This is a genomic window from Paenibacillus daejeonensis DSM 15491, assembly GCF_000378385.1.
In the GTDB taxonomy this organism is placed as follows: domain Bacteria; phylum Bacillota; class Bacilli; order Paenibacillales; family Paenibacillaceae; genus Paenibacillus_D; species Paenibacillus_D daejeonensis.
Genome location: NZ_KB899680.1, coordinates 1 through 57,671, shown reverse-complemented (window position 1 = coordinate 57,671; position 57,671 = coordinate 1). Strand labels below are relative to the sequence as shown.

Here is a 57,671-nt window from a genome sequence, read left to right as displayed (position 1 = left end):
CCACCACATTGAAATCCGTAAACGCCATCCAGATGCCGGCAAATGGGATGTAACTAAACAGGAGCAGCATCAACATGGCAGGGACACTCATCAAGTACAATACGCGGTGCCGCTTAAGCTCATAGATAACGCCCCGTTTGGTTCGTGGCTGGGTCTGCACCTGTGTTTGCTCCACCATCGGATCCATTGCTTCACGCCCTCTCCATGATCGGAAGCGTTGCTGCCGCGAGCTCCCTGCGCAGCTCCTCCTTCAGTTGATCCATTTCCATCGTCTCCCCCGTCACCCGTGCCCGTTCTGCTGCATAGGCCATTATGTGGCTCTCGACCGAACGGTCGATGGAGGAGCGGCTCATCTCGCCTGCTTCCTTGCTGCTGAGAATCTCCAGAAAATCATTCATCAGACCGGCATCCCCGCCGTTATGTCCACCGGCAACCGCCGCTGGCCGCACGATAGTCTGCTCGACCCGATCCGCGGCATTGGAGGCGAAGCGGGTGATTTCGATCCGGTTCTGGCTATCATCGCCGTGAATTTCGCCATGCTCGCACATGATCTTGATCGTGCGGTACATTTTGTTGGTGAAGCCGCTGAGATTGAAGGTGACGGTGACGCCGTTCTTGAACTCAATTAACGAGACCTGATTATCACACACATCATTGTCGCACCGATATACACACCGGCCGTACGGGCTAGTCTCGAGCGCCCGGAGCAGACCTTCTTCCGACTGGTCCGGCGAGACGACGGTGGCTGGCCACTGGCCCCGAATCGGCAGATACGCCTTCACTGCATCAAACCGGCATTCCGTTGCCGCCGGACAGCCCAGACAGCGGTCCGTACTCCCCTCCGGTGCATTCTCTTCCTTGAAATAGGCAAGGCCGCCGTAGGAAGAAATCCGCTTGGCCTCACTATCAACCAGCCAAGCCAGAATATCCATGTCGTGACAGGATTTCTGCATGACCAGTGGACTTGCCAGATCCTGTCTACGCCAGTTCCCCCGCACGAAAGAATGAGCCATATGATAATTCCCGATATTCTCGTCATGCTGAATGGTAATCACGCGGCCCAATTCTCCGCTGTCGATAATCCGTTTGATCTCGGCGAAGAACGTCGTGTAGCGCAAGACATGACACACAATGACACGACAGCCCGTTTCGTTGGCCTTGCGCTGGATATCCAACGTCTCCTGGGGGCTGGGCGAGATCGGCTTCTCGAGGAGGATATCGTAGCCCAGCTCCAGGGCGTCCATGGCTTGCTTATAGTGATCTCGGTCCATTGAAGAAATAATGACGGCGTCGCAGATCTTGCCCAACTGGTAAAAGTCTTCTACCGCAGCAAATTGCCTCTCTGGAGGAATACCATAGGCGACAGCAGCCGCTTGCCGCCTCCCGGGATCCGGCTCAATTACAGCGACAATGGTCGCTTGCGGATGGGCATAGTCGGCGTAGATCACGCCTCGCTGCCCCGCTCCAATCAATGCTAAGTTCAATGTGTTTCCCCCTTGATGTCTTGTGGTCCAGCAGCGTCTCCAATGACTTCCTCCGCCGTTGGAACCTGCGGATCTTCAAGCGGATAATAGCCTTCGGGATAATACGTATCCCATATATTCACCAGCTGGTCCGCCTCATCGGCGATCGTCAATGTACCGGCATCGTAATATCCGTCTTCCGCCTGCCCTTCAATGCCGAGCGGGATCACGCGTCGATCACTGCCGAACAATCCGATATGCACGCGGTACCTTCCTGCAGTTAAATTCGGCAAGCGCAGCATCTCGTTATGCACGATATCACCGATGAGCCACTGCTGCGGATGGGCAGCCAGCGTCAGTTCACACGAATCATCGGACCCGCTCAGCCGCAGCTTCATGACGCCAGGACGGTAGAGGCCCGCCGTGCCCGTGTTCACCAGCCATAGCCGGAGGGGCAAGGTCCCGCCGCTCGCCACTTGCTCCGGATAAGTAAGCCTGCGCAATTCCAGCCGGCTGCCCAGACCCAGCGGCAGATTGGCCAGACTGACATGCCAGCGCCGGATATCGCGAAGCAGCGCCTGCGAGCACGTGGTATTCGTTATATCCAGGACCACTGGCTGTCGCTTCCAGACATGGTGCAGCCTAGCTCTGGCCATCGCTTCACAGCAGCCCAGACGGTTGTCCTCGCTGCAGCGGATGAACAGGCCGAAGTCCAGTCCGCGCTGCCGCCAATGCCGGATGACAGCGGGCTGATGAATATCAGCCAGCACCGGTATGATTGTGAACGCGTCAGCATAGGCATCCCACACCTCCCGACTGTCCTCTGGCGCCAGGATGACCACACCTGCCACCGCTTCTCTGCCATCGAGGATGCTTGCCACCTTGCGGATCAGTGCTGCATAGCAGGCCGCGGTATTTGCTGTCGCCCAGTCCGGCGGCTCGGGCCGGAGCAGCAGGACGGGATGGGCTGCTTGCCGAATCGCCAACAGCATCGCCGACAGCTGATAGCGCCCCCGTTCTGGCTCCAGCTCCCGCCACGTCCAGGCCAGCAGATCCGCACGCCCCCGTTCCAAATCCTCCGTGCCAAGCGCCATGACACGGGGCCTGATGGTCACCGTACGGTACTGCTCATAGTTATCCAGCGAGAAATTGCAGTTCATCGTGACGCACCTTCCCGAAAGGTGAGGCTAGCCACTTCCTTGAAGCGGGTGATGTCTTCCGCCTGGAGGTAGGGCATGTCACCGATCCGTTCAACCTCCTCCTTCAAAACAAACATGCTCGTCGTATGAAACGAACCGCTGTCCCGCATATAGGAAGCCGCTGCCCGCTGCAGGGAGGTCTTGGGTTCGAATGTGAGGGGATCGGCCTTGCGGTCTCCGAAAACCTCCAGATGGATCATCGCATCTCCGGCGCTAATCGGATAATTGTACAATTGACGCTGCACCTGCACGATATTGCTGGTCGCTTCGTCCAGAATGAGCGATAGTCTGGGGTCATACAGCCAGCTCTCACTCCAGAATCCGCGTATGGAAAGCTCAGGGTAATAGGCGCTGTAGAAGTCCAGGGCCATCGTCATGGAACTCTTCACCCGCTCGGGTGTATACCCCGGGCCGGAGGGAATATGCAAGGCCAGCAGGATATCGCCTTGCCCCAGCACCTTCTCCCAGAGCTGCTTGTCAAGAGTCGTAGGCTGTGCCTCTACACAACCTGCAGGATTGATCCGATGGGCTCGGACACGCACCTCGTCTTCCTCCCACCCTGCATCAAAAGCCCCCACTGTATCAAAAATCCCGTTCACACCGTCCAACTGGCCATCCCTGCGGAAGCGGTCGCCGCCGTGGCGCAAGGCGATCACACGACCGCTCTCCCGGCTGCGATAGGCTGTGAGGGCATCCCCGAACCGGTGGGGAATACAATAAAACCGGTCGAACAAAAAAATGGAGCCGGTGTAAAAGTTCATCATCCATGGAAAATCCGATACGGTAAAATCCTGCGCTTGCTCCAGCTTCTCCAACTGTGGCTTCAAAAATTGATAAGGAATATCCCGGTACCAAGTCTCGGGAATCCCCCGCTGCTGCAGCCGCGCAAGGGAAGGCGCAAGGCAGGCCAGCAGCAGCAAAAAGGAGTACCGGTCTGCCAGCTTGCCCAGACAGGCGGGGGACAGATTCGTATAGAATGTCTCGTCGCAGCGTTCGCGCACCGTGCTGATATCCGCAACAAGAAATTCTGTAAAGGCATGCAGTACCGAATCCTGCTCAATCGCTTCTAAACCCTCATTTATAAGCTGCTGCACATGAGAAGACACCGCATACCGCTTATAGAGGTTATTCAAGAAATCACGGGGCACAAGCTCCCCCTGCCCAGACGGAAGAAATGCACGATACTTGTACTCCAGCCCCTCCGGTAGCGCATCGAATCTGCAATGCGACAGACAAGTGTCAAAACTCAGGTTAGCCATCGGCTTGAACGCCTCCCATTCGTATCGTCCCCAGCGGGTAATAACCATCCTTCTCGCCTTCTATGGCCAGCTTCACGTTGCCGATCTCCTCGATGCCAGTCACTATTCCCAACTCCAGCTGATAGATGCCCTCTGCCAGATCGTCAGGTAGGGACAACCACTCCTCCCACCAGATATCCTCATCCGGCAACCAGGACCGCGGATCTTCCTGGCAGGTGAAGGTGTACGTCTGACTCACACCCACAAGCCTGATCGTCAGTGGATAACGGTTGTATAACGGCGCAACACCCACATTGGCCCACAAGCCGCTCACCTCCAAGCAACCGCCAGGTCTCACTTCCGGGCTATAACTGAATGTGCGGAGCTCGAAGCGGTAGCCCATCTGTCTCAGCCACCCCTCGACCTTCTCGCGCCATGGCTCCGGCACAACCGTCCCCTTATTATTGAAGGAGGAGATATGCCACCTCAGCGATTCGGCAATGATGTAGTCAATATCCCAACCTTGTACATACCAGTCATTCATGTGCCAGCAGGCCTCGAAGACGACCGGCCCCTGCTTCCAGGCCTCCGCCATCCGGAAGTTCTGGATATTCTGAGGATAGAAATCCGTCATATGCGACCAACGCTCGCCGTGGAAGCCCCCCATATCCCCGAGGCAGTCTACACGGAAGCCGACCCTGGCCCGGCGGTCTGTCAACAGGCCCACGGATACGGGGTCATGCAGCAGGGCCTGTAGCGGCGTCTGCTTGAAGCCATCCACGTAAGCGTCGATGATCCGGGAGATCGCCTCCACATCCATAAACTCGGTGCCACCACCCTCTCCCCAAGCGCCAACAATGGCTAAATCTACGGAGCTGAGAAGCGGATGACCGTCGTATCTTGCTGCAAAAGCGCTGATAAACTCAGACCAGTAGTCGGCATAAGGCGTCGTATTGGGATCTACCCGCCAGAACGGGAATGCCGGTCGCTCAGGGTACGCCTCGCGGAACCACGCTGGAATATCATCGTCCAGTTGCAAGGCATAAGGAGAACAGCGAATGATGACAGAGTAGCCGAGCGCCCGCGCCGATGCCAGTCTTTCGTCAATCAGTTCCCAGCGGTAGCTGTGTCTGACAGGCTCGATATCCTTCCATCGGACCCCGATGAAGCTGACCTTGGCGTCGGGATGGTTATAGGTTGCGCTGTCTGGCGAGAACTTGTACTTGGCGTGCTCTACGCCGAGATTATCGCAGATCCGCTCCGGCGCCCCCATAAGCTGAGGCGCGGCCGTAAAACCGATCCCGGGATTTTCGATGACTCTCTCATGAACGTCAGGATAAACGGTGATGGTTTTACTCATTCGCGCACGCTTCCTCCCCCGTAAATATGCACGTTTACTTAACGCAATAAAACAATATTGTTTAGTAAACTTTATGATGCCATTATAACACGGGCTCGAAATCTTTCAAGATTTATTTTTGCCTTTTCTCCAGGTATGCGCTATCATTTTTAATTTTGAGTCAAGTTTCCTGACACAATTGATCTGAATTAACGTATTAAGGGCCTAAATCGCTATTAAGCCTATAGATTTTCGAGAATTCCATGTTATATTCACAACGTTATTTGTTTCGTTATTTTAACGTAACAAAATATTATTTCGGTTATTTATTATTTTTACCACCAAAAACAAACCTGCTTGTTTCGTAAACCCCGGTCCCCGTGTTAAAATAGAAACCAATGCGTTCACCATGTCCAATTGCAAAAGGAGAATTCCCGTCTATGAGCACGATACGTGATGTCGCCCGCTTGGCCGGTGTGTCCACTGCAACGGTCTCAAGAGTCGTTAACAATGATGCGACTTATAAAATTACGGAAGAGACCCGCGCCAAGGTATGGCAGGCTGTCACTCAGTTAAACTATAAAATCAACGCCAACGCTAGACGCCAGACTGCGGTAAAGGTTTCCCCTGTCAGCAAACCGCCCGTGAGGATCGGCTGCGTCATCAGCGTGACCAAGGATAAATATAATGATCCTTATTTCATGTCCATTCTTTCCGGCGCAGAGGAGCGGCTTATTAGTGCGGGCTGTGATATCGCTTTTGTACGGACGGGGCACGAGCTGGAGGATAAAAAAATTCTCTTTAACACGTTCAGTGAGCCTATTACAGGCCTCATCCTGATGGAAACGTTAAATAAGGAAAGCTATGACTATATTCGCAAGCAAGTTCCGCATATCGTGGGCATTGATACCCATCACGGGGACATCGATAATGTCGGTTATGACCATTACCATGTCGCCACCACCGCGGTTCAGCATCTGATTGAACAGGGGCATGAGAAGATTGGTTTTATCGGCGGGAGTGGTACGGGAGGAAACCTGAAGGATAGTCGTCGGTACAGGGGTTACTATAGCACCATGCATGCCGCAGGCTTGCCGGTACGGGAGGATTGGGTCATTGATTGCATGTGGGATGAGGCATTATGCATGGAGGAGATTAACCGGCTGTGCCTGACAGGAGATTACCCTACTGCCTTCTTCGCCGCCAGCGACCTGATGGCGATGGCCACCTTGAGCGCTCTATACCATAATGGGATTTCTGTTCCCGAGAAAGCCGCCGTTATCGGCTTGTCCAATATTGAGATGTCACGCTTTGCCAGCCCGCCTCTGTCTACAGTGCATGTTCCGACCAAGGAAATCGGGATGGCCGCTGTCGATCTATTGTTCGACCGGCTCAGCGGCAATGCTATCCTTCCCCGTAAAGTCCTGCTGCCGACAGAACTGATCATACGGCATTCAACGTAATCCGTGTTAAGGCCTGTGCACCGGACCAGAAACCGGCCGGTGCATGGCATTGCCTACAAAATACGAGAGAGCTTGCGGTACTCGCGGGGCGAGATGCCCTCGAGCCGCCGGAACAGCCGGCTGAAATAGTGAATGTCCGGATACCCTACCTTCTCACCGATCCGCTCAATCGGCCAATCGGTCTCTCGCAGCAGCTTACGCGCTTCCCGATGCCGCACCGACTGGACATAGCTACTTGGAGGCATCCCCGCCGCTTGCCTGAATAGCTTGGCTGCATGGTCGCGGCTGAGGTCCAGCCTTCCCGCCAGGACATCGCCTGACCAGTCGGATGATGGCTGTGCCTCGATCTGCCCCATCAGCTCTGTCAGCCGTACACTGTGTTCGGATGTTCGCTCCAACTGATCCGTCATGGCGATCCGCAGCAGCTGGACCAGAATCTGCTGCATTAACCCCTGACAAGCTACCTCATAACCAGGAGAGCGCATCGTAAACTCTTGCACCAATTGCTCCATCAGTTGTACGCACGGCAATGGCGGCGTCACGACTGTCATTCCGGAGAACAACGGCAGCCCTTCTGTCCACGGCTCACGTGCAAACTTCCCTTCTTGCAGCTCATCCTCTCGCACGACCATATCCGCTTCTGTCTGAATCTCAAGCTCATCGAAGAAGTCAAAATGAATGCCCATGAACTTGGCATCCGGCACCGACACAACCTCGTTCTGATGAAAAACGCCTGAAGGCAGGAAAATCATCTGCCCCGCCTCCACCCGGTGACGCATCCCGCTCATTGTGGTCGCCGCTTCTCCCTGACTGACATACAACCACTCAAAATCATACAAGCGCCTGCGCTCCAGCACGCCTGTCGGCATACGCTGGAACTGGGCGTAATGAATGCTGGGCCGCCACTCCCGCTGCTCCGCCCTGCGGCGAATGGGATACACCTGCTCCACTCCGTTCATCGCCTCCCCTCCAATCACGGATTTGTACAACTATTCCCTTATCACGCTAAATCAATCCGAGCAGAAGACCATTATAATTACAGATATCTTAACCTATACGTCTGCAATCGACAAGCAACTGATATGGTCAAATTAATCCGCCGTTCGCAGCGGCAAAGGAGGCCCTACACATGAAAAAAGGAATTAATATCTGGTCATTCGGAGAAGGAACGACGATTAAAACAGCCATTGCCACAGCCAAAAAAGCCGGCTATGACGGGATCGAGCTGTCTCTTAATGAAACCGGCGAGTTAAGCCTGGAGTCCACGGACAGTGAGCTGGCGGAGATCAAAGCCCGGCTGGAGGACGCAGAGCTTGAGCTTGCAGGCTTGGCAACTGGCTTGTACTGGGACTACGCGATGACGAGCGAAGATGCCGCCAAGCGCACCAAAGCCGTTGATGTCTGCAAGAAGCAACTGGAGAGCGCAGCTGCCCTTGGCGTGGATGCCATCCTGGTCATTCCGGGAGCCGTTGGCGTGGACTTCATCCCTGGCAGTGAAGTTGTGGACTATGATGTGGCCTATGACCGTGCGCTGGAGGCCATCGGATCGCTAGTACCTTTTGCCGAGCAAGCCGGCGTCGCCATTGCCATTGAGAATGTATGGAACAAGTTCCTGTTGTCGCCGCTTGAGCTGCGCGGGTTCATTGACAGCCATCAATCGGCATATGTCGGCTCCTACTTCGACGTGGGCAACACGGTGCAGAACGGATATCCCGAGCAGTGGATTCGGATTCTCGGCGATCGCATCAAGAAAGTGCATTTCAAAGATTACCGTCGCCAGGCGGGCGGACTGCACGGCTTCGTCGACCTGCTCGCAGGCGACGTTGACTACCCAGCGGTGATGCAAGCACTGCGCGGGATCGGGTATGACAACTACGTGACGGCGGAGATGATTCCACCATATACGCATCATAGCGAGCAAATCATCTATAATACCTCCGCTTCTATGGACGCAATCCTGGGACGGACGCGCACTGGCGCATAACACACATCATAAAGGGAGGAACCCTCATGCTTAAGGTAGGCTTGATTGGATTCGGCTTCATGGGCCGCATGCATTTTGACAACTATACACGACTGATTCAAGAAGGCGAACCGATTGAACTGGTTGCCATCTGTGACAAGCTCATCGATGAATTGAAGGAAGGCAAAGCGTCCGGCAATATCGACACCGGACAAGAGGTGTACGACCTCAGCAGCTATCGCCTCTATGATGATATCGAGACCATGCTAGCCTCCGAGGAGCTGGATGTCATTGATATCACACTGCCCACCTATCTACACGCCGACCTGACCTGCTCCCTGCTGGAGCGCGGCTATCATGTCCTGTGCGAGAAGCCGGTTGCGGGCAGTGCCGCCGACGGCCAGCGGATGGTAGATGCAGCTAACAAGTCAGGAAAGACGCTCATGATCGGGCAGTGCCTGCGCTTCTGGCCCGCCTATGAGCTGCTCAAATCGTATGTGGAAGACAAAACATTCGGCGAAGCTACTGCCGGTTACTTCTTCCGTGGCTCCGGCGCACCCAAGGGCTGGTTCCTGGACGGCAGCTTGAGCGGTGGCTGTATGCTCGACATGCATATTCACGATGCAGATATGATCCATTGGTTGTTCGGCAAGCCGGACAAGGTCTCCTCGGTGGCCCGCAATGTCATTCCCGGCAGTGGCTACGATACGGTGTCCACCAACTATATCTATCCGGACGGCAAGGCAGTCAATGCGCAGGCCGACTGGACGCTGGAGGGCGACTTCGGCTTCGCCATGTCGTACCGGGTCAATTTTGAGCGGGGCAACCTGGTGTTCGAGCAAGGCCAGGTGAAGGTACATCCGGGCGATGCGCCGGGCTATACCGCCGAGTTATCACCAGATATGGGCTACTACCGACAGATCAAGTATTTCTTGTCGTCTGTGAGCGCCGGCACCCCCGTCTCCATCTGCACGCCGGAAAGCGCGGTCGGCTCGCTGGAGATCATCGAAGCCGAGATTCGCTCCGCTGATCAGGGCGGCGAAACGGTAGCGCTGTAGCGCAATAAAAAAAACCAGCCACAACTGCGTCGTCATGGACGCCGGGTTGTGGCTGGTTTTTTGTTTTGTGTGCAGATGTTCTTAGCTAAGAGCTCGCATGTCCCTGGCCCACGACCGTCGTTCCGTCCAGATCCAGGAAGACCACCAGATCGCCTGCTGTGTCTGTAGCGGTGCGGTGGAAGGTCACTGTCATGACTTCAGTGCTAGTATAGGCTGGGTCAATCAGGGCGCGGGTTGCAGCGTCCACATGGATGATCTCAGCGGTGGATTCTTTGGGCGTAATCTGCACCAAATCCTGCTGCGCATCCGAGAGGCTGCTGAACGCCACCATCTCGACCGCAGGGGTATGGCTTCCTGCCGGGTCGTAATGATAGGCGGCGACACCTAGAGACATAAGCAATACAGCAGCTGGTACAAGCACCTTCATCATCGAGTTCACCTCTTCATGTAAATCAACCTTTATTTAATCATAAAGGAACCTCAGACGATCGGCAAGTTAAGCAACTCATTCCTCTGCATCATACTCCACCGCACCCCTTTTGACATAACAACTATAAATATGATATATCTTTTGTAGCGAGGTGTATCTTTCTATGACCGAAATTCCACTCTACCAACAAATTGTTCAACGGTTAAAACAACAAATCGCCTCCGGCGAGCTGAAGAGCGGGGATCAAGTGCCCACAGAGGCGGTGCTCTCTGAGCAATTCGGAGTGAGCCGGATTACGTCGAAGCGCGCCCTGACCGAGCTGGAGAACGAAGGCCTGATCTACAGAGTCCGCGGTAAAGGCAGCTTTGTTCGCGAGCGCGAGACCCGCGCGGGATCTCGCAGCTCGTCAAACACGGATAGCGGAGCAAGCACCATCGGCAGCGACCTGCTGCTGCTCCTGCCCTTCAGCCATAATCCAGGCTTGGGTGACTATGAGCAAGGGATGCATCATTATCTGGATGCGGCAGGACATACACTGCATATTCAGGCCAACTCGCCCGGCAGTCAGCGACGTTTGTTGGAGCAAGCCTTACTGCGGCCGCATCAGGGTCTCATCTTCTATCCTTTAGAGGGCCATGCCGATCTTGACCTGCTCTATCAGTATGCTTTGCGGGAGATCCCCGTCGTGCTGATGGACAAGCACCTGGAGGGTCTCCCCTTTCCTGCAGTCGTGTCGGATAACCAAGGTGGCGGGTACGAGGCGGCTCTCCACCTGATCCGTCACGGGCATCGCAAGATTGCCTTTTTGTCATGGGCACAGTCTGCCACCGTCTATACGGTCCGCGAACGATATTGGGGCTACCTCAAGGCTATGCATGAGCATCAACTGACCGGCACCGCCTCAGTCGAGGTATCCCGCTTAAGCACTGAGCAACCAGAGCACAGCATCCAGGCTTGCTATATGCAGACTATTCAAATGCTGCGAGAGCAAGGCGTCACTGCGATTGTCGCCAGCAACGATCTCGAAGCCATCGAATGCATCCGCGCCGCCCAGTCACTCGGTCTCTCCGTGCCTGACGATCTGTCCATCATCGGCTTCGATAACATTCAGATGGCGGAGTATATCACACCCGGCTTGACGACGGTCGCTCAAGACTTTGCCCGCATCGGCTATTTGGCCGCCGAGCTGCTAGTCCGTCAGATTCGCCAGCCTCATCAACCCCAACCCTCTGCCGTCGTCCCCGTCCAGCTCATCGAGCGCGGCTCGGTCAAGACGCTGCAGAGCTAGTTCAGATCAAAAGCGCACTTTTTAAATCACCTTACAAAGGAGAATTCCTATATGCTGCATTACATCGATACTCGGCAAGGCTCCAACAACAAGCACTCATACTCCAATGGCAATACGCTGCCGTACACCGCGGTGCCGTTTGGTATGAACCATTTTGCGGTACAGACGGAGAACAACGGCAGTTGGTTCTTCAACCCGAACGATCGGGTATTTCAGGGCTACCGACTGACCCATCAACCCAGCCCATGGATGGGGGATTTCGCTAGCTTCCTCATGACTCCGATTGCCGATACCAAGCTGCGCGGCACCGTGTACACCTGCCAGAGCTCGTATCGTCCGGAGGAAGCGACATTCAAGCCGCATCATATGAGAATCAAGCAACAGCGTTTCAATATCGTTTCCGAGCTGACTCCAACGTGCTACGGCGCGGCGTTGCAGGTCCGCTACAACTCATCCCAACAGGCTGGGTTTGTGGTGAACAGCAAGCAGCGCAGTCAGCTGACCCTGGATGTGGAGAAGCGCACCCTGAGCGGCTTCTTCAATAATTTCTCTGGCTGCCGGGATGACGGGTTCGGCATCTATGCCGTGCTCACTTTTGACCAGGAAATCGACGCTGCTGCTTCCGGCATCTATGATGCCAAAGGCAACTTCACAGCGACCACAGCATTGGAGGGCGAGGACCAGCATTTTGTCATTCGGTTCAAGGACTGCGAGCGCGGGACGCTGCAGGTTAAACTGGCTACCTCCTACATTAGTTACGAGCAGGCCCAGCTGAATGGGAGACGCGAGCTGACGCCAACCTTTGAGGAATTGAAAGAGCAAGCGGCAGAGCGTTGGAATCACTACCTGAACAAAATCAATGTGACACATCGCGACGAGGAAATGCTTCGCACCTTTTACACGTGCCTGTACCGCATGTTCCTGTTCCCGCAGAAATTCTATGAACGAGACGCCAGCGGCGAGGCGATTCACTATGACACCACAGCCCGAGCCGTGAAGCCAGGTATCCTCTACACCAACAATGGCTTCTGGGACACGTACAAGACGGTCTATCCGCTCTACTCGCTGATTGCACCTGAAGAATATGAGGAGATGCTGGAGGGTTACCTCACCTCGTACCGCGAGACCGGCTTCCTGCCCAAATGGCTCTCCCCCGATGAGCGCGGACTCATGCCAGGCACGCTGATCGACGCCGTCGTTGCGGACGCCGCAGTCAAGGGGATTGGCAAGAAACTGCTCCCCGAGCTGCTGGAGGCGATGCTGAAAGGCGCGAGCACCCAGAGCCAAGAGAAAGGCTACGGCCGTCAGGGTACGACGGATTATCTGCAATACGGCTATGTGCCGCTGGACCATCATGAGAGCGTCAACCACACACTCGACTATGCCTACAGCGACTTCTGCATCAGCCAGGTGGCAGAGCTGCTGGGACAACCCGAAGTGGCTGCCGAGTACCGTGAACGCTCGCACAATTACCGGCATGTCTTCGACACGGAGACCGGCTTCATGCGGGCCAAGGACAAGGATGGTGCCTTCCGTCCAGACTTTAACGACACGGCCTGGGGGCTCGACTACGCCGAGGGCAGCGCCTGGCAGAATGGGTTTGCGGTGTACCATGATTTTCAGGGACTCATTGATGCCTATGGCTCCAGCGATCGTTTCTTCGAAAAAATTACCGAGCTGTGCAACAAGGCTCCGGACTTTGATGTGCGGGGGTACGGCTACGAGATTCATGAGATGAGTGAGATGGCGGCTGTCGATTTCGGCCAGGTCGCCATCTCCAACCAACCGAGCTTCCACATCCCGTATCTGTTCAACTATGTGGGACAGCCAGCGTCCTCGCAGGTCGTTATCAAGCAGATCATGACCCGTCTGTTCAACAGCGGCTTCGACGGCTTCCCGGGGGATGAGGACAACGGCAGCATGTCGGGCTGGTATGTGTTCAGCTCCCTGGGCTTCTACCCTGTCTGCCCGGGCACGGGCCAGTACGTGCTGGGCATCCCGTTGTTCGACAGTGTCACGGTCGAGCTAGCCAGCGGCAAACAGCTGCACATCACGACGGACAACAACAATCCGCAGTCCAATTTTGTCAGTCATGTCACCGTGGACGGTGAGACCTATACCAAGCTGTACCTCACCCATGAGGAACTCATGGCTGGGCGCTCGCTCGACTTCCGTCTGGGCCTGGCTCCGACGTACCGGACGTATAGCGCAGATGAGCTGCCGTTTTCGTTAACGAAGCGGTAGATGGGAGTGAGTAGTTAACGCAAAGAGCAAGCCTTACCGTTCATCATAACGGATGACGGGGGCTTGTTCTTTTTTTGGTGATTGGGAAAGTAGGTACTTTTTTCATACCTGGTGCCCATGGACTCGATTTTTCATATTTATTTGGTTCATTAATACGAGAATGATCCAAATAAGCTTGAAAAATCATGTTTATTTCGCCATTTTCTCGTTTTTCTCTGAAATAAGGTCGAAATTTCATATTCGTTTGATTGAACAGAAGTATGTTTGAGCCGACAACTAGCGGTTTGTGGGGCAAATAGAGGAATAATGGTGTGTTACAACGGACGGTCGGCGGACACATCTTAATTACAGAAAGGGGTGTCTCCTAGTCTTCGCAGATGACTAGGAAACACCCCTTTATGCGAAGTACTGCACCGTCAGCTAACCGACCTGCCGCAGAGAGCTCGCTATCCCTCCGCAACATCCATTTTGCGCCGCTGCTTAAACTGGTACATCGTCGTATCCGCATGCTTGATCAGCTCGTCCGGATCCGCTCCATCCCGCGGAAACCGGCTGATGCCCACGCTCATCTTGATCTCCAGGACCTTCCCTTCGTAGACCAAGACGTTGTCTGCCACGGCTTCCTCCAATCGGTGAACCGCTTCAGCCGCCGAGTCTCCATTCTGACCTGCAGGAACGAATAGCACAAACTCGTCCCCTCCTAACCGGGCCGCACTGCCAGATGTTCCTGCCACCACACGAAGAAGCGCGGATACATGCCTCAGTACCTGATCTCCCGCTTCATGACCGTAGCTGTCATTGACTTGCTTGAAATCGTCGAGGTCGATGACCATGACAGTTAACTCTTCGTTGGTATGCCGGGCGTCCACAATGGCTTGGCCCAGTCGTTCATAGAAATGTCTGCGGTTGGGAAGCTCAGTGAGCGGATCATGGTAGGCCATGAATGCGATTTTGCGCAAATATTCATTGCGAGCGCCGTCATCGCGGATCAGCAGGATGGCATGCGGCTCATGGTTCACCGTCACATAATCCCCGCTGATCAGCGCTTCGATGGACTGGTCTCCGTTGCGCAGCACGGACTCGAACTCGCCGAGCTCCGCGTGCTGCCGCAGCTTCTCCGTCAAGTGCTCTCCGCCGAGTGCTTCAAGTGACGCCCCCTTCAGTTCCATGAGACTGAACATCCCCTCGGCGCTTGGGTTGGCTTCCTTGATCTGTCCCGTCAGGGAGACCAGCAGAATCGGCCGTGGATTGAGCTGGAACAGCTTCTCATACCGGTGATGAGCGTGATTAAGAAACTCATACTTCTTCATGGCCAGCCGCAGCACAAAACACCAAATGAGCCCAGCGTACAAATAGGGATAAGGAGGGATAACCTCGCCGAACCGGAAATAACCGAATATAGCGACCCAGGCAAATGTCAGCAGACTTCCATACTCCAGCAAACGCAGGATCCCGTTCTGCTCCCGGTACACCGCATGGCTGTTCCGCTTGCGGACAACCCGCAGCATGAGGATCGGGATCAGACTCAGCGCCAGGCTTGCAGTAAGTGTCCCGTAATAGGCCGCGTTGGCAACCGGCCATTTCCAGACACCACGCACGACAAACTCCTGTGCAGAGATGAGCTCTTGCCGGGTAAGAAGGCTGGCCGGGATGGCCAACAGCAGCACGTGAAAGAGATAAGGAAACCACGGTTTCGGAAGACGCTTGTCCAGTCCAATCAACCGTGCAAGCAGGTGAAAGCCAAGTCCGGGGATGATGACGCCAATACTGGCAAACCAAAGGGATGCCAGCACCGGACTGTAGGACATGGGCAGCATGAAGCGGATATACTCTTCCAAGAACAACAGCAGATAGCACAGAATCGTCAAGCTGACCAGGATATGCTCCAGCTTTTTTGGATTGCGAAGATACACATCCATTCCCATGTAGAAGAAAAATACGATCGGTATCCAGTAACAAACGATGGGAATCCACACTTCAGACGGGCTCAAGGGCTTGTCTCCTCCGCGGTCAGCTCGCATTACGTCGAATATGGTCTTATTTTAGCATGTTCGCGCAATTCGGCCTATAAGCGGTTTAGTCCATTTTTTGCAATCCCTTGGAGATCGCTTCGAGCAGCACACCTGTCCGGTCGCAGCCATACTCCCAGAACATCAAGCCAGCTAGCCCTTCCCGCTTGATATAGTCGCACTTGTGGGCAATGGATTGCTCATCGTCGTAAGAAATAAACGTGCTTCCGTCGAACAAGAATGGCGCCTTGGCCTCCTGGTCCCAATGGCGCTTATAGCCGTTCTTACCAATATAATCGGCCGCCAGCTCGGCGTAGTTAGGGCCGTAGCCGCCGCTGGTGCCTGCCATCTGATGCAATCCCTCCTGCATATTGGGTACACTCTTCCACATCCGCGAATAGAAGGCTGCGCCGATGACGAGCTTGTCTCTGGGTACGCCGGCACGCTCGAAGAGCTTGACGGATGCATCCGTAGATATCCGAAACAGGTCGCCGGTGGGCGCATACAAATTCGTGTGGTGACCGGTCAACGTCTGAAAGCCGCCGCGCATATCGTAGGTCATCAGTTGGACGTAATCCAGGTAACGCTGCACCTCAGCCATCTCGGTACCGTCAATATAATACTGATCCGCACCGGCCGCTATGGTGAGGCTGTAGGAGCGCCCGTCTACGGCTCCCTTGCGGTCCAGCGCCTCCCGGAGCTCCCGCAGCAATAGACTGAAATTGCGGCGGTCTTCCGGACTTGCAGTAATGCCCGCTACTCCGTAACAAGGATATTCCCAGTCCAGATCGATGCCGTCCAGTCCATGCTCGTCGATGACGCGCAGAGCCGAACGTGTCATGGCTCTCCGCCCTTCCTCTGTCGCCGCTGCTTCGGAAAAACCGCCGGCGCTCCATCCGCCGACAGACAACAGAATGGTCACACCCGGATGCAGACGTTTGAGCTCTGCGATGCGGCCCATATTGGATAGATGGTGAGTGACGATCTGATCGTCCCGGATATGCCCGAACGCAAGATTAATATGGGTCAGTTTGAAGAGAGCCTCCTGCGTCACATTCGGCAGGTCGCCCGCGCCAATGTAGCCAATGACTTTATAGGCTGAACTCATCCCTTATTCACTCCTTTTTCATCTCTATTTCTCCTCGCCTTCCCGGTTCCCCTGCCCGCTCACGACGCGCAGCACTTGCAAAGCCTCCCTGACGCTGCCCGGCCGGTAGCCCGACTGTGCGTACCTTACTGCTAGCCTGTCGTCCACAACGTACAGCCAAGGATAGCCGTGCTCGCCCGGATGGCAGCGTTCCGCCATCTGCTGCAGACCCTCGCTTCCGTTGTCCTGCAATAACTCCGTCCCCAGTGGCAGACCCGGGTAGGCGGCAGGCTCGAAGCTATCACCCTCTGGCCCTTCCGGCACGATCAACAGCAACGGTACACCGGCTTCCTCGAAGCCTGCCTTCAGCTCTCCACTCTCGCGCAGCAGATGCCGCGAGGGCTCGCGGCGCGGGTCGATCCACGCCACGACCGCTCCTTGGCCGCCTGCCAGGCTTTCCAGCGTGACGCCACTCTCCGGGTTGTGCCACCGATACAGCGGACTGCTGCCGTCCGTATATCCCAGAACGGGATAGCTCACTTCCGGTTGGCGGAATACAGGGACTACTACCGTTTCCTCTCCCGCCTCCATGCGAAAATAATGAAAACGCCCAAGTACCGATCCATTCTGCAGCCGTATCCCGGTAATCAGGCGATAATCGCCTGGAAGCAGCTCAACCGGCCTGGTAAAAGCCTCCTTCTCGCCGAACGGATACAGAAGCGTCTGATAGAAGCCGTCAACCAGCCTGCCAAGCGAAGCATTCTCGCGGTAGGCGAGCTCTGGTAGACACCGTTTCGCAGACGACTGCTGTACAAGACGCAGGGTGCCGGGCTGTATGTGGTGGTGGTGGTGTGGCGCCACGTTCTTACCGGACCTGCTGTCGCCGCCCGCATCTGCCCATTTCCCCTGATGCCAGTACTGGGGACGTTGTCTGCTGGGATGCAATCTGGCAGGGATTCCGCAGGTGCGCAGCAGTGCAACGAGCAAGATGTCAACGGAGGCCTGGTCTCCCGTTCGCAGCCTGAACGTCCCGGCCGGTGTCGCCTTGCCTTGCATGTGCGTACGTTCCCTGCGAATGGTCCATCCCCCGGCGACCAGCTCCGCCAGTCGTGCCGGTGCCACGCGGAAAGCTTCCACTTCCTCCGCGGTGAAAGCCGACAGCAGCTCCCGCTTGTATGGAGCGAGCATTTCAAATTGGACACGCGGGCAGAGCACATAGCGCAAGGTGTGCAGCAAATGCTCCTCCGACGCTTCCCCCTGGTCTGTCTTGCAGTCTCCCTGGATGCCAGCGTCCATTCCGTCCAGTCCCTCCAGACCGCCCAACAGAAAATCGTCCAGCGCCAGGCGCGAGGTATCGGTAAGGTCCTTAGGATTCAAGCTCTCCAACAGGCGGAGCGGCCACAACCCATGCTCGGGCGTGTGGTTCTGCAGGAAAGCAGCGATCTCATACGCATGACCGCGCGCGGTTTCCAGCACACACCACACCCGATCCGCTGGAAGTCTCAGATCCGCCGCCAGCTTCCTGGCTTGCTGTTCATTCAGGAAAGTCGCTTCATAGGCCTTGCGCATCTGCTCGCCTACAGCCATGCGCTCCTGGTGCTCCGCCAGCCGTTCCTCTGAAAGCGGCGCTCGCGCTTCCCCTTCCCGCTCCGGCGGCGGCACCATGCCGAAATCTGCATCCTCAGCGGGCTGTCCTTGCTGACGAAGCACAAGCGTCACCTCGTCCTCATCGGCGATCACCCGACGCTCATCCCAGAAGCCGCCCCGGGCGGCACGGACAATTAGCTCGCCCAGCCCCGTCTTGAATACTGCCTTGCCCTCGCCATCCGTCATGATGGCCGCAAGCGGGAACAGCTCGGCATAATTGTAGAGTTGAAACTGCACCTCCGTCCCTGCCGCTGGCGCTCCCCCGGCATTCAGGACGATGACTTGCAGCGTCCGTACTGGAGCGTAATGCTCCAGCAGATTGATCTCCGTATGCCATTCGTCCGCGACTGTCACTGTCTCTGGCCCGTCATACCCGGAGGGCACCCGTGTATGCACGAGCATGGCCCGCCGGGCCGGGCCGCTGAACCAGCCTTCGTCCAGCACCGGTTCGGGTTCGCACGCGCCGATATAATGCCACGTCCCGTCTGCCCATGCTTCGACCCAGGCATGGTTGTCATCGACATGGGCCCAGCGCGGGGTATAACATTGCCTGGCGGGGATTCCGATACTGCGCAGGGCTGCGACAGCAAGGGTCGACTCCTCCCCACAACGGCCGCGGGCGTTGCGGATCATCGACAAAGGCGACAAGGTGCGCAGGTCGCTGCCAATATACGTCGCTCTCTCATGACACCAGTAATTCGTCTCCAGAATCGCTTCGCCCATTGAGAGCCGCTCTGTCCGTCCGGTCAGCTCGTTGTAGAGCACAGGCTGGTAGTCCTCCAGATTCTCGTTGTTGATCCGCAGAGGCAACACATAATTCAGGAACAGCTCATCCGGGACGCTACTGCCCCACGCCACCTTCTCTCGCGTCGCGAGGGCCTGGCGTATATGACTCAGGAACAGCTCCCCGCTATAATCTGCCAGATCGCTCAGCGGCATATTGGCATACAAAAACTTGAGTGCCCACGTCTCTTCCGCCGTCAGCTTCTGCGAGAACACGCCAAATAACGCCTCCGCACGGTTCCCCGCCAGCTCACGCCGATGATCGAATTTCCGCTCAATGGCAGACAATGCGGCCTCGCCAAGCGAGAACACGATAGGCTTCACTTGCATGCGTCTCCCTCCCTCCATTGCTTGCCATCCTCGCGAATCCAATATCGTGCCTTGCCATCTGATGATGGTGCAGACATGCGGAACAGCCCGGTCCCGATCTCCATGTGCAACCCGGGGATGGCCCATGCCTGCTCTCCCCGTGATAACAGCTGCAGCTCCTCCGTGAAGCACCCGTGCTCGGCATAATAATTGCGCTGTCTGTAGTACAACCGCCGTAATTGCCACTTCACCGCTTCGTCCGGGGGAGGCACAACCCCGTGTTCCCGCAGGCCGTATTCAGCTCCCCCTGCTCCGTCTGCACCGGCGGCCCCCATCTCTTCGCTACTGAAAACAACATAGCCCCAGAGCTCTGGATAATGCATATTGACAACCCCCTGCGGTGACCAGACCCAGTTGTCCTCCGGGTACGGCTTGCCTGTCTCAGGGTTCACCTGCTTGCGGTATTGACCGTCCTGTACTTCGACCCGCCACTGCACACGCGAGAAATTCACCCGCCACCACTCCCCGGCAGCCGGTGGCCTGCCATCAGCCGCACATTCCTTCAAGGCGTTCCACGGCATCGCTACCTCGACACTCCAGCTCCGGTTAGCAGCTGCCGGGTTGTTCAACTCGCCGTTCATATGCACCGCCGTGCGCAAGCCCCGGATGTCCCAGCCATTGATAGGCGGTCCGCCGTCGCGGTAAGGCGTTACGAGCAGCAGATCCCAAACGGTATTCAGTGCATTGATCTCTAATTCATAGTACTGGTGGGTGTCCCCGTCAGGATCAATGAAAATTTCAAAATCATTGTCATGAAAAATAACCGAATCCCGTTCCGTCAGGGTCGCCCAGATCTCATCCTCCTCCAGCTCTGCACCCACGTAGAAATAGGTGTCGTCCCACAGCATTTTCACTCGCGTACGCTTGGCAGGGTGCGGACGCTTGTCCCCTTCAATATCAATAAACGCCTCGGTCCACGGCGCCCTCTCCCAAAACGGCTTGTCCAGACGGCCATCAATTACTGGTTCTCCCTCTGCTCTCAAACAAGTATACGCCCTTGGTGCATAAACAATATCCGGTTCCGGTACTGCACTCCACTTCATTGTCCTCCCTCCTGTCCATCTTGAATGCCTCTCATACGAAAGGCCAGCGCCTCCGGCGCTTCGCTAGCTCGTACCGATTCCGGCAGCTGGACAACAACGCCCGCTTCACTGCGCCGCCACTCCAGATTGACCGCTCCGCCCACCAAGTCGATGGAGGCCGGTTCAGCAGTTAACGACAGCTCCACCTCTTCCCGGGCTGTCTCCCCCTCCTCATACAACCGGATTGCATAACCGACGTCACCCTTGCGTGTAAAGCGAGTCGCGCCCGCAGCATATGGCTCCCATACTCGTGTGCCGTAAATCGCTTCTCCGAACACATGGAGCCATCGTCCTAGCCCCTTCATCCGATCGATCGCAGCTGCAGGCAGACGGCCGTCAGGCTGCGGCCCTACGTTAAGCGCCAGGTTGCCGCCCTTGGCCACAATGTTCACGAGCAAATGCACCAACTCTCGGACAGATTTGTAGTCGTCCTCATACTTAAAGGAGAAAGAAGTACCCATCGTAATACAGCTCTCCCAGGGCACTTGAAGCGGCCGGTCCGGCAGCGTCTGCTCAGGCGTAATGAGGTTCTCATACGGACCGCCAACCGTCCGATCGGCTGTCAGCAGCCAGGGCTGGATGCGGCGGGCCTGCTCTACGACCTCGTCCAGTCGGATGTCCTGCTGCTGGCGGGCATTGACCCAGCCTGCATCAAGCCACAGCATATCGATCCGCCCGTACCGGCTCATCAGCTCCATGATCTGCTGATGCGTGAACTGCACGAATTGCTCCCAAAGCCACGGATAGCGGTCGGGATCATAGGATGGCCCGCGCCACATCTGGCTGCCCCGCTCCATCCCCGGAGGCCAGTAATATGGCGTATGCCAGTCCGCCTTCGAGAAGTAGGCTGATATCGCCAGTCCTTGTTCCCGGAAGGCGTCGAACAGCTCCCGGCAGATATCGGCATATGGGTGCCGATGAAACGGCGTATCTGGACCAGTAATCCGATAATCTGTCGTCTGGGTATCCCACATGCAGAAACCATCATGATGCTTGGTGGTGAAGTTCAAATAGCGAAAGCCGCCTTCTGCCGCCAACTCTGCCCACAATCTGGGCTGAAAACGGATGGGGTTGAAGGTCCGGTTCAAGCCAAAATACTCCCGCTTCAATTCCTCCCCGTCCACGCCCCAATCCACACCGTCGCGCGCCCAATCGGAATCGCCGTCGCTGAGCGCCCAGGATTCCACCAGGCCCAGCTGCGAATACGGTCCCCAATGCATCATCAAGCCCAGCTTCTGATCGCGGAACCACTCCAGCCGCTCCAGCAGCAACGGGTCCTCCGGCCGTACCCAATCCTCCTCCCGGGTATAATGGTGTACGCCTTCCTCAACAACCAACTCTTGTGACACCGCCGTCTCCGTCCCTCTCTCCATGACTATCCCTCCCAAGATGAAACGGCTGATATCGCCTGTTGCCGCAGATATCAGCCGTTTTTGGTCCTGCTTTACTTAACTCGCATTCTCGCTATCCCATTGATCGTAGGCTTCCTGATAAATCTCAACGATGCGGTCGCTGCCCATCTTCTGCAACTGGCTGACGTAGGCGTCCCAGTTCGCCAGCGGCTCCACCCCGGTTACAAAACGGGCTTCCATCTGCTTCACATACGTATCCAGATCGGACATCAGAGCCGAGACCTCCGTCTGACGTTCGTTGCTCAGGTACACGCGCGGGAATGGCGGCTTGGCAATCGGCACCAGCTTCTCTTCGTTCTGTTCGATGATCCAGTCGTCCAGCTCCGAGCGCAGCCCGTTCGTCAGCTCCGGAATATTGACGCCTGGCGTCACGATGCCGTAGTTCGGCGTCAATGTGGCACGATACTCCTCGCGGTCGCCTCCGCCCGGTACTTCGGTGTAACGCTTCACTTTGTTCGCCTCATCCTCATATTCCCACATGAGGCCTTCTGGCCCCTGCGTCCAGAGCGTTGCCCCTTCATAGCTGTACTGATAGTCAATCCACCGCATGGTCGCTTCAGGATTCGGATTGGTGGACGTAATCGCAAAGTTGCCGTTGGAAGAAATGCCGGGATGCTTCCCGTAGACAGGTGTGCCCGCAATTTCACTGCTGACCGGCGTCATCATCGGGTCGGTTGTCCTCGGCTCCCCGCCGAGCGTGAAATACGGATGGTAATCGCTGAAGAGTGCCACCTGGTTTTTGCTCCCTTTTGCCTTCTTCATGTCATCGGTTTGCGAGAACGTCTCATGGTCCAGAAGCTCCTCCTCCCACAGCCGGTTCAGGAATGTCAAGTACCCCCGATATCCTTCCTCCTGTGGCGTATAGTGGACGCCGCCCTCCTGATCCGCATAGTACACTTCGTTATAAATGCCCCAGAAGCCGAGGAAGTACATCCGCAGGTCGTCCAGCTTCACCGAGGTCAGCGGAATTTCGTCGGCTTCTCCGTTGCCATTGGGATCTTCTTCTTTGACCCGCTTCAAGTAGGTGTAGAGCTCCTCCGTCGTCGTCGGTTCACTCACGCCGAGGGCTTCCAGGAATTTACCGTTATACCACATCGGCCCGCGGTACCAGACGGCAGTGGTGTCGATGAATGGCAGGGCGTAGATGTGCCCGTCAGTGGTGGTAATCGACTTGCGCACATCCGGATTCGCATCGAGAACCGCCTTCAAATTGGGGGCATAGTTGTCGATCAGATCCTCCAGCGGAAGCAGCAGCCCTTGCGTCCCGTAGCTGACCTGCTCCGCCGGAGTCAAATCAGCGGCATACAGCATGTCCGGCAGCTCCCCGCTGGCGAATGTCAGGTTCTTCTTGGTCGGGAAGCTGTCGATAGGCGACGTCTGGAATTCAAGCTTGATGTTAGAGAGCTCCTCCATGGCCTGAATGGTCGGCATCGTGCTCCAGTCTGCCATCTCAGCACTCGGCGCCATCAGGCTGAGCGTGATGGGCTCTTCAACAATCGGGAATCCGTCTTTGCTTACACCGACAGCCCCATCGCCATTATTACCGGTTGATGGCGTATTGCCCGAACCTCCGCTGTCGTTTGAACAAGCTGCAGCCAGCATGGAAAACGCCAGCAGTGCCGATAGTACGGTCATCCCCTTCTTGTGCCCCTTCTTCATAAACAAACCTCCCTTGTCATAATAAGACCTCACAACGATTCAAACGGCATGCTATGGCAAGATCAGCCCTTGACGGAACCGATCATGACACCTTGGACAAAATACCGCTGCAGGAACGGGTATAGCACGATGACCGGCAGCGTAGATACGATGATAACGGCATATTTGACGAGTGCCGCCACTTCGGCCTTGTTGTTGAGCGAGGTTGCCGTATCTGCATTGATAACCCCGGATTGGGCCGACATCTGCTGCAGGACGAGAATCTGGCGTAGCACCAGTTGCAGCGGATATTTGGACTGATCATTGAGATAGATCAGGGCAGAGAAATAATTGTTCCAGTGCCCGACGCCGAAGAACAGCGCCATGACTGCAATCAAGGCGGTGGACAGTGGCAGTACAATCTGGAAGAACAGGCGGAAATCGCTGCAGCCGTCAATTTCGGCCGCTTCCTGAAGATCCTTGGACATCGTCGACTGGAAGAAGGTCCGGCAGACGATCAGGTTCCACACCGACGTTGCCGCTGGCAGGATGAGTGCCCACATGGTGTTGACGAGGCCGAGATTTTTGACAATCAGATAGGTTGGAACCAGCCCGCCGCTAAAGAACATGGTGACCATGAACAGCCCCATAAACAGATTGCGGCCAACCATGTCCCTGCGGCTCATGGCATAGGCAGCTGGCAGCGTTACAGCCAGATTGACGGCCGTGCCGACGGTTGTATAGATGATCGTATTGAGATAGCCGTTCCAGATGGCCGAATCTTCGAATACTCGTTTGTAGCCTTCGAAGGTCAGTTCTTTGGGCAGCAGCCACATCTCCCCCGAGGCCACGACATTCGGGTTACTGATCGAAGCGCTAATAATATAAACGAGCGGATACGCGACGACGACCAGCGCCGCTGCCAGAATTAGATACACGATGACCAGGAACAGCTTGTCGCCCCTGCTCTCCTTGATGACTGTACTCATGCTTGCTTCCTCCTCTCCCGTCTTCTACCAAAGGCTGTTCTCGCTTGTCCGCCGGACCACTTGATTGATGGCAATCAACAGAATAGCATTGACGACCGAGTTGAATAAGCCCACCGCTGTAGAGTAACTATATTGGGCCTCCAGCAAGCCGACCCGGTAGACGAACGTGGCTATGACATCCGATGACGACATGTTCAGCGGGTTTTGCAGCAGCAATATTTTCTCATAGCCGACACTGAGCAGACTCCCCACATTAAGAATCATCAGAATCGTAATCGTAGGGAGAATGACCGGAATATTAATATGCCTTATCCGCTGCATTCGGGAGGCCCCGTCGAGGATAGCCGCCTCATGCATACCCGGGTCCACGGCCGACAAAGCTGCCAGATAGATGATGGTCCCCCACCCTGTGGTCTGCCACACCTCGGAGAATACGTACATCGTCTTGAACCACCGCGGATCCGTGAGAAAATTAGGCGCGGAGATGCCCAGTGCTTCCAGCAAATTGATGACCATACCCGAGGATGGACTCAAGAAGGTAATAATCATGCCCGCCATAACTACCGTCGAGATGAAGTGCGGGGCATACGTTACCGTCTGGACCGTCTTCTTGAACTTGCCGACCCGGATTTCGTTAAACGCAAGTGCTAGCAGGATCGGCAGAGGAAAGCCTACGGCCAGGCCGTACAAGCTAATGCTGAGCGTATTCCACAGCAGATCCCAGAAATAATAGGAATTAAAAAATCGGGTGAAATGATCCCAGCCGATCCATTCACTGCCCCCCATCCCAAAGGCGGGGATGTAGTTCTTGAAGGCAATCTGAATCCCGTACATCGGCAGGTAACTGAAAATAAGAACAGTCAACAACGCGGGAGCCATAAATACATATAGTCGCCAGTTCCGAACAATTTGTCGGAGTGTCTTGCTTGACCGGCTTTGCTTCGGATGCCCTCCTGCAGGTACGGGAGATGCTTCTAATGCCAGCTTGCCGCTCCCTTCTCTCAATCGAACCCTCTCCTTTCCCCTCGCAATTCCTCCACAGTCTAAGCGACGGGGAAACGATCGTAAACATGTCATTTTGGCTTAGGTCGGGATGGAAGACGAATATGGCACACTCCAATATGTAAGAATAGCTTACGAATGCCAAAACGTGCATTATTGTATCCGTTGGGTGTCAGATTGGCACTATGTTTTTTTTGACACACAATTGCTCAATAAGGGGAAATGACAGGCTGTCGCCAAACGGCATCGGATAGCGCATTCATGCTTGTTCGGCGCGGCATTTCAAGAAGTCCCATTGTACCGCAAAATATACTAAAGTAAAAAAAGACACATCCCTCCCTCTTCTCAATTGGAGAAAAATAGTGTACGGTTATCGTCATAAACAACCCATCAACGGAAACGCATTCATTGAAAATTCTTGTAAAGACAAGGGGGTTCGTATGAAGCTGAACTATTTCAAATCCCGGCTGTTTCTGCGTTATATGTCATCTTATCTACTAGTTCTGCTTATACCTCTCATCTGTCTAACATTATTAATCTATAAGAATGCCGCCAGTAACCTCCGTTCCGAAATCGAGCAGTCTCATCTTAACCAACTGCTGCAGGCGGAGACCATTGTGAACAGTCATATGAAGCAGCTAGGCAGCATCTCCTCCTATGCCGCTTACGACGAACGTCTGGCCCGTTATCGGTTAAACGACCCGTATTACGTCCTGGAGGCCAACGAGGCACTGAAGCATTACAAGGCAACCAGTCCAATTATTGAAGACATGCTGCTCTACTACCGGGGAGATAACCGGATTTTTTCCACGGAAGGCATGAATACGCTCGAGGTTTTCTCTCAGACCTTCACCTTCCGCAACTGGAGCGCGGATTCCATTATTGAAGACCTTAATGACTTGCAATACGCGACGATGCGGCCTGCGGACCAGTTCAACCGCAAGCCAGGCTTTAACCAGTCCATGCTCGCCTATCTGGTGCCCATCACGCCTAATAGCCCAACACCGCACGGCACCCTGCTGTATGTCATCCGCGAATCGGAATTGACGGGTCTGATCGCCTCCATCCTTGGCAATTATCAGGGCTCCTCGTACATTGTAGACTCGGAGGGTCAGATTCTGGCTGCCAACAGTAACCGGGAGGAGGCCTTGTCCTCGCAGGAGCTTCAACGGTTGGCCACCCTGGAGCCGGGCATTCATAACCTGTCGGTAAGCGGTGTAGATCACTCGGTCGTCTCTGTGAAATCGAATCAGAACAGCTGGCAGTATGTGACGCTGATGCCGAGTGCCCAATTCTTCGGCAATGTGCTACACATTCGCACGTTTATTATTCTGCTGTTCTCCGCGGTTGTGGTGCTCGGGGGGTTATTCGCCCTGTTGCTTGCTAGACGGCAATATCACCCGATCCTCAATCTGTTCGAATATGCGAACTCCCGATTCAGGGAGGGCGAGCCCGCCACGGGTACGCTGTCGTCGGGCAATGAACTGGAGCGTATCCGCTCAACGCTGCAGGAGTACAGCGACCGCGCAGATCTCCAGGAGCCGTATGCCCGCAACCACCTGCTCCTGATGCTACTGCGTCACGGCAATGTCAGCAGTCTGCCTGCCAAGCTGCTGCACACGCTGGACGTCTCCTTTAGCCGCAACCGGCACTTCGCCATGCTGATCAGCAAGCGGGATGCTGCTGAGGAAGCCGGATTTGCGCTAGAATGGCAGACGATGCAGCAGCTCTTATTCGAGGTCGAGTTTCCCGAATATGGGGCGCGAGTCTACAGTGTCGAGCTGCCCAAGCCCGACCAGATCGCCCTCATTGTTAGTTACAACAAGCTCGTTACCATGGACGAACAGCGTCAGCTTCACGGCATTGTCCAGGCGGCGCACGATCATCTGCATGACATCTACCAGCTGCATCCAGTGATTGGCGTCGGCGGCTGTTATGATGACCCGGACCGGCTGAACCAATCGTTCGTCGAGGCTTGCTCGGCTTATGAATCGCGCTTGTCTCCTGGTGGTGGAACGATCTCTTATTTCGGCAAGCTGTCCGCTGCCGGGGACGAGGCCTGCTGGATGCCGAAGAATGTGCTGATGATGCTGGATCAGAGCTTAAAGCAGGGCAATCGGGAGGTTGCGGAGCAAACGGTGCGCGAGGCGGTGGAATACTTGCAGAAGCCGGGCCTATCGGTGAAATTCGTCCGCTACATGAGCGTGGATATGGTGAATACCATCGTGAAGACTGCTTTGGAGTCGGGCGTCGCGCATGTCGGTGCCAAGCTGCCTAACCAGGTTGCTTTTGCCTCATTGGACGAGCTGTACCGGCACTGCATGCATCTGGTCGCTCACGTCTGTGATCAGGTGGAGTGGAAAGAAGAAAAAGAGGCGCATACGTTAATGGACCAGATTCTGGCCTACATGGACGACCACTATATGGACCATACGTTAAGCTTAGAGGAAATTTCATTTAAATTTGATATCTCGATGTCTTATTTCAGCCGGTCCTTTAAGGAGAAGATGGGCATCAACTTCGTGCAGTATATCTGGAAAAAGCGGATGGCAGCCGTCATTACCGAACTGACGACCACCAATGATCCGCTCAAGGACATTATCCAGCGGGTGGGCTATCTGGACACGCCCAACTTCATCCGCCGCTTCAAGAAGGAGACCGGCCACACTCCGGGTCAATACCGCAAGCTCTTCTCCGGTAACGACGGGGAGTCGGTAACGTAAGATATAGAGAGGCAGGCTTCCCGTTCGCCGGGAGCCTGCCTTGCTAGTTACAAGTCGGGAAAGCACCAAGATGCCAGAGAACTGAGGGTCTTGGCGCCTTGGGATGGAATGCGATCCGGTTCAGGCAGCGACGTCTCTGGCGAAGCATACGCTCTCGCTACGCGTCTGATCCAGCTCGTGGAATCGATGGATGCAACCCAGCTCTGCCAGCGACCGTCCCTGCGGGGACGGAAGGTCTGACTGAGCTCGTGCTTGGCCGGCATCTCGGTGAAGATGCCATCCATGAATTCGACGCGGGCGCGCTTGTCTTTGACTTCGTGGCAATAGACCGTCACCCACGTGCCTTCCCGGACGCGCACGGCGTACACATCCCCTGCCTCCACCGGACCCCTCCCTGCATCGGGAGAAGTCTTGGGTGCTGCGGCACGCGAGCCCTTCCTGCTTGCAAGGGCCCCCGTCACTGTTTCGGCCAGCGGTGGGGTTGGTACAGGCTTGTCCGAAGGCGAGACGCTGGTGAGCTCGTGTTCGCTGAACAGCTGCGCCAGGGATGTCTCGTTAACACCTACCGAAGAATCCCACCAGGCCAAGGGCGCCTGGACCTCCACCCTCGTATTCGGTCGCTGGTCACGTATTCTGTATGTAAGAAAGGTTGTTGCCAGACCTGGGTATTCCTCCGTATCCAGGATACCGATCAAGCCCAGCGTCTCTAGCAGACTCCGGTAAGCGTATTTGTCGCTAACTGGCAGCAGTGCTTCTTTCTTGAGAAGCGGATCGATCTTGCTATAGCGTGTCTTGGGCGGCAGCTCCCGCAGCTACGTAAGCAGACGACGCAGCGTATAGTGGTCTGAAGGACCAGGCTTCGGCGTGTCCTGGGCAGCCGCCAGCTCGCGAAGCGCCAGCATATAGCCGTGGGGATTGCCATCAAGCGGAGGGCCCTCGACCATCCGGAAGTACCATTGAAGCGTGGTATCCACTCCTGCTCCTTCCGCCAAGCCGCAGATTTGACAGGTCGCCGAATTCGGATAGGGCTCATACGCATGATCGGGCATCGTCTCCGCCAGCAGCTTGCCCGGCAGCAAGGCCCGCCAGACCATTGGCGCCGACCAGAGCGAAGCGACAAAAGCGTCCGCCGCCTCAGCTATCGTCCAACGTCCAGCCAGCTGCTTCAGCTCAGCTAGCGTCTCATCATGTTTTGGATAGACGAAGGTGTTCGGCGCGTGACCCGCACCCTCCAACTGCTCCAGCTCTTGCTCCGTGATGGTTGCTGGGACGGGGTGTACGGATACTTTTTTCTCCGGGTCCCATTTTGTGCTCCCACTAATGATTTGCTTCAAAAGCCTCAACTGATTAACTGTGTCCACGATACGCCCACCTTCCATTCGCGTTCTTGCCCCTACGCAGGGGAATGACTATACTAGAGCTATTCTTTCCGACGAGGTGACAGGGATGATGTACCGTTTTGTTCGAAGTAGCTAGACTTCGGGCTGGGCAAGGTGAAAAGGCTGTCGCCATGCTTTGCCAGCTACCAAGGGGATCGTCTGTCCAATTGGCCTTATACGAAGTGTAAACGATCTCCAGTAAAACGGTCTACTCTATTACTTCTTCATCAGGAAAGGTGATAATTTTGAAAGACTTTGACTACCAAACGTTCTATGATGCCATTGGCCGGACGAACGGCTGGGATTTTAGCCAAATAAAATGTGTGACCGAAGGCGAAGCCTGGGAAATGTACCGCGAGGTTGCCGGGCAATGCACACCAGCTTCGTTGCTCCTGGATATTGGCACCGGTGGGGGCGAAGCTGTGCTCTCCATTGCGGATTCCGTGCGGCTGCTGGTTGGTGTTGATCGTTCTGCGGCAATGATCGAGACGGCACAGAGAAATGCAGTCCGCGCTGGCCATGCTCATGCACGTTTCTTGCACATGGAGGCGGATCATCTGGCTTTTCCAGACGCCTTCTTCGATGTCGTCTCCTCCCGCCACTCCGAGTGGCATGCCGGGGAGATTGCCCGCGTGTTGGCGAGCGGCGGCACCTTCATTACGCAGCAGGTCAGCGAGGGCGACAAGTCGAACTTGAAGGAAGCCTTCGGCCGGGGACAAGCCTGGGGCGTCCCGCCTGGCGAGTTGCAGGCGCGCTATGTGGCTGAGTTAAGAGCAGCTGGCTTCCGTGACATCCGCACGTTCGAGTTCAGCATTACCGAGTATTACGAGACGGCGGAAGATCTAATCTTTCTGCTGAAGCACACACCGATTATCCCTAACTTCGGCCGTGAGCCAGACGACTCCCGGGTGCTGCACCAGTTCATCGAAACCTATCGCACCGATCGCGGGATTCGTACAAACGCGGACCGGTTTGGGATTATTGCCAGGCGGTAATACGGCGCTCAGTGCTGTGAGATACAGTCGGCGCGGGTAGCAGGTACTTAGGTGGGAGCAGGTTGCAGGCGCTCGGGCGCAGGTTGCAGAGGGCGGCTCGGGCGGGGGCTGTAAGTATAGAAACTTTACTTGGAACGGCCGAGGGCGGCCCTGGTGGTGGCTGTAAGTATAGAAACTTTACTTGGAACGCACGAGGGCGGCCCTGGTGGTGGCTGTAAGTATAGAAATTTTACTTGGAGCGCACGAGGGCGGCTCCGGCGGTGGCTGTAAGTATAGAAAATTTACTTAGAGACGACTACGGCAGGGTGGACGGCGCTGCAACGAAAGTTTTTTGCCTTAGAGCACACAGATGGCGACCGAGCGGAGCTGCAACGAAAGTTTTTTGCCTTAAAGCACACAGATGGCGACCGAGCGGAGCTGCAACGAAAGTTTCTTGCCTTAGAGCACACAGATGGCGACCGAGCGGAGCTGCAACGAAAGTTTCTTGCCTTAGAGCACACAGATGGCGACCGAGCGGAGCTGCAACGAAAGTTTCTTGCCTTAGAACACACAGATGGCGACCGAGCGGAGCTGCAACGAAAGTTTCTTGCCTTGGAGCACTCGACAGACGCCCGGACAGCGCTGCAACGAAAGTTTCTTGCCTTAGAACACACAGATGGCGACCGAGCGGAGCTGCAACGAAAGTTTCTTGCCTTGGAGCACTCGACAGACGCCCGGACAGCGCTGCAACGAAAGTTTCTTGCCTTAGAACACACAGATGGCGACCGAACGGGGCTGCAACGAAAGTTTCTTGCCTTGGAGCACTCGACAGACGCCCGGACAGCGCTGCAACGAAAGTTTCTTGCCTTGGAGCAATCGGCAGGCACTCGAACGGGGCTGCAACGAAGTTTTGCCTTGGCGCACTCGGCAGACGTTCGAATGCGCTGCAACGAAAGTTTCTTGCCTTGGCGTACTCCGTAGACGCTCAAACGGGCTGCAAACATGGGCAATCGCACGTAAAAGGGGCGTTTCTCCGTCATCAACCAATGACTGAGGAACGCCCCTTCGAATGTTTTTGCTGACGATTTCCGTACCACACACGGCAACCAGCCGACAATACCAGCCACGGACTGGCCAGGCCGCCCTAGCGTTCCGCACGCCGACTCTCTCCAATCAGCGTATTGAGCCGGTCCAGCAGGTCTCCGCCGCCGGTCAGCGAGACGGAACCGATTTTCTCACAGATTTTCTCCAGGAATTCGAGCTCCTTCAGTCGGTATAGCGTCTGATTCTCGTCCATGAGCTTGGCTGTGTTGAGCAAGCTTCGAGTCGAAGCCGTCTCTTCCCGCCGCGTGATCAAGTTGGCTTGTGCCTTCTTCTCTGCGAGTAGCACGGTATTCAGGATATCCTTCATATCTCCTGGCAGGATCACATCCTTCACCCCTGCATCGAGGAATTTCACCCCAAGTCCCTCCTCCTTCTCCCGCAGTCTGGAGAGGATAAACGAAGCTGCCTCTTCCTTGCGCTTCAGCAGCTCATCCAGCTTCATCGTGCCGACGTATTCGCGCAGCAGCAATTGGAGCTGAATATGAATCTGCTCGTCGAAGGACCTCACTTCGAGGACCCGCAGCGGATTCATGATTTTGTACTGACAGACAAAGTTCAGCCGCAGCGTCACCTTATCCTCTGTCATCATCTCCTGACCCAGCAGATCCATCTGCTGCTGCCGGAGATCAACGGTCCGCACGGTAACGGCTACAGGACCTTTCCAAAAGAAGTATCGGCCGGGCGAGAGCTCCCGCTGCAGGACATGATCATAGAACAAGAATCCGATCTCGTTGCTTGCAATCTCCGAGCTCTGCACATAAGCCGTCAGCTTCGGCAGCAGCGCACGGTCCACCTCCGCAGGCAGCTCTGGTTGTCGGATATCTACGGTAACAAACGCATGCTGCTTCAACACATTCCAATAGGCGTAGATGCCCGGCTTCAATACGCGGGCGAACCGGCCATCTTCATAATGAAGGACAAGCTCATGGTCCTGAACGGTAACCACCTTCAGCTCTCGGACCAGCTCCTCATCATGCAAGAACAACTGCAGGTCGCGTCCCTCCACCGCGAAAGGCTGAGCGATCTTCATGACGGTGATGGCCGTCTCCGACCAGGCAAATTGACGGTAGGTACCTGGCATAAGCTTTTTCACATAGCTGCCTTTATGAAAGAGTAAGCCGCGCTCGTCGGCTTGAATCGTAATCGATTTGTACATGGTGATGCCCCCTTAACATTCATTTGACCTTCGGTATAGAACCCCGCTGCCGGGATTGACGGAAACTCGCTTGAGATCAGCGAACAGCTGGTGGGGTACCGAGATGTCTTAGAGCTAGAGAATGACCAGACTTCAGCCACCCTTTCGCACTCTTCCCTCCCTGCACCCCGCTCCTGTGTTCGCCCAATCGGTATCCACGAGATTACTAGGTCTTCCTCGCAGTGCGCTTATCGTGGCCGCAAGGGATTCTATCCGTTGGTCCATTTTGTGTGTGAAGACTCGATTGACAGTCGAGTACTCTACCAAAGATCGCTCCCATAGCGATTGGGGAATCGAACCCCAAGTGGATTCCTACCGCTCCGCACGTACAGGATACCTTCGCCAACTGGCGCGGCACTGCGGGATGATCCGACATCCCAGCCTCGTTACGAACGGACCATATAAGAACTAAGGTCTTGCTTTTTGTTTCTTATTGCCTTGCAAGATCTATCATCGCGCATTTCGGACTGGATGAACATGGTGAAAGTATTACGAAGGTGGAAGTTTGTTGGGGGATTTTGGTTGGAGTGTGGGGTTGAGCGATATGGTGGGGTGCGGTATGGGGCGATGTGTGGGGCGTGTGGTGACTGATGTGCGGGGCGATGTGTGGGGCGTGTGGTGACTGATGTGCGGGGCGATGTGGTGGGAGCCAGGAATAACGTCGGGATTACTTGGTATGTTGTTGAGGACTCGCTGGGTGGAGAAGTGAAAGTAGCATGCTGTGGGGGTGGGTTAGTCTAGCGGTTCCAGCTAATGCAATAGTAGCATCACACTGCGGTGGGACAGTTTCCGCAGGAGTAATACTAATGGAGGTGGGATCGCATTGACTGCTCCCGCTCTAACGGCCACCAGCGCACTTATTTCGGCCTTTTCGCCTGGTTCACAATTCTAATGGCCACCAGCGCGCTTATTTCATTGAAATCAAGCTAAAACATACGCCAACAGGGCAAATAGCTGCGTACATGGCCGTTACATTTTCAAACCATCGATCTAGAGTGCAATAGCGGTCATGGTGGCCGTTAGAGCCGAGCACAGCAAAACACGCGTCTCCCGGAACAACAAAAGACCGCCCAAAGGACGGTCTTCATTTCATGCCTGTTGTCATCTTCTAAAAGACAAAGTGGTACAAACGCTCGATCAGTACTGCAATCTCGGCTCGTGTGGCCTGACCCAACGGATCGATGTGCTCACCCTTGCCCTGGATGAGACCGCTCTTGACCAGGTTGGCTACGCTCTGCTCCGCATAGCCTGCAACCTGACCCTGGTCCCGGAACTGTACCAGATCATCCGAGGTGCCCGCTTCAAGTGGCTGACCCATCAGCGCCAGTGCGCGGTCCAGGAGTACCATCATCTCCTGTCTGGAGATGGATTGCTCTGGGCGGAACCGGTTATCACCAGTCCCCTGGGTGATGCCCAGTGCCTTGGCAACCGCCACTTCCTCGGCATAATAAGCCTCTGGTGCGACATCTGCGAAGTTCGCAGCCGTCTCCGCTTGCAGCTGCAGTGTCCGCACCAGCAGAACCATGAAGTCTGCTCGCTTGATGTCTGCTGCTGGATGATAGGTCTCTGCCGATGTTCCATGAATAATGCCTCGGGAAGCCATCGCTTCGATGGCCTGCCTCGCCCAAGCATACCCTTGCAGATCGCCAAAGGTTGTATGAACATAGCTGATCATATAACGGCCGGTTTGTTCGGCCTGGAAGCTGACGCCGCCCCGCTCCGCATCGTAGGAGCCAGAAGCGACCGCCGTCCTCTTGCCTGCTTCGTCTACATACCAGACGAAGAGGTAGTCGGTATCTGCCAGTTCGGCAGCTGTCGGCGTATACGGCAGGAAGACTTCAAGCGGCGCATTCGGATTGCGCCATGCCTGCGCCTTGCCATCGACGTGTACGGCAAGCTCGACGCCTGCTCCCTGAGCAGCCTTGGTGATCGACAGGGACACGTCCTGTGCTCCTGTCCCCGCTGCACTCGGCAACAGATCAGCTCTTGCTGTGACCGTGCCTAATGGCGTCCGGATCATTACGCGTTTGTCCTTGTCGCCCGCAGACAGGGCATGAGGTGGCAGGACAACCTCATAGCCGGCAGCGCCAGAAGCCTCGTTCACGGTAATAACCACTGTCGCTCCATGGGCAGCCGCTTTGTCGAACGCTTCAGCGCTGATGCTGGCCTTGGCCATACGTCCCGCCCCAATTACAGGTGCGATCACGGTGATCTCATTTGTTTCTTGCGGTTCATTCGGTTCCGGTTGCGGCTCTGTGACTGGAGGCGTAACAGGCGGCCAAGGGTTAATCGGATCGCGTCCGCGCTCAGTCGTCACTGTAACCGACGGCCCGCTGGTCGTCCATAGGTCAAGCTCATTGCCGGCTTCCACCTTGAAGGTGTAGGTCGTACTGGCGGACAGACCGCTCACTGCAAAGGTGGTCACATCCCCTGCTGTTGTTCCGATTAACCGGCTACCATTGTAAATGTTGTAAGCCGTCACAGCCTCGGCATCATCCGCAGCCGTCCAAGTGAGTGTAAGGCCTGAGCTGGAGACATTCGCTGCTCTCAGCATGCTGCGATCCGGCCACACCGGCGGCTCGGGCTCCCCTTGCTCACCTACAATGACCTTCACGCTTGCCATCCGCGCATCCGGGTTGTAGAGATTGGATGGGAGCGTGCCGTTTACTGTGTATTCGCCCGGCTTCGTTCCGTCATAGTCAGCAGCCTCCCATACTACGGCTACTGTCCGGGTCGCGCCGCTCTCCAGCACCACTTCCACACTGGATGGCAGCTGTCTCATCAAGTCCGCAGCGGTCATGCCGTATGGCACACGCACATCAGTCAGCTCCGTGACGGAGGTGACAGCATCGAGCTCTGCCCCCAGCACACGCAGCTCAGCTACCTGATAAGGTGCCCTTCTACCGCCTGACTCCTGAATATTGGTCGTAGCCATTCGGATGTAGCTGGCTTGAACATTCTCCAACATGTGATTGTCCTCCGCCTCATTAGGCGTAGTCCGGGTGGTCTTCTCCCCGACCTTGGTCCAATCGGTGCCATTCAAACTGGTGTACAGCTCATAGTTATGCCAGTAGCCCTGGTTGTTATTGCCGAAGATGACCTGGATCTCTTCGACATGATACACATCCCCGAGTGCGATCGTCGCCCATCCCGGTGTAATCGTCGCCTCATAAGGCAGCCCGGTGGCGCTTAACCGGCCCGAATCCCAGACCGTGTCCCGGCTGTTATCCACCAGTCTGGCCGGGTTGCCAGCCGTTCCGTTATGCGCTGTAACCGGCCGGTTCACAGCCAGATTCTTGAGGCCGGTCAGATTGAGCCGGAGAATCGTATCGTACACACTCCAGTAGACACTGTTCACCTGATCGACCGCCGCCTCCATGGCAATCGCCTGTTCTGCCTGCAGCATCGCGTTCTGGAAGGCAGTCACCACACCAGGTTCGCTTGCTTCCAATGGAATCGTCTTGGCAAAACGCGCCAGCTCCCGCAAGTGCTCCAAGGTCGGCAAGATTCGCTCGCCATACACGCGCACTTCGCTCAGGCTCAGTTCCTGCTCCCCGTGTGGCGGTTCGGCAGCAATCGCCTGTATTTTGACATAACGTGCCTCCAGGTTAGATACAAGCCATTCATTCCCGCTGCTGGTCACATCACCTACAGCAACCTCGCCGATTTTATCCCAACTGAGCTTGTCATTGCTGGTATAGACCTCGTAGCCTGCGAACGTTACGCGGTCGGCCAGTACTTGAACCTTGGACAGCTGGAATGCGCCGACCAGGTCGATGATGAGCTCAGGCTCCGGGATGACCGGATTGGCCTGGAGTGTCACCTGCGTATCCGCCCTTCCATCCGTCGCAGCGAGCAATCGTCCCGACACGCTGGCTGTGTTGGTGCTTGCGAGCCGGCCGATCGCACGGTTGCCGATATTCGGATCCAGCTCCCCGGATAGCATCGCGTGCTCGAATACGAGCTCGACAACTTCTTTTAGATCCTCTGCAGAATCCTTGGCTTCCCTGTTGTAGTCCTGGTCCCCCAGCACCCAATCCCAATAGAGATCGAAGTACCCTGAGACGCTGATGGTCGCAATCGGAGCACCTGTTTCCAGGTTGGCCTCGACTTTGTTCAGATACGTTTCCCATACATTCTTATAAATGTCGATAAACATGCCTTCATAGTTGCGCCACCCGTATTCCTTCAGACTGCCGTGGGATTGGCGCGAGCCCCAGGTCGTAATCAAAGTTTTGGCATTCAATTCAAACGCATCGTTCGTGAAATCATCGTAAGGTGCCGCCAAATCCTGTGCTCTGCCAATCCATTCACCAGCAAGCTGATCCTGCTGCGTGGCCTGGACGGCATTCAAGACGTCAAAGGAATGCAGGAAATCGGCTTTTGCCTCTTTAAACGCAGCCAAGTCCCTGTTGTCCCGTGCAGTCAGCACCTCGTTATAAGCAAACACGGAATAATTGCTCACCAACTGTCGCATGATTTCGGTCAAATCATAGAGATAGGCTTCACTCGCCTTGAACTTGTCGAAATCCTCTGCCAGCAGACGGAACGCAGTTTCCAGCTTGTCTGCACCGTAAGCAATGTTTTGCTTGCCATAGTTTTGTGGCGTTGTGTTCTTCATTCCGTAAATCTGTGTAGTGAACCGGACCCCGTAATTATAGTTGGCGTCCTTCATGATGTCCCAGGCCAGTGTGGCATTGGACGAGGTACCGCCATAGCGGCGCTCGATATACTTGGCCATCCACTGATCCAGATTGAAGCTCTCATCCGCCCAGGCCAGATCAAAAATCAGATCATAGAGAATCGGATTTTCGTATTGCGCCTCTGATATAATCCCCAGGCCAGCCATATGCTTGCTCGTTTTCTTGGCATTCTGGATATCATTGACCATCACTTCCATTTGCCCGTGCATCGACGGGTTGCCGCCAAAATTGCCGAGCAGTCCCCATACCCAGCTCGTCCCGTTGAACTCGACCGCATCGAGCCGTGTACTGTCATATGACGTCCGGTTGTATTTGGTAAAGCTGGCCAGCGGATACTTGATCAGATCCACGATCAGGACGTGGTCCTCTCTCCGGTCGCCCATCCCGCGGAGCAGGTCATTGGTCGGATTGCTCTGCCAGCCCTGGACGATCCATACCGCATCCTCATCATATTCAAGCATTGAATTTAAGACTTCATGGGCAATCGTACCGTCGCTCAATCCCGAAGGACGTCTGCCTCCCTCATGAAATGGATCGGCAGCGTAGTATTGCGAGGTCTTCCCATAGACAAACTCCTGCGCTTCATAGAACAGTCTTGCATAGTCATCATACAGCGGTGAATCGGTTGCAATCATATCCGGCCGGCTGAACCCGTTCCATAGGCCCTGCTTGATCACCGCCACATCCGGCTGAAACTCGTTGAAATTCGTTGGCACCACACCGGCATACCCTTGAAGAACGGTCTGCATGCCCAGTGAATTTTTCCACCGCATGGTACTTCTCGCCAGCTCGGCCCGATCGATAATATACCCGTCCGGTACCGGACCGCCGAACGCCTCCATGTTGGCCATGAACTGCCAGGCGTTATAAGCCGGACCAGTAAGCCAGTCCTTCGCATCATCAAAGGAATAACCGAAATTCATCAAAAATTTGACCCAGGTCGCTTCTTGTCCTGCAAGATCCAGCACAACGTTGACCCCATTTAACGCCAACCAGTCATTTTCCCTCTGCCATTCTTCTACACCAAAGAAAGCGAACGAATAACTGAGTGTACAGTAATTGAAGGCATAACGAATTTTGTATTCCGTCTCTTTGCGTACAGGCTCGCCAATCGTCACAAGGGTCGACGGCATCTTCACCTGCATGGTCTGCTCCGAGATATGAACATTCAGGTAGTTCTTATAGTAGTAATTCAATCCGGTGGTAATGGAGATACCTGTGTTGCCTGTAATGTGTACTTTTCCATTCCGGTCGCTTAGTTCAAAATAGTCCATCTCATTGGCTGTATTAGGTGCAACCTCAAACGAAAACCAGTCCCGGTATTGCGGACCTACCGTGCGCTCGACGATACCAGCGATATTATCATAGGTCTCCTGATCGGTTATCGCCTCACTATAGGCCGTATCCTTGAAATTCTGCAGACCGAGAATCTCTTCCATTGATCCCGTCCGGAGCGGGTCCGTGTTGGTATTCGTCTTGGTGCCATACGCTCTGACTTCGGCTAGATATGCCGTATTCTCGCCCTGTGTATATTCCATGTAGATTCGAACGATCCGATACGAGGCGGGCGCCTCCAGAACAATTGTGTCCCCGTCTGCTGTAGCGGCTGTTCTTGAACGTTTTTGATAGAGACGGTCGTAGGTGGCCCCGTCGTTACTGCCGTAAATGGTGTAGTACGCAATTTTACCAGGCGGCAGGAACACCTTGAGCTCACTCAGATCGTATTGATCCATCAGGTCAATATCGATATAAGCCGGATAGAAAATTCCGCTCCAGGCTGTTGCCGGATTGCCATCGGTTACATTGCCCGCCAAGTGCTTGGACAGATTGCTTCGAGCCGGCTTCTGGTACGCAATGTTACCCGGATCACTTGGATCCACGGGATCGGTTGGTTCCGGATCCACAGGACCCGGGTCTACCGGACCGGGATCGACGTCCGGGCGGTGGGAGCCTACCATTTTGGGGCGCTTGCTCGCATTGCTGGTTTCCTTGCTATGGAACATCAGCGAGGAATCCAGACTGTTCTGCGCGCTCGTGAACACCGTGATCTCCTCCCTTCCTTCCTCAACCAGTTGCAGAATCGTATCCGTAATATCAACGGTAATCATCTTTTCTGCATCGGTTTTGAATTCATACTCCTCATTCTGCCTGACCTCAAACCGGAACAGCGTCTGCGTGCTGCTGCGATCGAGAAATGAAGGCTTGGTATTCCAGGTCATCGATGTCTCTGACCAATTCGTGTCGGTAGCATAATGAAAGATGTACGATTGATTGCCCAACGTGTAATTGGGGTTTTTGAACACATGGAAGACAAAATCAAATTGGTTCAGGTCGTTCTCTTCGATTTGAGCCTTGGTCGGCAATCTGAGCTTCATCGCCGCAATAATCTCATCGGTTCCATAATACTTGGCATTGAGGACGGTAATGCCTTGGCCTCCATACTGGGCTCCGTGTGCTGCAGTAATGTTCTCGTAGCTGTAATTGGTGGTCCCCCTCGATTTCCGGACAAAGCCATCCTCAAACACAGGGTAGTCAATACTTGCTTGCGGCTCCTCAGGAGCGGCATAGACAGGAATGCTGGACAACCAGACGGCAGCAATCAAAAACATCGCCAAAATTTTGAATCGTGTGCGCATGGACTGAACTCCCTTCTACTAATGTCTTACAACGTCGGCATATTGTAAAGCAGGATTTGACAGGGAAGCTGTGTATCTATTTCACTGCACCAGCGGTGACACCCTCGGCAATCTGCCTTTGAAAAATGATATAGACCACCAGAACCGGCACAATAGATAACAACAGACCCGCAAAGAGCGGCCCCCATTCGGTGCGGTATTGCATTTCATTCTGCATGACGGCAAGTCCCACCGGCAGCGTATAGAGCGCGGGCTTGTTGACCAGCACGGAGCCCATAATGTACTCATTCCATATCGTCAGGCCGTTCATGATGCCCACAGAAATAAGACCTGAGCGGGCCAACGGCAGCATGACGGACCAGAAGGTACGGGCGTGGCCCGCCCCGTCGATGTACGCCGCCTCCTCCAATTCCTTGGGCAAGGTTTTAAAAAAGCTGACGAGAACGAAGATGCCAAAAGGCAGGGCGCTAGCGGTATAGACTAGAATCAAGCCAGGAATCCGGTTGATAAGTCCCAGGTCATTCAACAGAAAGAACAGCGGGATCAAACCAAGAATCATCGGAATCATCATGGCCGACAAATACAAGTAGTACAGCACTTGCCCGCCTTTGATCTTGAATCTGGCCAATACATATGCGGTCGTCGCCGATAGAAACAACGAGAGGGCAATGCTGCCTACGGTGACGAGAATGGAGTTAGTAAAATAACTGCCAAACCCGTATCTTCCCCATACATACGTGAAGTTTTCCCACAGCAGTGGGAACTCGGGCAGGGCCCAGGGCTGTTTTAGCATAAACTGCGCGTTATCCTTCAGCGCACCAAGCAGCGTCCAGATAAGCGGATAAACAACTGCGACCCCCCACAGCAGCAGCAGGACATAGGTGACGACGCGCGCTACCGGGTTTTGTTTGGTTAACATCATCGGTTGATTTCACTCCTCATGCCAATTCAATCGTGTCCCGTTTCATGACCCGCTGCAAAATCATCGTTGTGAGCAGGGAAAGGACCAGGATCAGCACGCCGATGGTCGCCGCGTATCCCATATGGTATTGCCGGAAGCCCATCTGATACAGATAGGAGCCCATAACCTGCGTCGAGTTATCCGGTCCGCCCTCCGTCATAATCCAGACGAGAATAAACGAACCGTTCAGGGTCGTCATGACAATATGCAGCACGCTCACCTTCATCTGCTCCCACATCAGCGGCAGAGTGACGGATAGGAATTGACGCCACTGGGAAGCTCCGTCCAGGTCGGCCGCTTCATACAGCTCCTTGGGAATGGATAGAATCGCTGCAATCAGTAATATCATGTAAAACCCGATTCCCGCCCATATTGGGGGCCAGAGCAGCGACGTCATCGCCGTATTCGGCTCTCCCAGCCATGCCGTCTGCACCCTCTCCTCGGTAAACAAAGAGAGAAACGAATTGAGAAAACCCAGGTTGGGATTATATACATATCTCCATAACACGCCGATGACGACGACGGAAATCACATTCGGAATAAAAAATAGCACGCGGTATACATTCTTGCCCCAGACATTCAGCCTCGTGACAGCCACCGCAAAAAACGTAGCCAGCAGCATAATGCCGATGACCTTCCCAAACACCAGAAAGTAGTCATTGCCAACCGCTCGGCCAACAATAGGATCACTGAACATCTGTTTGTAATTGTCCAGTCCAATAAAGTCCATATTCTTCGTCCCACCCGACCAGTCGTAGAACGAGATTTGAATCCCCTTCCCTATGGGATAGAGGGTAAACAGGCAAAAAAACAAAAAGGTCGGCAGAAGAAAAACAATTAAAAACACTTTGCGTTTAGCCGATTGACTCATAGAACGTACCTTCCTTCATGCATTCGCTCATCTTCCAGGTAGCGTCGAAGTTGACAAGGAGGGACGTCCCGCCACGGAACGTCGCCGCCTTCTATCACTTCTGACTCGCTACTCTCGTCAGTTCCGTGCTTTGGCCGCAGCCGCTTCCAGACGCTGCATCCACTCCTCAGCGGTAATCCGTCCGGTTGCCAGCGCAATCGTTGCATCCTGCTTCGCTTTTTCAACGTCCGCATTCAGTACGGCCACGGGTGCCACAGTCGTAGTATCTGAATTAAAGAACTCCATCGCTTCCTTGACGACTTCACTGGCCGAGGTATTGCTCAGATCCGCCTTGACATTCATCAGCGCGCCCGTCAACTCCGCCCAGCGCACCGCATTGGCTTCCGTAAAGGCATATTGCAGGAATGCTTTGGCCGCTTCAGGGTTCTTCGCATTCTCCGCAATCGCAATCGTGTTGGTGTACGGAATGACGATGTTGTTCTCCCCTGCATCCTGGGCAACAGAAGGAATAAAGCCAAACTCAAAACCATCCGGAATATCCTTGCTCATCTCATTCTCCAGCCACAAGCCGCTTGGGATAAAAGCTGCCCGATGCTGCAGCCATTGAATCTGCGAGTCGGTATGGTTGAGCGAAACCGCGCCCGGATCGATCAAGCCTTTGTCCACCAGCTCAACGACTTGACCTAGCGCCTTCTGTACCGCAGGACCAGAGAAGCTGCCCTCTTCGAGATTGGCTTGCTGGGTCAGAATGGAACCGTCACCGCCATTGGCCGCCACAATCGCAGAGTCGACCAAGCCACCGTTAATGTAATACGGATAGACCCCTGTGTGAATCAGTGCCGAGATGCCTGAAGCCTTGACCTGCTCGCTTGTGTCGATGAACTCGCTCCAGTTGGTAGGTGCTGTCCAGTCATTTTCATTGAAGAAAGCCTTGTCGTAGAACAAACCCCAAGAGCCGAATACAAGTGGCAGCGTATAATTCCGGTCCCCATCGTATGCGGTTGGCTGCGAGATCAGAATGTCCGTCAGCTTCTCGCCGTCGGCGTTTTCCATCTCAGCCAGGAAATCCGTAATGTCCATGAGTTGTCCATCATCGATCATCTGACGCTCGTTAGAGCCTGCGCCGTCAATGTAGACCACATCCGGCGTGTCGCCCTGGATCCAGCGCGGTCTTGTCTGCTCATTAATGTTGGGACCTGCCGTTTGGGTGATGTTCAATTCCGGATTGGCTTCCTGGAAGCCCTCGAGCACTTCCTTCCACCAGGAATCGCCATAACCGCCAACGAAGTACTGAATTTCAAACTCACCTGTCAAGCCCTGATTCTCGGTACCGTTTGTCCCGTTATTGCCTGTCCCCTCGTTAACCGATGGCGCAGGGTCTGGCGTGCCGTTGTTTGGCGTAGCCCCGTTTGTCCCCCCGCAAGCCGTCATGGCCAGCACCAGCATTGTAGCAATCCCCGATGTCACTGTTTGTTTCCTTTTCATGTTCCTGCACCCCTCATTCATGAAATAGCCTGGTAAAGAAACGTATGGACATGAAAAAAAGGGCATAAGTCACGCAAGCAGATCAATGCTTGCATAACTCATGCCCTTTCGGTAACACGTTATGTTTCCTTACGTATTCGACTGAAAAAAGCATAACTCGGAAATTCTTGATTGTCAACACAAGAATTATTTGAGCTTTCTTCGTCATTTAAATCGCTTCCATTTTCAAAGTCATTTTCAAATTGACAGATCAACGTCATCTATCATATCATAAAGCTAAATTATACGTGGCGTGCTACTAGTTTATCTAGGCATGAGCCGAAAGTGCCGACTTCTTGCTGAAGCAGGCATCTTCGGCTTTTTCTGCTTGTATCCGTTTCTGTTCGCACCAGATGGAAATCAACTTTAAATCAATCCACAGGAGGGATAAAGTTGGCCGGGAAAGAAAGACAGCGCATTGATCGAATCGTAGGCAACAATGTTATTCTGACCGTGGATCCCCACACGACAAAGGAATATGTACTTTTCGGCAAAGGCATTGGTTTTGCTTCCAGAGGCTCTGACTGGATCAGCATGTCCGATCCGAGAATCGAGAAACGTTACCGCTTGGATGAGGAGCAGCCCATTAAGGAATATCAAAATTTGATCGAGAACATCGATCCCGAGGTCATTCTTATTGCTGAGAAAATCGTAGAAAATGTCAAAGAACGCTTAGGGACACCGGTCCAGCCCAAGGTTTATTTCGCCCTCCCCAATCATATCCAGTTTGCACTGTACCGGCTTCGCAATGGGATGGAAATCAATAATCCGTTTCTCCATGAAACGAAGATCAACTTTCCGCTGGAATATGAAATTGCTGCCCAGGCGGCTGTCATGATCAGTGAGCGCTTCGGCATCCCCATCCCCGAGGATGAGGTCGGCTTCCTGGCCCTTCATGTTCATTCTTGTGTCGGCACCGCCTCTGTTGGCCAGTTGGTCAAGCTAACCGGGCTGGTGAATCGCATCGTCGAATACATAGAACGCAGCCGAGGCATCCCGCTGCACCGGGATAATCAGGATTATGCCAGGCTGGTCATGCACATGCGAGCCGTGATCGAGCGACTAATGCACGAGCGCCGGGTCATCAACCCGATCGTGAGCGAGCTGCGATCCAATTATCCCGAGGCCTTTGCTCTGGCTTCGGATATTGCGCTATTGATTCAGGAGGACATGCAGACTGACATCTCCGAGGATGAAATCGGCTACATGGCGATTCACCTGCATCGATTATTTCAGCCGCACTAGTCTACACAGATGGAGAGAGAGGGATAGCCGGTGTTCATGAACAAACGGGGGTTAACGCAGCGTCACCCCAGCATAGCAGTGGCCGCCCCGGTTGCAGGCCGATTGTTTCCCCTAAGCGAAGTCAGCGACCAGAACTTCTCCCGCGGCTACCTCGGCGAAGGTGTGGCGATTGAGCCCTCAGATGATCTGGTGGTCGCTCCTTTTGCGGGGACGGTCAGCCATATTGCAGAGACCAAGCATGCCTTGCTGCTCAAGCATGCCTGCGGGCTGCAGCTGCTGATTCATATCGGCATCGACACGATTGATTTGCAAGGCGAAGGGTTTGACATGCTGGTCCGTGTGAATGACCAGGTCGGGGCAAGACAGCCCCTGGTCACATTTGACCACGCCCTGATTCGGGAGTCGGGCTATCCAGCCTGTGTGATCTTCATCGCCATCGGCACCGCCCCCCATATCGCCTCCATTGCCTGTTCCTATCGAGAGGTACAGCTTGGAGAGCAAGATGCGTTTCGGATTATGCTGAAGCACACTACCTAAGCGGAGGAGAGGTCGGAGCATGCTTGCCTTTTTACAGAAAATCGGGAAATCGCTCATGTTATCCGTTGCTGTGCTCCCCGCAGCTGCGCTACTTCTCCGGTTCGGCAATATCGATTATGCCCAGGATTTCCGACTAGGGGAGTTCGGCCTATGGATGAATCGGTATATCGCGCCGTTTATGGATGCGGGGGGATCTGCGATTTTCGACAATCTCCCTCTCATCTTCGCCATCGGAATCGGCATCGGCATCGGTGGCGATGCCGTGGCTGCACTGGCTGCGGTCATTGGCTACCTCGTACTGGAGCATGTGCTGCTGCAGTTGCCGATTGTACTTGCGGACTGGTCCCATATGGATAGCGAGTTAAATATGGGTGCGCTGGGCGGTTTGTTGGCAGGACTCGTCGCTTCTTTTTTTTACAAGCGGTATCATCAAATCCAGCTCCCAGGCTGGCTTGGCTTCTTCTCCGGCAAACGCTTCGTACCCATTATTACCTCTGGTGCCATGATTATTATTTCTGTCGGCTTCGGCATGATTTGGGGACCGATCCAGCATGCACTGGACGCCTTTGGCAGTTGGGTCATCAATCTTGGCGGCATCGGGGCATTTGTCTATATTTCCGCCAACCGGCTGCTCCTGCCATTTGGTTTGCACCATGTGCTGAACAACCTCGCCTGGTTTCAGATCGGCACGTACGTGGATGCCTCCGGTCAGATTTACAAGGGCGACCTGAACCGTTTCTTTGCGGGTGACAAGGAAGCTGGTCTGCTTATGGCCGGGTTTTTCCCCATCATGATGTTTGCCTTGCCTGCAATGGCACTTGCGATCGTGCACAGCGCCAAGCGTCACCGACGCAAGCTGATTTCCGCGATCTTCCTGAGCGCCGCGCTGGCCTCGTTTTTGACCGGAATTACCGAGCCGCTGGAATTTGCGTTTATGTTCGTAGCGCCGCTGTTGTACGTCATCCATGCGTTATTGGCAGGACTCAGTGGCTATATCACTGTCGAGCTGGGCGTGCGGCACGGCTTCGGGTTCTCCGCGGGTTTCATCGATTATGTTATCAATTTTCCGCTGGCCACCAAGCCGCTGCTCATTTTACCGATTGGCTTGATGTTCGCCCTCTTCTATTACACACTCTTTCGGATCATCATCTTGAAATTCAATCTGATGACCCCTGGCCGCGAACCCGAGGACCCTACGGCTGACAACCGTATGTCCGACACGGCAGTTGGCCCGATTACGAGCGGAGTAACTAGCTCGCCAGGCAGCCGCTCAAGCGGTGCTGTCCCCCTCCCGGCTGATAGCACAATTCAAGGCAATGCCAGCCTGCACAAGGATGCCTCTGAGCAACCGGATATCGCTGCGGGTGTGACGGAAGCATTGGGTGGAGCGGCTAACATTAGCAGTATCGATGCGTGCATTACCCGTCTTCGACTGATCGTGCATGATGAGAGCCTGGTCGACGAAGCCGAGCTGAAGCGGTGGGGAGCGCTTGGCATCATCCACTTGGGCAAAGGTTCCGTGCATGCCATTTTTGGTATGGAAGCGGAAAAACTAAAGGATCGTATTAAAGCTATTTTGTAGGAGGGCATGCCAATGAAAAAAATGTATACCGTCATGAATCCCTCTGGCATTCATGCCCGGCCGGCGCTGAAGATTGTAGAAGCGGCCTCCCGGCACCATTCCGATAGCTATCTGGTGAAGGACGGCTCCCGTTTCTTTGCCAAAAATTTGATCAATATGATTTCCATCGGCGCCAAATACGGCGATACTATCGAAGTCGTTGCAGAAGGTGAGGATTCGCTAGCCGCGATTGAAGCCATCGGCGCGGTATTAACCTCCCGGCATTAAGTCGGGGCCCGGCCGTCAACATACTAAAGTTTCAGGGAGGCTTGACGTTATGCAATTGCAAGGAATCCCAGCCTCTGCTGGCCTAGCTTGGGGGCGCGCCCTCCACCTAGTGTCATCGACACGCCAGTCGGAGTCTCCAACCATTCCACTTGTGCGGGTATCCGCCGAGCTGAAGCGGTTCGATGCAGCAGTCGGGCAAGCCATCGAAGCCATCGAAGCCATCCGCGCCTCCCTCTTGGAGGAAGGACGCACCGAAGAAGCGGATATTATGGAGGTGCAGCTCGTCCTGCTGCAGGACCGGGAACTGGTAGGCAAAGCACGGGACAAGATCCTTCACCTCCACTATGCCTCTCATGCTGCGCTGGAAGCGGCGATGGCCGATGTGCTGGAAACTATGCGTCAGCACAGCCATCCCCAGCTCGTGGAACGGGCGATGGATCTCGAAGATGTGGTTCATCGCATTGGCCGCAATCTTCGAGGAGAGCAGAGTGTACTGGAAGGCCTCGAAGGCTCCGAAACCCTGGTCCTTCTCTGCGAGAGCCTGACTCCTTCCGAGGCCGTGCTGCTTAATCCCAAGGTGGTGGCCGGCATTGCCTTGATTCATGGAAGCGTTACCTCTCACGTCGCCATCATCTCACGCTCCATGGGCATTCCCACGGTGGTTGGACTTGGTCCGGACTTGCAGAGCATAGCCGATGGACAGATGGTCCTGCTGGATGGAACCACCGGCACCCTTACCGTCGATCCAGCGGAGGTGCTGGGGGAGGCGGAGGTGCTGCGGGAGGCGGAGGCGCTTCGGGAGACGCAGGTGCCGCGGGAGACGCAGGTGCTGGGGGAAGCGGGTGATCCGATGTCCACCGCAGAAGCTGGCAAGCGCCAGATCGGACGCGTACCACAGCTGCCCCGGGTCCGAGGAGAAGGCGGAAGAGATACAGGGCGACAGCTCCTCTCCAATATCAGCTCTTGCGCCGAAGCGGCTACGGCGCTGAGCGAAGGGGCCGCTGGCATCGGATTGTTCCGGACAGAATTTCTGTTCATGGGCAGGAATGACTTCCCTTCCGAGGAAGAACAGTTCGCCACGTACCGCAAGGTCGTCTCGACCTTTGATGCACGGACGCCAGTCATCATCCGCACGATGGATGTGGGCGGGGACAAGCCGCTCGCTTCCCTCCGGCTGGAGGAGGAAGACAACCCGTTCCTCGGCAAGCGCGGCATGCGGATCTCCCTGATGCGTCAGGATCTGCTCCGCACGCAATTGCGTGCAATTCTGAGGGCAAGCGCCTACGGCAACATCAAGCTGCTCTTCCCGATGATCGCCACCCTGGGGGAATGGCGACAAGCGAAGGCAATCGTTGCGGAGGTCCAAGCGGCGCTCACCGATGCGGGCATACCCTATAATCAAAGCATCGACATCGGCATCATGATCGAGGTGCCTTCGGCTGCCCTCCTGGCGGATCGGCTGGCGCAGGAGGCAGATTTCCTCAGCATCGGCACCAATGATCTCATCCAGTACACGATGGCAGCCAGTCGCAATTCCCCTTCCCTGCGCAAGCTTCACGATCCGCTGCAGCCCGCCGTGCTGCGCTTGATTCACCAAGTCATCCGTAGTGCCCATTCGCACGGCAAGCCAGTGAGCCTATGCGGGGAGATGGCCAGCGAGATGGCCGCCCTGCCACTCTTGCTGGGCATGGGCCTGGACACGTTCAGCGTCAGCAACGAGGCTCTCGCCTCCGTCGGCTGGCAGCTCAGCCTGCTGAGCGAACGGTGGGACAGCGCGCAGCTCCGGCTCGCTGCCGAAGCGGTCCTGGACCTGGACGAAGCCTCCGACGTCCGCCAGTACGTCCAGCAGCACTTCCCGGAGCTGCAGCAGGTGCAGGTGCTGCCTTAATGAATTTAAACCAGGCCCATCATGGGTAGATGATGGGGGCCTGGTTTTTTTGGTGAGGGCGGGTGCGACTAAATCACGTCATAGCGTAGTGAAAAGTGTGGCTTGAATCGCATCCTCACTGGTTGAGTTTGTCTCGTCTCAAGCAATAATTCGTCCTCGTGCTTGGTCATTTTCGTAACATCCCTTAGGTTTACTTCATAGACCGTTCCCCTATACTTATCGTGAGACAAACTAAGACTGCAGGTGTTCTCGTATACGGAGAAAGACAGCGTTAATTTAAATCCAAACTCATCTTGTTTCGAGTAGATGAATATCCCTGTCTCTGCATCAATACTCGTTGCATCTAACCACCTCTCTATTTTATTCGGCTGCTTCCGCTCTAACGGCCACCAGTACACTTATTTCTGCCTTTTCGCCTGGTTCACAATTCTAACGGCCACCAGCGCGCTTATTTCATTGAAATCAAGCTAAAACATACTCCGACAGGGCAAATAGCGGTTTATATGGCCGTTACATTTTCAAACCATCGATTTAGGGTGAAATAGCGGCTGTGGTGGCCGTTAGCGACAGTTAGCGCTAAAAACAGAAGTCACTTTACGGGACAAACCCAAGCTTCCGCTCTAACGGCCACCAGCACACTTATTTCAACCATTTCGTCCTGCTCGCCATCCTAACGGACACCCGTGCGCTTATTTCCATGAAATCATGCTAAAACAGGCTCGGACGGGGCGAATAGCTGCTTATATGGCCGTTACATTTCCAAACTATCGATTTGAGGCAAAATAGCGGTCGTGGTGGCCGTTAGAACTGTACAACAGGGCTCCAGCTCTCACTCAGCTATAGGCTGGATACAACTCTTCAAGCGTTGTTACTCTAGGAATCTTGTGAAGTCAGTATAAGTTAACTGTACGACGAGACTCTTTATGAAGTGTTCTTGTTTTACTTCGAGACGAGCACAATGCTGGAACCAAGTTGATACTCCAAGCGACAAAAGAGCGACAGATTGGAACGGTTTAAGCTTTAACTCAAATTACGAATCCTATATAATGAGTAAGATGATCATGACTTTATAGAACCGGGAGGACTCATTGTGTTAAAAGGGATCTACATTTTGGGCGAAAGACCCTATACCGAGATCTACCCTGAGCGCATTCGCGAAAAGATAGAAAATCAAGTGCAGATGGTTCCCACAGCGTATACGCCTGAAATGATTGCGGAATCGCCCCATGTGCTGCAAGACGTGGAATTATTGTTTTCGGGCTGGGGTGCGCCCAAGCTGGATGAAGCTTTTTTGAAAGCGGCTCCACGATTAAAAATGGTGTTTTACGGGGCGGGATCGGTCAAAGGCATGGTGACCGAAGCATTTTGGAGACGCGACATCCGATTGACCAGCGCTTATGCGGCCAACGCGATTCCCGTGGCAGAATACACAGTTTCGCAAATTGTCTTTGCGCTGAAGAACGGCTGGCGATTGTCCCGGTCCTTCCATAATCCCCAATCGAAAAACCTTTCTCCGCACAATGTACCTGTCGTCGGTACTTTTGGCAGCACAGTCGGTCTGATCTCTCTCGGCATGATTGCACGACAAGTGTGTGAGCGACTCAGAGCTTACGATATGAACGTGATTGCATACGATCCATTCGCTACTCCTGAACAAGCCGAGGCGTTGGGCGTGCAGTTGTGTTCGCTAGATGAGTTGTTTGAAAGGTCTGACGTCGTTTCCCTCCATGCACCATGGTTGGAAGCAACGGTGGGTATGATTACCGGGAAGCATTTTCGCCACATGAAGCATGGGGCCACGTTCCTGAATACGGCTCGCGGTGCAATTGTTCGTGAACAAGAAATGATCGAGGCGCTGCAGAGCCGCCCGGACTTGTTTGCGATTCTGGACGTGACCTACCCCGAACCTCCAGTCAACGACTCCCCCTTGTATACGATGCCGAACGTTGTGCTAACTCCTCATATCGCGGGCAGTATGGGCAACGAGGTGGCACGAATGGGTATGTATATGGCGGAGGAGCTGGGTCGGTATTTGGCGAACGAACCGCTCAAGTGGGAGATTGACGAGAAGAAGGCTGCTATTCTTGCATAATTTGAGTTAACGTGAGACGTCAATGTTTCTCTTTATGGCGCCCCGCAAGGAAACGATGGCCGTACTTGTGGCGTGGCTGGACGTTCTCCGATGGGTTGCTGCCACACTAAGCCTCGTGTTTGGTGTGCGTAAGCTGTACCGTTGGTTAAGACGTAAGTTTCGTAAAAAACGCAAGCAAAAACCCACCGCATAAGGTTGGCGCCTGACGGTGGGTTTTTGCTTGCGAAGTTAATTCTAATGCACGCCGTGGTGAATCCACAGCCTTTCGTGTCCTGAAGAGTCTTTGCCGTCGACGCGGCAGGGGCTCTTTTCTTAGTAAATACGTCGATTATCAACGACATACGTTTCAGAACATGTGAATCAAGGTTTGGAATTGTTACCTACTAATGTACCTACGATCTTAGCACTTCCGAAGTTGAAAATCAACGTGACTACAGCCTAGGTCAACGTAAGTAATTGTTTAGCTAATCCTACTCCAACAAAGGCCTTACTTCATTCGCGAGTCTTTTCAAACTTGGTATTTCCACAGCAAAGGTTCTTCCTTTATACCATAAATGGAACACATTTGAGTTAGGATCGTTACTATCGTAGAAAAAGATATCCTCAGCTTGATCAAAATCAACAGCTATAATCGTGATTCCAACCTTTAACGTATCTTCTTGATTCCACAGTGAACCGTGGTAGGTTATAACATCAAAATGTTCTACGTCATATCTTTGCACGACCCGCTGCTGTATGGAAACTAGAAATCTTTCAATAGGAGTATGGGCAAGTTGATCGGTTAGTTGAGCGTACGCCCTCTCATCCAACCATTCATTATAGGTCTGAGATTTGTTTAGTACCAAATATCTGACGACTAGCACTACGGCCAATACGAGTATGACATACATAACTTTACGAGATTTTCTAATTAGCTCTCCTCCTTTTCAGTTGTGCTATCTAAATTGGAGATATATGCAATCTCTCTTATGAAGGGTGTTACAGCATGGCAATTTTCCAGATCATTCTCCTCCATCATTGCCCAATACCTAATCGTATGCCTATGGATACTAATGTCTTGAAGAAGAAGACTTTTGATCAGACTGGCCGACCTATCGTCAGTCAGATTTTCTATAATCGCATCATTAAATGAGGAAATAATAACAATCATTAATGCAAATTTCTCTTCTGTACTTAAGTCTATGTTTTCATAAGCGCTCAACAATTCAGATAGTCTTGAAGAGTCCGACACTTCATATTCCCAGTCTTGCGAATATTCATCTGGAGCCGGTAAGTTAATTTTTTCAACTAGACCTTCGATCGCATGCTTAGTTACGTACTTGGGCGACACATTCTCCATAGTTATCTCTCCTTTTCAATATAATACTGCAAAAAAAAAGACCTTATGAAGATTCTTCAAAAGGTCATTAAATATTAGGTTAAAAGACAAGCCGAAATAACGTTTCTTCTTTCCAGCTAATTTTTTCAATGTCATATACTCTTGATTAGGAATGTAAGAGGTATTAATTAGAATAATTGCACCTAACATCCTCGCTGCAGAATTCATTACCTAAAATCTATGTTTAGATTATTTATCTTTCATTTTCTCCATTTGAATTTCACGCAATAATAAAAATAATGGCAATCCGAATGAAACACCAACTGTTAATGTTCCAATGATCGGTATCCACTTATACTTTACGCCAATTCGCTTTCCTTCATATAAAATAAATCCAATCAAAACAACTACTGAAATGATTACATCCAACCAAGCAAATGCACTAATTCGATTCTGTGTTGCTTCATTAAATAACATCGTCAGGTTAAATCCATTCTCACCAATCCAAGGAATAAACGCCATGTAAGGAAGGATTATTCCTAAAATTGATAGCAACCCAAAAAAATATTTCAAGCCTCTCACCTCAAAAAATAATAGTTATAAAAGATAATCGATAAATCGGCCATAAATAGTATTACTCATAAATAAGCTATTCTTCCAGCAAGTTGTGCCTTTCTTCAGTTGGGTGCCATAAGCGGCAGGTAGGCTTTTCCTCCGTTTTATTTTCGTGGTAGAGCAATTGCTCTACCACGGGCAGAGTTGGTCTTAAAAGTGACGATGCCAACGTTCACCTTCGAACGATACTGTTCATTCCTTCCATCATAATAATAACCAGGCGCGGTGGCAACCCCGTCTACTGTCTCTGTGCGCACAATCATCAGACCGTCACAATCGTGTCCTGCAAAATGAATTTCATCCCTGTTTGGTCTAACAGATAGCCCTACGCCTTCATCAGGGGTCACTTGAATTTCAAAAAAATGAATACCTCCATCATTCATACTGATCCATATAGCTTTACCGGATTCTTCATAGTAAACATTCCAATAAGGGTACCGACTACTGAATATCGTTTTAATATCCTCTATTCTCATCTAATCACCCTGCCCTGGCTTAATAAATGATAGTGCTCCTGAAGTCTTATCTTCTTTTAAAGTATAGATATTCATTGTACCATTTCCAGGAATGTCTCAGGTGACCTTGCATTCATTTTCAATATGTTAGACCCGAATTTTAGGCTCACTTTTCCCCTCGCAAAAAAAACCTTGAAAGGCAACAAGCCAATCAAGGTTGGTGAAATAAGATTCTTCTTAGTTGCTCATCAATAATATACTCCAAAACTTACGTGCGTTAGATTAACATAAGCATTACAAATTTGAGAGGAATAATACGGTTGAAGATTTGGTATGGTTCGCCTAGTAACAAACAACCCAAAATCTTTTATATCCTCGTTATTTTGCTCGTATTTTAACACTGCCGAATGAGTGTCATCATTACCTGCAATAAAATCGATTTGATATGATACTGTTTCTATAATATCTTCATAGGCAGAAATCAATTTGTCAATATCATCGTATAACCGTTCCTTCGAAAAAACCACGTCAAACAAATCAATATCAACTTCATGATATTTGCTGTCATCATAATAATATTTATTAATTTCATACTTCTTTTCAAATTGATTTAGTAGAATACCAGTAGCTTTTGAAATATCGCTATCTGACAATTCTTCTACCGTCATCATTGTTGTTACTAGTCTCATTTATCTAACCACCCCTGTCTCAATTAAATATTTGTATTGGTCATTACTCAATTTGAACGCAGTATTAAACGTACCATCCGCATTGACAAAAGCCCATTGTTGAGTTGATGGATTGTAAATATGAGTACCTTGATTCCCGTAATAAGTGCCGCTTTTTTCCTGTGCCAGTTTCAATTAAGTTCTTTACATCATTCTTGAATAAATTAACACTTGCACTTTTACCATCAGGATAGTTACCAAAGTCTGTTCTGTGCTTTCCAAAAGCTTTATCTATCGAGCTTTGATTGAACACCACATCATCGGCACTCTGTATTATTCTATTATTAAAATTTCCCGCACCCTTAGTAGGCCTTCCCATCGGATTAAAAGAAATAAATAACAAAGCCGCTCTAGCAAATTGCTCTACAGACCAAGGTTTTTCTTCGCTTACGCGAATGTATTCTTTCAGTTCTGTAACATCTCCACCCGACCAATAATTAATAGCTAATTCAATAGATGTGTGTTGGTCTCCAACGGCTTGTAGCTCTGCTGCAACGTAGTCTTTGAGTTCATTCCACACTCGATCACAAAAGTGATCGCCGCCGAATAGATTGATGCACCGTCCCATCGGGTCCGTAAAGCGCATCGGATTATTCTCCACCTACTTGTACGCATTTAGACTGCTTGGGCGGTTCATGAAGCCTTCGAAGCTGTCCTCCTGGATGAAGCGGCCTAGGCCGGAATCGTACCAGCGGGTACGCAGGTATTGCAGTTCGGTGGTCGCGTCCCTATACTCGCCAGAGTATATTTTATTACGAAATTAATTCAAGTCCTTTTGAACTAAATCAAGTGCTACTTGTAATTTAATTTGATTAATTTTGCTTATACCTTTTTTATACTCTGTTATCGGTATGGTCTTTATAGTAGAAACTGAGTCTTGGTCTCTACTTAACTCAATATTTATCACCAAAGATTCGTTAATTAATACTCTATAGAAATCCTCTCCCTGTTCAGGTATCCAATGAAGAATATACGCCGATTTTAATTCAGGAAATTCCTTTTTAAGAGCATCTACCAGCCTGATATTACCATCTTCTTCAAACAATGATTTCCTTGAAATTATCAATTGATTTCTTATTTCTTGTTCTGTTTTACTTCCAATAAGTTTCAGTTTTCACACCTCCCAAAACTTATTTTATAACTCCTGGAGAAACCTCAACTAAATTTCCGTGCTTAACAGTTAATATAGTCATTCTAGAAGTAGGCATAAATTTATTAATTTGTCAGTCCCAATTGGTCTATCCATAGTCACATCTCTGACATAACGAATCCCATCTTTGCTATCTTGTGTTCTGGTCACAGGGGTATTTACTACATCTTTATCTCTAAGTATATTACGGAGTGTGTTTTGAGAAATAGTGAATTGTGACTCATTCTTTTTTGAGAAATGTTCCTTTACAACGTGGGTAAAGCCCTCGTTACTAATATTAATTCTAGACTGAACAATAAGAGGCATTTTTTGAATTTTACTTGTTCCACCACCAAACAACCTTTTAACTCGATCTATCGTGGATTTAACAGAGTCCTTTGCCGATACCCATAAGGAACGTCCATTGCTAATCAATTGCTTCTCCAAAGTTTAACCCTGCGTCCCACGCCTCTAACACATCTTCGTACATCATATCTCTAACTCCAACAACTCGTAATGCGACTGAGAAAATTCCTAACTCATTCCTACATCTGTTTACACTGCGTACAAAGGTTGTATAGTCCCGGCATATGTCAGTGCATAAAAATACTGCTCCCATTTTGAGAGCAGTATCTTACAGCTTGAATAGTTTTTTCAATGAATCTTTAAACAATAAAACTTTCCTCAATATATTTTAAAATCAAATGGAGAACAGTCTATTTAGCCTAATCGGATCTTGGAATCATTCATTCTGCTCACATGTATGGGTTATATGTGTTATTTATTTAAACGGTAGCTCTGCTGTCTGGCTCATAGAATAAGAAAGAAAACCTTGAGGAAATAAACCTCAAGGTCATAACTTCTAATCACATAAATCCAGAACATCAACAAAGACAGCATCTTTTAGTGTCAATCTTCGATTGACTGGGTCAATTTCATTCAAATAGTGCCAATCATAAACTGTGTCGTATACATCGTATTCATGACTTAACCTAATGTAACCATTCCTCTCAAATATCTTATTTAATTCTGCCTCAGTTTCGAGTAACTCGAATGTATTGGCCGGACCCACTAATCCTAGATCGCCTACTAGCGATTTATGCCTTACTTTATGAAAAAGCAGGTAGTCATATACTGGTAAGATTTTCGATATCCTTATCTGGACTTCTTGTGAAAGCATGAATTCTCCATCACCATAATGATCCTTCAATTTAATGTAAACTTGAGCTGAAGGAGAAAAATTATCCTGTACAATAATATTAGATACTTGTTTTATACTATCGATATCATTCGGCAGTTTTATAGGTTTTCGACTTTCCTCAATATACCATTGGTCCAGTTCCCTTTTTAAATATAACTTTTCTAGAACTTCTTTAAATTGAGGATATTCTTGAGTAAAGCTAATACCATGCATGTTAGCCCCCCCATCTTCTTTTCTTAATTGGATTGCCTGTTTGTTCTCCAGTCACAGGGTCAAACTCACCCAAATGATTCTTCTGTTTCTTATCCCATTTTTCAAGGCGGCCATGCTGGCTATCCCACTGATAATAATTTTCCCCATCATACCATGTTTTTCTCCCGTTTATGGTTCCTCTAGATGCCATCCCTTGGTCTTTCATCCAATCAGTTTCCTCGGATAATATTTTATAAGTGGAATTATCACCTTGTTTAACTTTATCATGATCATTATAATTCCCCTTTGAAGCATCTCCCGTCCTCTTAGATTTATTCCCAAACCCAAGCAAATTCCTTCCTTTTTTAATCCAGCTCCCGAAAGGGAGGACACTTACACCTTCCCAAATACGCTCACTTGTGCTTAACTCTTCCCCTGTAACCAAGTTCTCACCAAATATTGCTTGTGCGCCGCCTTTAACATTACCGATTCCTGGGGCTAGGTCTAATGTGCAATCCCAAAAGTCGGTAAAGTTATCCAGATGCACACACATCCCCATCGGATCCGTAAAGCGCAGCGGGTTATTCTCCACATACGTATACGCATTGAGGCTGCTTGGGCGGTTCATGAAGCCTTCGAAGCTGTCCTC

Annotated in this window: 46 protein-coding genes (1 of these 46 running past the window's edge); 13 read left to right on the top strand and 33 right to left on the bottom strand. The window is 53.0% G+C overall.

Annotated elements, in window-relative coordinates:
• The 5 genes in view from F556_RS0131075 to F556_RS0131055 are tightly spaced (at most 4 nt apart) and all read right to left on the bottom strand, a layout consistent with a single transcriptional unit that may run on beyond the window.
• Positions 1–187, bottom strand: the 5' portion of a protein-coding gene (locus F556_RS0131075) for an ABC transporter permease (protein WP_020620922.1). 776 nt of this gene lie to the left of the window's left edge; only the first 187 of its 963 coding nucleotides appear in the window; the start codon lies at positions 185–187; the stop codon falls past the left edge of the window.
• A 4-nt stretch (positions 188–191) separates the two neighbouring features.
• Complete coding sequence (locus F556_RS0131070; RefSeq protein ID WP_020620921.1) at positions 192–1,484, bottom strand: Gfo/Idh/MocA family protein; 1,293 nt, start codon at positions 1,482–1,484, stop codon at positions 192–194.
• Positions 1,481–2,623 (bottom strand): DUF4832 domain-containing protein, encoded by a 1,143-nt coding sequence (locus tag F556_RS35775; RefSeq protein ID WP_020620920.1) that lies wholly within the window; start codon positions 2,621–2,623, stop codon positions 1,481–1,483. The genes F556_RS0131070 and F556_RS35775 overlap by 4 nt, the downstream gene beginning before the upstream one ends.
• Positions 2,620–3,969 carry an acyltransferase domain-containing protein gene (locus F556_RS35770; RefSeq protein WP_051108813.1) on the bottom strand — a complete coding sequence of 450 codons (1,350 nt, stop codon included), beginning with the start codon at positions 3,967–3,969 and terminating at the stop codon, positions 2,620–2,622. The genes F556_RS35775 and F556_RS35770 overlap by 4 nt, the downstream gene beginning before the upstream one ends.
• Positions 3,914–5,260: a DUF4832 domain-containing protein gene (locus tag F556_RS0131055; protein ID WP_020620918.1), complete on the bottom strand. Its 1,347-nt coding sequence runs from the start codon at positions 5,258–5,260 to the stop codon at positions 3,914–3,916. The genes F556_RS35770 and F556_RS0131055 overlap by 56 nt, the downstream gene beginning before the upstream one ends.
• Positions 5,261–5,679: 419 nt before the next feature.
• On the opposite strand from F556_RS0131055, the gene F556_RS0131050 reads away from it, so the two are divergent.
• The gene (locus F556_RS0131050) at positions 5,680–6,702 is read left to right on the top strand and encodes a LacI family DNA-binding transcriptional regulator (protein ID WP_020620917.1); all 1,023 of its coding nucleotides are present in this window, start codon (positions 5,680–5,682) and stop codon (positions 6,700–6,702) included.
• Positions 6,703–6,755: 53 nt separating this feature from the next.
• Here the strand turns inward: F556_RS0131050 and F556_RS0131045 are convergent, their stop codons facing one another.
• Positions 6,756–7,661, bottom strand: coding sequence for a helix-turn-helix transcriptional regulator (locus F556_RS0131045; RefSeq protein WP_020620916.1), 906 nt, complete (start codon positions 7,659–7,661; stop codon positions 6,756–6,758).
• Between the two features lie 170 nt (positions 7,662–7,831).
• Here F556_RS0131045 and F556_RS0131040 point away from each other — a divergent pair, with 170 nt between their 5' ends.
• A complete protein-coding gene (locus F556_RS0131040; protein ID WP_020620915.1) occupies positions 7,832–8,686 on the top strand; it encodes a sugar phosphate isomerase/epimerase family protein in 855 nt (284 codons plus the stop codon).
• A gap of 26 nt (positions 8,687–8,712) precedes the next feature.
• On the top strand, positions 8,713–9,723 hold the full coding sequence (locus tag F556_RS0131035; RefSeq protein WP_020620914.1) for a Gfo/Idh/MocA family protein: 1,011 nt from the start codon (positions 8,713–8,715) through the stop codon (positions 9,721–9,723).
• A gap of 85 nt (positions 9,724–9,808) precedes the next feature.
• On the opposite strand, the gene F556_RS0131030 is transcribed toward F556_RS0131035, so the two are convergent.
• A complete protein-coding gene (locus tag F556_RS0131030; protein WP_020620913.1) occupies positions 9,809–10,153 on the bottom strand; it encodes a hypothetical protein in 345 nt (114 codons plus the stop codon).
• 163 nt (positions 10,154–10,316) lie between these two features.
• Here F556_RS0131030 and F556_RS0131025 point away from each other — a divergent pair, with 163 nt between their 5' ends.
• Complete coding sequence (locus tag F556_RS0131025; protein WP_020620912.1) at positions 10,317–11,441, top strand: GntR family transcriptional regulator; 1,125 nt, start codon at positions 10,317–10,319, stop codon at positions 11,439–11,441.
• Between the two features lie 51 nt (positions 11,442–11,492).
• Positions 11,493–13,685: a GH92 family glycosyl hydrolase gene (locus F556_RS0131020; protein ID WP_020620911.1), complete on the top strand. Its 2,193-nt coding sequence runs from the start codon at positions 11,493–11,495 to the stop codon at positions 13,683–13,685.
• 446 nt (positions 13,686–14,131) lie between these two features.
• Here the strand turns inward: F556_RS0131020 and F556_RS0131015 are convergent, their stop codons facing one another.
• The 8 genes from F556_RS0131015 to F556_RS0130980 all read right to left on the bottom strand — a co-directional run bounded on the left by F556_RS0131015 (position 14,132) and on the right by F556_RS0130980 (position 25,685).
• A complete protein-coding gene (locus F556_RS0131015) occupies positions 14,132–15,676 on the bottom strand; it encodes a GGDEF domain-containing protein (RefSeq protein WP_020620910.1) in 1,545 nt (514 codons plus the stop codon).
• 85 nt (positions 15,677–15,761) lie between these two features.
• Entirely contained in the window at positions 15,762–16,802 is a 1,041-nt protein-coding gene (locus F556_RS0131010) for a glycoside hydrolase family 18 protein (RefSeq protein WP_020620909.1), read from the bottom strand.
• Positions 16,803–16,826: 24 nt separating this feature from the next.
• Entirely contained in the window at positions 16,827–19,541 is a 2,715-nt protein-coding gene (locus tag F556_RS0131005; RefSeq protein ID WP_020620908.1) for a transglutaminase domain-containing protein, read from the bottom strand.
• A complete protein-coding gene (locus F556_RS0131000; protein ID WP_020620907.1) occupies positions 19,532–20,623 on the bottom strand; it encodes a carbohydrate-binding family 9-like protein in 1,092 nt (363 codons plus the stop codon). The genes F556_RS0131005 and F556_RS0131000 overlap by 10 nt, the downstream gene beginning before the upstream one ends.
• Positions 20,620–22,035 carry an alpha-L-fucosidase gene (locus F556_RS0130995; RefSeq protein ID WP_020620906.1) on the bottom strand — a complete coding sequence of 472 codons (1,416 nt, stop codon included), beginning with the start codon at positions 22,033–22,035 and terminating at the stop codon, positions 20,620–20,622. Before F556_RS0130995 ends, F556_RS0131000 begins: the two co-directional genes overlap by 4 nt.
• A gap of 75 nt (positions 22,036–22,110) precedes the next feature.
• Positions 22,111–23,733 carry an extracellular solute-binding protein gene (locus tag F556_RS0130990; RefSeq protein WP_020620905.1) on the bottom strand — a complete coding sequence of 541 codons (1,623 nt, stop codon included), beginning with the start codon at positions 23,731–23,733 and terminating at the stop codon, positions 22,111–22,113.
• Positions 23,734–23,795: 62 nt separating this feature from the next.
• Entirely contained in the window at positions 23,796–24,701 is a 906-nt protein-coding gene (locus F556_RS0130985; RefSeq protein ID WP_020620904.1) for a carbohydrate ABC transporter permease, read from the bottom strand.
• Between the two features lie 24 nt (positions 24,702–24,725).
• Positions 24,726–25,685, bottom strand: coding sequence for an ABC transporter permease (locus F556_RS0130980; RefSeq protein WP_051108816.1), 960 nt, complete (start codon positions 25,683–25,685; stop codon positions 24,726–24,728).
• A gap of 458 nt (positions 25,686–26,143) precedes the next feature.
• On the opposite strand from F556_RS0130980, the gene F556_RS0130975 reads away from it, so the two are divergent.
• Positions 26,144–28,426 (top strand): helix-turn-helix domain-containing protein, encoded by a 2,283-nt coding sequence (locus F556_RS0130975; RefSeq protein ID WP_020620902.1) that lies wholly within the window; start codon positions 26,144–26,146, stop codon positions 28,424–28,426.
• A gap of 47 nt (positions 28,427–28,473) precedes the next feature.
• Here F556_RS0130975 and F556_RS38985 read toward each other — a convergent pair whose 3' ends face one another.
• Both F556_RS38985 and F556_RS38980 read right to left on the bottom strand, forming a co-directional pair.
• Positions 28,474–29,013: a hypothetical protein gene (locus F556_RS38985; RefSeq protein WP_245583172.1), complete on the bottom strand. Its 540-nt coding sequence runs from the start codon at positions 29,011–29,013 to the stop codon at positions 28,474–28,476.
• Between the two features lie 225 nt (positions 29,014–29,238).
• On the bottom strand, positions 29,239–29,787 hold the full coding sequence (locus F556_RS38980) for a hypothetical protein (RefSeq protein ID WP_245583171.1): 549 nt from the start codon (positions 29,785–29,787) through the stop codon (positions 29,239–29,241).
• 263 nt (positions 29,788–30,050) lie between these two features.
• On the opposite strand from F556_RS38980, the gene F556_RS0130965 reads away from it, so the two are divergent.
• Positions 30,051–30,800: a class I SAM-dependent methyltransferase gene (locus F556_RS0130965; RefSeq protein ID WP_020620899.1), complete on the top strand. Its 750-nt coding sequence runs from the start codon at positions 30,051–30,053 to the stop codon at positions 30,798–30,800.
• Between the two features lie 1,123 nt (positions 30,801–31,923).
• Here F556_RS0130965 and F556_RS0130960 read toward each other — a convergent pair.
• The 5 genes from F556_RS0130960 to F556_RS0130940 all read right to left on the bottom strand — a co-directional run bounded on the left by F556_RS0130960 (position 31,924) and on the right by F556_RS0130940 (position 43,734).
• Positions 31,924–33,039, bottom strand: coding sequence for a slipin family protein (locus F556_RS0130960; RefSeq protein WP_020620898.1), 1,116 nt, complete (start codon positions 33,037–33,039; stop codon positions 31,924–31,926).
• A 1,147-nt stretch (positions 33,040–34,186) separates the two neighbouring features.
• On the bottom strand, positions 34,187–40,417 hold the full coding sequence (locus F556_RS36795; RefSeq protein WP_020620897.1) for an alpha-N-acetylglucosaminidase TIM-barrel domain-containing protein: 6,231 nt from the start codon (positions 40,415–40,417) through the stop codon (positions 34,187–34,189).
• Between the two features lie 76 nt (positions 40,418–40,493).
• Positions 40,494–41,339, bottom strand: coding sequence for a carbohydrate ABC transporter permease (locus F556_RS0130950; protein ID WP_020620896.1), 846 nt, complete (start codon positions 41,337–41,339; stop codon positions 40,494–40,496).
• 16 nt (positions 41,340–41,355) lie between these two features.
• The gene (locus F556_RS0130945; protein WP_020620895.1) at positions 41,356–42,249 is read right to left on the bottom strand and encodes a carbohydrate ABC transporter permease; all 894 of its coding nucleotides are present in this window, start codon (positions 42,247–42,249) and stop codon (positions 41,356–41,358) included.
• Positions 42,250–42,366: 117 nt separating this feature from the next.
• Positions 42,367–43,734 carry an extracellular solute-binding protein gene (locus F556_RS0130940; RefSeq protein ID WP_020620894.1) on the bottom strand — a complete coding sequence of 456 codons (1,368 nt, stop codon included), beginning with the start codon at positions 43,732–43,734 and terminating at the stop codon, positions 42,367–42,369.
• Between the two features lie 432 nt (positions 43,735–44,166).
• Between F556_RS0130940 and F556_RS0130935 the strand changes: the two genes are divergently transcribed.
• The 6 genes from F556_RS0130935 to F556_RS0130905 all read left to right on the top strand — a co-directional run bounded on the left by F556_RS0130935 (position 44,167) and on the right by F556_RS0130905 (position 51,384).
• A complete protein-coding gene (locus F556_RS0130935; protein ID WP_020620892.1) occupies positions 44,167–45,018 on the top strand; it encodes a PRD domain-containing protein in 852 nt (283 codons plus the stop codon).
• Between the two features lie 36 nt (positions 45,019–45,054).
• On the top strand, positions 45,055–45,555 hold the full coding sequence (locus F556_RS0130930) for a PTS sugar transporter subunit IIA (protein ID WP_026297603.1): 501 nt from the start codon (positions 45,055–45,057) through the stop codon (positions 45,553–45,555).
• A 19-nt stretch (positions 45,556–45,574) separates the two neighbouring features.
• Positions 45,575–47,137: a PTS transporter subunit EIIC gene (locus F556_RS0130925; RefSeq protein WP_020620890.1), complete on the top strand. Its 1,563-nt coding sequence runs from the start codon at positions 45,575–45,577 to the stop codon at positions 47,135–47,137.
• A 12-nt stretch (positions 47,138–47,149) separates the two neighbouring features.
• Entirely contained in the window at positions 47,150–47,404 is a 255-nt protein-coding gene (locus tag F556_RS0130920; RefSeq protein ID WP_020620889.1) for an HPr family phosphocarrier protein, read from the top strand.
• A 49-nt stretch (positions 47,405–47,453) separates the two neighbouring features.
• Positions 47,454–49,292 (top strand): phosphoenolpyruvate--protein phosphotransferase, encoded by a 1,839-nt coding sequence (ptsP, locus tag F556_RS0130915; RefSeq protein ID WP_020620888.1) that lies wholly within the window; start codon positions 47,454–47,456, stop codon positions 49,290–49,292.
• Between the two features lie 1,090 nt (positions 49,293–50,382).
• Entirely contained in the window at positions 50,383–51,384 is a 1,002-nt protein-coding gene (locus tag F556_RS0130905; RefSeq protein WP_020620886.1) for a hydroxyacid dehydrogenase, read from the top strand.
• A gap of 470 nt (positions 51,385–51,854) precedes the next feature.
• Here the strand turns inward: F556_RS0130905 and F556_RS0130900 are convergent, their stop codons facing one another.
• The 11 genes from F556_RS0130900 to F556_RS37475 form a co-directional block, all read right to left on the bottom strand.
• Positions 51,855–52,274 carry a hypothetical protein gene (locus F556_RS0130900; RefSeq protein WP_020620885.1) on the bottom strand — a complete coding sequence of 140 codons (420 nt, stop codon included), beginning with the start codon at positions 52,272–52,274 and terminating at the stop codon, positions 51,855–51,857.
• 20 nt (positions 52,275–52,294) lie between these two features.
• Complete coding sequence (locus tag F556_RS37485) at positions 52,295–52,723, bottom strand: hypothetical protein (protein WP_020620884.1); 429 nt, start codon at positions 52,721–52,723, stop codon at positions 52,295–52,297.
• Between the two features lie 228 nt (positions 52,724–52,951).
• Positions 52,952–53,284, bottom strand: coding sequence for a DUF2834 domain-containing protein (locus tag F556_RS0130890; RefSeq protein WP_026297601.1), 333 nt, complete (start codon positions 53,282–53,284; stop codon positions 52,952–52,954).
• A 137-nt stretch (positions 53,285–53,421) separates the two neighbouring features.
• Entirely contained in the window at positions 53,422–53,793 is a 372-nt protein-coding gene (locus tag F556_RS0130885; RefSeq protein ID WP_020620882.1) for a hypothetical protein, read from the bottom strand.
• 227 nt (positions 53,794–54,020) lie between these two features.
• Positions 54,021–54,443, bottom strand: a complete 423-nt coding sequence (locus F556_RS0130880; protein ID WP_211222659.1) for a hypothetical protein — start codon at positions 54,441–54,443, stop codon at positions 54,021–54,023.
• Between the two features lie 82 nt (positions 54,444–54,525).
• Positions 54,526–55,086, bottom strand: coding sequence for a hypothetical protein (locus F556_RS38975; protein WP_020620880.1), 561 nt, complete (start codon positions 55,084–55,086; stop codon positions 54,526–54,528).
• Between the two features lie 15 nt (positions 55,087–55,101).
• On the bottom strand, positions 55,102–55,248 hold the full coding sequence (locus F556_RS37480; RefSeq protein WP_083938231.1) for an RHS repeat-associated core domain-containing protein: 147 nt from the start codon (positions 55,246–55,248) through the stop codon (positions 55,102–55,104).
• Positions 55,249–55,260: 12 nt separating this feature from the next.
• Positions 55,261–55,545, bottom strand: a complete 285-nt coding sequence (locus tag F556_RS0130870) for a hypothetical protein (protein ID WP_020620879.1) — start codon at positions 55,543–55,545, stop codon at positions 55,261–55,263.
• Between the two features lie 144 nt (positions 55,546–55,689).
• A complete protein-coding gene (locus tag F556_RS38185) occupies positions 55,690–56,076 on the bottom strand; it encodes a hypothetical protein (RefSeq protein ID WP_157273029.1) in 387 nt (128 codons plus the stop codon).
• Positions 56,077–56,491: 415 nt separating this feature from the next.
• Positions 56,492–57,043: a hypothetical protein gene (locus tag F556_RS0130865; RefSeq protein WP_020620878.1), complete on the bottom strand. Its 552-nt coding sequence runs from the start codon at positions 57,041–57,043 to the stop codon at positions 56,492–56,494.
• A 1-nt stretch (position 57,044) separates the two neighbouring features.
• The coding region (locus tag F556_RS37475) for a pre-toxin TG domain-containing protein (RefSeq protein ID WP_245583170.1) at positions 57,045–57,671 on the bottom strand (627 nt) is incomplete at its 5' end.

Excerpts from the sequence above, each read along its gene's own strand:
- F556_RS35775 (WP_020620920.1), bottom strand. The coding sequence starts at position 2,623 with ATGAACTGCAATTTCTCGCTGGATAACTATGAGCAGTACCGTACGGTG.
- F556_RS35770 (WP_051108813.1), bottom strand. The coding sequence starts at position 3,969 with ATGGTTATTACCCGCTGGGGACGATACGAATGGGAGGCGTTCAAGCCG.
- F556_RS0131055 (WP_020620918.1), bottom strand. The coding sequence starts at position 5,260 with ATGAGTAAAACCATCACCGTTTATCCTGACGTTCATGAGAGAGTCATC.
- F556_RS0131050 (WP_020620917.1), top strand. The coding sequence starts at position 5,680 with ATGAGCACGATACGTGATGTCGCCCGCTTGGCCGGTGTGTCCACTGCA.
- F556_RS0131045 (WP_020620916.1), bottom strand. The coding sequence starts at position 7,661 with ATGAACGGAGTGGAGCAGGTGTATCCCATTCGCCGCAGGGCGGAGCAG.
- F556_RS0131040 (WP_020620915.1), top strand. The coding sequence starts at position 7,832 with ATGAAAAAAGGAATTAATATCTGGTCATTCGGAGAAGGAACGACGATT.
- F556_RS0131035 (WP_020620914.1), top strand. The coding sequence starts at position 8,713 with ATGCTTAAGGTAGGCTTGATTGGATTCGGCTTCATGGGCCGCATGCAT.
- F556_RS0131030 (WP_020620913.1), bottom strand. The coding sequence starts at position 10,153 with ATGATGAAGGTGCTTGTACCAGCTGCTGTATTGCTTATGTCTCTAGGT.
- F556_RS0131025 (WP_020620912.1), top strand. The coding sequence starts at position 10,317 with ATGACCGAAATTCCACTCTACCAACAAATTGTTCAACGGTTAAAACAA.
- F556_RS0131020 (WP_020620911.1), top strand. The coding sequence starts at position 11,493 with ATGCTGCATTACATCGATACTCGGCAAGGCTCCAACAACAAGCACTCA.
- F556_RS0131010 (WP_020620909.1), bottom strand. The coding sequence starts at position 16,802 with ATGAGTTCAGCCTATAAAGTCATTGGCTACATTGGCGCGGGCGACCTG.
- F556_RS0131005 (WP_020620908.1), bottom strand. The coding sequence starts at position 19,541 with ATGCAAGTGAAGCCTATCGTGTTCTCGCTTGGCGAGGCCGCATTGTCT.
- F556_RS0131000 (WP_020620907.1), bottom strand. The coding sequence starts at position 20,623 with ATGAAGTGGAGTGCAGTACCGGAACCGGATATTGTTTATGCACCAAGG.
- F556_RS0130995 (WP_020620906.1), bottom strand. The coding sequence starts at position 22,035 with ATGGAGAGAGGGACGGAGACGGCGGTGTCACAAGAGTTGGTTGTTGAG.
- F556_RS0130990 (WP_020620905.1), bottom strand. The coding sequence starts at position 23,733 with ATGAAGAAGGGGCACAAGAAGGGGATGACCGTACTATCGGCACTGCTG.
- F556_RS0130985 (WP_020620904.1), bottom strand. The coding sequence starts at position 24,701 with ATGAGTACAGTCATCAAGGAGAGCAGGGGCGACAAGCTGTTCCTGGTC.
- F556_RS0130975 (WP_020620902.1), top strand. The coding sequence starts at position 26,144 with ATGAAGCTGAACTATTTCAAATCCCGGCTGTTTCTGCGTTATATGTCA.
- F556_RS0130960 (WP_020620898.1), bottom strand. The coding sequence starts at position 33,039 with ATGTACAAATCGATTACGATTCAAGCCGACGAGCGCGGCTTACTCTTT.
- F556_RS36795 (WP_020620897.1), bottom strand. The coding sequence starts at position 40,417 with ATGCGCACACGATTCAAAATTTTGGCGATGTTTTTGATTGCTGCCGTC.
- F556_RS0130950 (WP_020620896.1), bottom strand. The coding sequence starts at position 41,339 with ATGATGTTAACCAAACAAAACCCGGTAGCGCGCGTCGTCACCTATGTC.
- F556_RS0130945 (WP_020620895.1), bottom strand. The coding sequence starts at position 42,249 with ATGAGTCAATCGGCTAAACGCAAAGTGTTTTTAATTGTTTTTCTTCTG.
- F556_RS0130940 (WP_020620894.1), bottom strand. The coding sequence starts at position 43,734 with ATGAAAAGGAAACAAACAGTGACATCGGGGATTGCTACAATGCTGGTG.
- F556_RS0130930 (WP_026297603.1), top strand. The coding sequence starts at position 45,055 with ATGAACAAACGGGGGTTAACGCAGCGTCACCCCAGCATAGCAGTGGCC.
- F556_RS0130925 (WP_020620890.1), top strand. The coding sequence starts at position 45,575 with ATGCTTGCCTTTTTACAGAAAATCGGGAAATCGCTCATGTTATCCGTT.
- F556_RS0130920 (WP_020620889.1), top strand. The coding sequence starts at position 47,150 with ATGAAAAAAATGTATACCGTCATGAATCCCTCTGGCATTCATGCCCGG.
- ptsP (WP_020620888.1), top strand. The coding sequence starts at position 47,454 with ATGCAATTGCAAGGAATCCCAGCCTCTGCTGGCCTAGCTTGGGGGCGC.
- F556_RS0130900 (WP_020620885.1), bottom strand. The coding sequence starts at position 52,274 with ATGTATGTCATACTCGTATTGGCCGTAGTGCTAGTCGTCAGATATTTG.
- F556_RS37485 (WP_020620884.1), bottom strand. The coding sequence starts at position 52,723 with ATGGAGAATGTGTCGCCCAAGTACGTAACTAAGCATGCGATCGAAGGT.
- F556_RS0130885 (WP_020620882.1), bottom strand. The coding sequence starts at position 53,793 with ATGAGAATAGAGGATATTAAAACGATATTCAGTAGTCGGTACCCTTAT.
- F556_RS0130880 (WP_211222659.1), bottom strand. The coding sequence starts at position 54,443 with ATGATGACGGTAGAAGAATTGTCAGATAGCGATATTTCAAAAGCTACT.
- F556_RS38975 (WP_020620880.1), bottom strand. The coding sequence starts at position 55,086 with ATGCGCTTTACGGACCCGATGGGACGGTGCATCAATCTATTCGGCGGC.
- F556_RS0130865 (WP_020620878.1), bottom strand. The coding sequence starts at position 57,043 with ATGCATGGTATTAGCTTTACTCAAGAATATCCTCAATTTAAAGAAGTT.